Origin of the sequence: Bacillus sp. RO2 (assembly GCF_012911845.1) — a bacterium.
Classification (GTDB): domain Bacteria; phylum Bacillota; class Bacilli; order Bacillales; family Bacillaceae_I; genus Sutcliffiella_A.
The window spans coordinates 111,907-169,577 of the sequence record NZ_JAAXCU010000046.1 but is presented as its reverse complement, the minus strand read 5'-3'; the positions used below and the strand labels follow the sequence as shown (position 1 = coordinate 169,577).

The 57,671-nt window shown below is 39.6% G+C and carries 63 protein-coding genes and 1 other annotated feature (2 of these 64 only partly in view); of the genes, 56 read left to right on the top strand and 7 right to left on the bottom strand.

Features of this window, described 5'->3' with window-relative positions; all coding sequences use genetic code 11:
* The 5 genes in view from HF078_RS14720 to HF078_RS14700 are tightly spaced (at most 32 nt apart) and all read left to right on the top strand, a layout consistent with a single transcriptional unit that may run on beyond the window.
* Positions 1-1,063: the 3' portion of a M24 family metallopeptidase gene (locus tag HF078_RS14720; protein ID WP_169291832.1), read on the top strand. 5 nt of this gene lie to the left of the window's left edge; the window shows 1,063 of its 1,068 coding nt (coding positions 6-1,068); its start codon lies off the left edge, out of view; the stop codon is at positions 1,061-1,063.
* Between the two features lie 28 nt (positions 1,064-1,091).
* Positions 1,092-2,102, top strand: coding sequence for an ABC transporter ATP-binding protein (locus tag HF078_RS14715; protein WP_169291831.1), 1,011 nt, complete (start codon positions 1,092-1,094; stop codon positions 2,100-2,102).
* Positions 2,099-3,079, top strand: a complete 981-nt coding sequence (locus HF078_RS14710; RefSeq protein WP_169291830.1) for an ABC transporter ATP-binding protein — start codon at positions 2,099-2,101, stop codon at positions 3,077-3,079. The genes HF078_RS14715 and HF078_RS14710 overlap by 4 nt, the downstream gene beginning before the upstream one ends.
* Positions 3,080-3,108: 29 nt before the next feature.
* A complete protein-coding gene (locus HF078_RS14705; protein ID WP_169291829.1) occupies positions 3,109-4,257 on the top strand; it encodes an NAD(P)/FAD-dependent oxidoreductase in 1,149 nt (382 codons plus the stop codon).
* Between the two features lie 32 nt (positions 4,258-4,289).
* A complete protein-coding gene (locus tag HF078_RS14700) occupies positions 4,290-4,763 on the top strand; it encodes a DUF3830 family protein (protein WP_169291828.1) in 474 nt (157 codons plus the stop codon).
* Positions 4,764-4,827: 64 nt separating this feature from the next.
* Here the strand turns inward: HF078_RS14700 and HF078_RS14695 are convergent, their stop codons facing one another.
* A complete protein-coding gene (locus HF078_RS14695) occupies positions 4,828-5,967 on the bottom strand; it encodes an aminotransferase class V-fold PLP-dependent enzyme (RefSeq protein ID WP_205831633.1) in 1,140 nt (379 codons plus the stop codon).
* A gap of 40 nt (positions 5,968-6,007) precedes the next feature.
* Between HF078_RS14695 and HF078_RS14690 the strand changes: the two genes are divergently transcribed.
* The 12 genes from HF078_RS14690 to lysS all read left to right on the top strand — a co-directional run bounded on the left by HF078_RS14690 (position 6,008) and on the right by lysS (position 14,656).
* Entirely contained in the window at positions 6,008-6,703 is a 696-nt protein-coding gene (locus HF078_RS14690; protein ID WP_169291827.1) for a Crp/Fnr family transcriptional regulator, read from the top strand.
* 177 nt (positions 6,704-6,880) lie between these two features.
* Complete coding sequence (locus HF078_RS14685) at positions 6,881-7,342, top strand: SRPBCC family protein (protein ID WP_169291826.1); 462 nt, start codon at positions 6,881-6,883, stop codon at positions 7,340-7,342.
* 25 nt (positions 7,343-7,367) lie between these two features.
* A complete protein-coding gene (locus HF078_RS14680; RefSeq protein WP_169291825.1) occupies positions 7,368-7,829 on the top strand; it encodes a hypothetical protein in 462 nt (153 codons plus the stop codon).
* Positions 7,830-7,890: 61 nt separating this feature from the next.
* Positions 7,891-8,370: a hypothetical protein gene (locus tag HF078_RS14675; protein ID WP_169291824.1), complete on the top strand. Its 480-nt coding sequence runs from the start codon at positions 7,891-7,893 to the stop codon at positions 8,368-8,370.
* Positions 8,371-8,405: 35 nt separating this feature from the next.
* Complete coding sequence (locus HF078_RS14670; RefSeq protein WP_169291823.1) at positions 8,406-8,807, top strand: hypothetical protein; 402 nt, start codon at positions 8,406-8,408, stop codon at positions 8,805-8,807.
* Positions 8,808-8,889: 82 nt separating this feature from the next.
* Positions 8,890-9,366, top strand: a complete 477-nt coding sequence (locus HF078_RS14665; RefSeq protein ID WP_169291822.1) for a GNAT family N-acetyltransferase — start codon at positions 8,890-8,892, stop codon at positions 9,364-9,366.
* Positions 9,367-9,381: 15 nt separating this feature from the next.
* Positions 9,382-9,828 (top strand): NUDIX domain-containing protein, encoded by a 447-nt coding sequence (locus tag HF078_RS14660; RefSeq protein WP_205831632.1) that lies wholly within the window; start codon positions 9,382-9,384, stop codon positions 9,826-9,828.
* Positions 9,829-9,890: 62 nt separating this feature from the next.
* Complete coding sequence (locus HF078_RS14655) at positions 9,891-10,613, top strand: alpha/beta fold hydrolase (protein WP_169291821.1); 723 nt, start codon at positions 9,891-9,893, stop codon at positions 10,611-10,613.
* A gap of 24 nt (positions 10,614-10,637) precedes the next feature.
* Positions 10,638-11,603: a quinone oxidoreductase family protein gene (locus HF078_RS14650; RefSeq protein WP_169291820.1), complete on the top strand. Its 966-nt coding sequence runs from the start codon at positions 10,638-10,640 to the stop codon at positions 11,601-11,603.
* Between the two features lie 16 nt (positions 11,604-11,619).
* The gene (locus tag HF078_RS14645; RefSeq protein ID WP_169291819.1) at positions 11,620-12,093 is read left to right on the top strand and encodes an arsenate reductase/protein-tyrosine-phosphatase family protein; all 474 of its coding nucleotides are present in this window, start codon (positions 11,620-11,622) and stop codon (positions 12,091-12,093) included.
* Between the two features lie 196 nt (positions 12,094-12,289).
* Complete coding sequence (locus tag HF078_RS14640) at positions 12,290-12,769, top strand: hypothetical protein (RefSeq protein WP_169291818.1); 480 nt, start codon at positions 12,290-12,292, stop codon at positions 12,767-12,769.
* 69 nt (positions 12,770-12,838) lie between these two features.
* Positions 12,839-13,107: a binding site (T-box leader), on the top strand.
* A gap of 91 nt (positions 13,108-13,198) precedes the next feature.
* Positions 13,199-14,656 carry a lysine--tRNA ligase gene (gene lysS, locus HF078_RS14635; protein WP_169291817.1) on the top strand — a complete coding sequence of 486 codons (1,458 nt, stop codon included), beginning with the start codon at positions 13,199-13,201 and terminating at the stop codon, positions 14,654-14,656.
* A 75-nt stretch (positions 14,657-14,731) separates the two neighbouring features.
* Here the strand turns inward: lysS and HF078_RS14630 are convergent, their stop codons facing one another.
* Entirely contained in the window at positions 14,732-15,586 is an 855-nt protein-coding gene (locus tag HF078_RS14630) for a glycerophosphodiester phosphodiesterase (protein ID WP_169291816.1), read from the bottom strand.
* An 82-nt stretch (positions 15,587-15,668) separates the two neighbouring features.
* Between HF078_RS14630 and HF078_RS14625 the strand changes: the two genes are divergently transcribed.
* The 7 genes from HF078_RS14625 (at position 15,669) to HF078_RS14595 (ending at position 21,662) form a co-directional block, all read left to right on the top strand.
* Positions 15,669-15,962 (top strand): hypothetical protein, encoded by a 294-nt coding sequence (locus HF078_RS14625; RefSeq protein WP_169291675.1) that lies wholly within the window; start codon positions 15,669-15,671, stop codon positions 15,960-15,962.
* A gap of 778 nt (positions 15,963-16,740) precedes the next feature.
* Positions 16,741-17,196 carry a GNAT family N-acetyltransferase gene (locus HF078_RS14620; protein ID WP_169291815.1) on the top strand — a complete coding sequence of 152 codons (456 nt, stop codon included), beginning with the start codon at positions 16,741-16,743 and terminating at the stop codon, positions 17,194-17,196.
* A gap of 31 nt (positions 17,197-17,227) precedes the next feature.
* Entirely contained in the window at positions 17,228-17,935 is a 708-nt protein-coding gene (locus HF078_RS14615) for a DUF2711 family protein (protein WP_169291814.1), read from the top strand.
* Positions 17,936-17,947: 12 nt separating this feature from the next.
* Positions 17,948-18,685, top strand: a complete 738-nt coding sequence (locus tag HF078_RS14610; protein WP_169291813.1) for a class I SAM-dependent DNA methyltransferase — start codon at positions 17,948-17,950, stop codon at positions 18,683-18,685.
* 354 nt (positions 18,686-19,039) lie between these two features.
* Entirely contained in the window at positions 19,040-19,468 is a 429-nt protein-coding gene (locus HF078_RS14605; RefSeq protein WP_169291812.1) for a hypothetical protein, read from the top strand.
* A 962-nt stretch (positions 19,469-20,430) separates the two neighbouring features.
* Positions 20,431-20,844 (top strand): RrF2 family transcriptional regulator, encoded by a 414-nt coding sequence (locus HF078_RS14600; RefSeq protein ID WP_169291811.1) that lies wholly within the window; start codon positions 20,431-20,433, stop codon positions 20,842-20,844.
* Positions 20,845-20,954: 110 nt separating this feature from the next.
* Positions 20,955-21,662 carry a nitroreductase family protein gene (locus HF078_RS14595; RefSeq protein ID WP_169291810.1) on the top strand — a complete coding sequence of 236 codons (708 nt, stop codon included), beginning with the start codon at positions 20,955-20,957 and terminating at the stop codon, positions 21,660-21,662.
* 38 nt (positions 21,663-21,700) lie between these two features.
* On the opposite strand, the gene HF078_RS14590 is transcribed toward HF078_RS14595, so the two are convergent.
* Both HF078_RS14590 and HF078_RS14585 read right to left on the bottom strand, forming a co-directional pair.
* Entirely contained in the window at positions 21,701-21,874 is a 174-nt protein-coding gene (locus tag HF078_RS14590) for a hypothetical protein (RefSeq protein ID WP_168864693.1), read from the bottom strand.
* Between the two features lie 45 nt (positions 21,875-21,919).
* Positions 21,920-23,425: a glycine betaine uptake BCCT transporter gene (locus HF078_RS14585; RefSeq protein ID WP_169291809.1), complete on the bottom strand. Its 1,506-nt coding sequence runs from the start codon at positions 23,423-23,425 to the stop codon at positions 21,920-21,922.
* Between the two features lie 153 nt (positions 23,426-23,578).
* Between HF078_RS14585 and HF078_RS14580 the strand changes: the two genes are divergently transcribed.
* The 9 genes from HF078_RS14580 to HF078_RS14540 all read left to right on the top strand — a co-directional run bounded on the left by HF078_RS14580 (position 23,579) and on the right by HF078_RS14540 (position 29,525).
* Entirely contained in the window at positions 23,579-23,860 is a 282-nt protein-coding gene (locus HF078_RS14580) for a YqhV family protein (RefSeq protein ID WP_169291808.1), read from the top strand.
* A 77-nt stretch (positions 23,861-23,937) separates the two neighbouring features.
* A complete protein-coding gene (gene spoIIIAA, locus HF078_RS14575) occupies positions 23,938-24,870 on the top strand; it encodes a stage III sporulation protein AA (RefSeq protein ID WP_169291807.1) in 933 nt (310 codons plus the stop codon).
* Positions 24,867-25,382: a stage III sporulation protein SpoIIIAB gene (gene spoIIIAB / locus HF078_RS14570; RefSeq protein WP_168864690.1), complete on the top strand. Its 516-nt coding sequence runs from the start codon at positions 24,867-24,869 to the stop codon at positions 25,380-25,382. The genes spoIIIAA and spoIIIAB overlap by 4 nt, the downstream gene beginning before the upstream one ends.
* Positions 25,383-25,747: 365 nt before the next feature.
* The gene (spoIIIAC, locus tag HF078_RS14565; protein WP_060666334.1) at positions 25,748-25,951 is read left to right on the top strand and encodes a stage III sporulation protein AC; all 204 of its coding nucleotides are present in this window, start codon (positions 25,748-25,750) and stop codon (positions 25,949-25,951) included.
* A 16-nt stretch (positions 25,952-25,967) separates the two neighbouring features.
* The gene (gene spoIIIAD / locus HF078_RS14560; protein ID WP_082380912.1) at positions 25,968-26,357 is read left to right on the top strand and encodes a stage III sporulation protein AD; all 390 of its coding nucleotides are present in this window, start codon (positions 25,968-25,970) and stop codon (positions 26,355-26,357) included.
* 27 nt (positions 26,358-26,384) lie between these two features.
* Positions 26,385-27,557 (top strand): stage III sporulation protein AE, encoded by a 1,173-nt coding sequence (gene spoIIIAE, locus HF078_RS14555; protein WP_169291806.1) that lies wholly within the window; start codon positions 26,385-26,387, stop codon positions 27,555-27,557.
* Between the two features lie 12 nt (positions 27,558-27,569).
* Positions 27,570-28,193 (top strand): stage III sporulation protein AF, encoded by a 624-nt coding sequence (gene spoIIIAF / locus HF078_RS14550; protein WP_169291805.1) that lies wholly within the window; start codon positions 27,570-27,572, stop codon positions 28,191-28,193.
* Between the two features lie 6 nt (positions 28,194-28,199).
* Positions 28,200-28,868: a stage III sporulation protein AG gene (gene spoIIIAG / locus HF078_RS14545; protein WP_169291804.1), complete on the top strand. Its 669-nt coding sequence runs from the start codon at positions 28,200-28,202 to the stop codon at positions 28,866-28,868.
* 3 nt (positions 28,869-28,871) lie between these two features.
* A complete protein-coding gene (locus tag HF078_RS14540) occupies positions 28,872-29,525 on the top strand; it encodes a SpoIIIAH-like family protein (protein ID WP_169291803.1) in 654 nt (217 codons plus the stop codon).
* A 64-nt stretch (positions 29,526-29,589) separates the two neighbouring features.
* Here the strand turns inward: HF078_RS14540 and HF078_RS14535 are convergent, their stop codons facing one another.
* Positions 29,590-30,567, bottom strand: a complete 978-nt coding sequence (locus tag HF078_RS14535; RefSeq protein WP_169291802.1) for a nuclease-related domain-containing protein — start codon at positions 30,565-30,567, stop codon at positions 29,590-29,592.
* A 1,100-nt stretch (positions 30,568-31,667) separates the two neighbouring features.
* Here HF078_RS14535 and accB point away from each other — a divergent pair.
* The 15 genes from accB (at position 31,668) to spo0A (ending at position 47,574) form a co-directional block, all read left to right on the top strand.
* The gene (accB, locus tag HF078_RS14530; protein ID WP_169291801.1) at positions 31,668-32,180 is read left to right on the top strand and encodes an acetyl-CoA carboxylase biotin carboxyl carrier protein; all 513 of its coding nucleotides are present in this window, start codon (positions 31,668-31,670) and stop codon (positions 32,178-32,180) included.
* Positions 32,181-32,196: 16 nt separating this feature from the next.
* On the top strand, positions 32,197-33,549 hold the full coding sequence (accC, locus tag HF078_RS14525; protein WP_169291800.1) for an acetyl-CoA carboxylase biotin carboxylase subunit: 1,353 nt from the start codon (positions 32,197-32,199) through the stop codon (positions 33,547-33,549).
* A 21-nt stretch (positions 33,550-33,570) separates the two neighbouring features.
* A complete protein-coding gene (locus HF078_RS14520; protein ID WP_060666325.1) occupies positions 33,571-33,975 on the top strand; it encodes an Asp23/Gls24 family envelope stress response protein in 405 nt (134 codons plus the stop codon).
* A 379-nt stretch (positions 33,976-34,354) separates the two neighbouring features.
* Positions 34,355-34,756, top strand: coding sequence for a transcription antitermination factor NusB (nusB, locus tag HF078_RS14515; RefSeq protein ID WP_169291799.1), 402 nt, complete (start codon positions 34,355-34,357; stop codon positions 34,754-34,756).
* Between the two features lie 27 nt (positions 34,757-34,783).
* Positions 34,784-35,659 (top strand): bifunctional methylenetetrahydrofolate dehydrogenase/methenyltetrahydrofolate cyclohydrolase FolD, encoded by an 876-nt coding sequence (folD, locus tag HF078_RS14510; protein ID WP_169291798.1) that lies wholly within the window; start codon positions 34,784-34,786, stop codon positions 35,657-35,659.
* 84 nt (positions 35,660-35,743) lie between these two features.
* Positions 35,744-37,099: an exodeoxyribonuclease VII large subunit gene (gene xseA / locus HF078_RS14505; protein WP_169291797.1), complete on the top strand. Its 1,356-nt coding sequence runs from the start codon at positions 35,744-35,746 to the stop codon at positions 37,097-37,099.
* Positions 37,092-37,328 (top strand): exodeoxyribonuclease VII small subunit, encoded by a 237-nt coding sequence (locus HF078_RS14500; RefSeq protein WP_169291796.1) that lies wholly within the window; start codon positions 37,092-37,094, stop codon positions 37,326-37,328. Before xseA ends, HF078_RS14500 begins: the two co-directional genes overlap by 8 nt.
* Positions 37,329-37,340: 12 nt before the next feature.
* A complete protein-coding gene (locus tag HF078_RS14495; protein ID WP_169291922.1) occupies positions 37,341-38,225 on the top strand; it encodes a polyprenyl synthetase family protein in 885 nt (294 codons plus the stop codon).
* Between the two features lie 769 nt (positions 38,226-38,994).
* Positions 38,995-39,594 (top strand): hypothetical protein, encoded by a 600-nt coding sequence (locus tag HF078_RS14490; RefSeq protein WP_168864678.1) that lies wholly within the window; start codon positions 38,995-38,997, stop codon positions 39,592-39,594.
* Positions 39,595-39,616: 22 nt separating this feature from the next.
* A complete protein-coding gene (dxs, locus tag HF078_RS14485) occupies positions 39,617-41,509 on the top strand; it encodes a 1-deoxy-D-xylulose-5-phosphate synthase (protein WP_169291795.1) in 1,893 nt (630 codons plus the stop codon).
* A 6-nt stretch (positions 41,510-41,515) separates the two neighbouring features.
* Entirely contained in the window at positions 41,516-42,352 is an 837-nt protein-coding gene (locus tag HF078_RS14480) for a TlyA family RNA methyltransferase (RefSeq protein WP_169291794.1), read from the top strand.
* 92 nt (positions 42,353-42,444) lie between these two features.
* The gene (gene ahrC, locus HF078_RS14475; protein ID WP_169291793.1) at positions 42,445-42,894 is read left to right on the top strand and encodes a transcriptional regulator AhrC/ArgR; all 450 of its coding nucleotides are present in this window, start codon (positions 42,445-42,447) and stop codon (positions 42,892-42,894) included.
* A gap of 22 nt (positions 42,895-42,916) precedes the next feature.
* A complete protein-coding gene (recN, locus tag HF078_RS14470; RefSeq protein ID WP_169291792.1) occupies positions 42,917-44,623 on the top strand; it encodes a DNA repair protein RecN in 1,707 nt (568 codons plus the stop codon).
* 590 nt (positions 44,624-45,213) lie between these two features.
* Positions 45,214-46,509: a SpoIVB peptidase gene (spoIVB, locus tag HF078_RS14465; RefSeq protein ID WP_169291791.1), complete on the top strand. Its 1,296-nt coding sequence runs from the start codon at positions 45,214-45,216 to the stop codon at positions 46,507-46,509.
* Positions 46,510-46,782: 273 nt separating this feature from the next.
* Entirely contained in the window at positions 46,783-47,574 is a 792-nt protein-coding gene (gene spo0A, locus HF078_RS14460) for a sporulation transcription factor Spo0A (RefSeq protein ID WP_060666315.1), read from the top strand.
* A 92-nt stretch (positions 47,575-47,666) separates the two neighbouring features.
* Here spo0A and HF078_RS14455 read toward each other — a convergent pair whose 3' ends face one another.
* Positions 47,667-47,822, bottom strand: coding sequence for a YycC family protein (locus HF078_RS14455; RefSeq protein WP_169291790.1), 156 nt, complete (start codon positions 47,820-47,822; stop codon positions 47,667-47,669).
* Positions 47,823-47,914: 92 nt separating this feature from the next.
* Here HF078_RS14455 and HF078_RS14450 point away from each other — a divergent pair, with 92 nt between their 5' ends.
* Positions 47,915-48,640 carry a glycerophosphodiester phosphodiesterase gene (locus HF078_RS14450; RefSeq protein ID WP_169291789.1) on the top strand — a complete coding sequence of 242 codons (726 nt, stop codon included), beginning with the start codon at positions 47,915-47,917 and terminating at the stop codon, positions 48,638-48,640.
* 27 nt (positions 48,641-48,667) lie between these two features.
* On the opposite strand, the gene HF078_RS14445 is transcribed toward HF078_RS14450, so the two are convergent.
* A complete protein-coding gene (locus HF078_RS14445) occupies positions 48,668-48,910 on the bottom strand; it encodes a DUF2627 domain-containing protein (protein WP_148988147.1) in 243 nt (80 codons plus the stop codon).
* A 182-nt stretch (positions 48,911-49,092) separates the two neighbouring features.
* Here HF078_RS14445 and HF078_RS14440 point away from each other — a divergent pair, with 182 nt between their 5' ends.
* The 7 genes from HF078_RS14440 to HF078_RS14410 all read left to right on the top strand — a co-directional run.
* Complete coding sequence (locus HF078_RS14440; RefSeq protein WP_169291788.1) at positions 49,093-51,144, top strand: sigma 54-interacting transcriptional regulator; 2,052 nt, start codon at positions 49,093-49,095, stop codon at positions 51,142-51,144.
* Positions 51,145-51,280: 136 nt separating this feature from the next.
* Positions 51,281-52,180 (top strand): phosphate butyryltransferase, encoded by a 900-nt coding sequence (gene yqiS / locus HF078_RS14435; RefSeq protein WP_169291787.1) that lies wholly within the window; start codon positions 51,281-51,283, stop codon positions 52,178-52,180.
* Positions 52,181-52,355: 175 nt separating this feature from the next.
* Positions 52,356-53,459, top strand: coding sequence for a branched-chain amino acid dehydrogenase (gene bcd / locus HF078_RS14430; RefSeq protein ID WP_088018743.1), 1,104 nt, complete (start codon positions 52,356-52,358; stop codon positions 53,457-53,459).
* A gap of 75 nt (positions 53,460-53,534) precedes the next feature.
* Positions 53,535-54,662 carry a butyrate kinase gene (gene buk, locus HF078_RS14425; protein ID WP_205831640.1) on the top strand — a complete coding sequence of 376 codons (1,128 nt, stop codon included), beginning with the start codon at positions 53,535-53,537 and terminating at the stop codon, positions 54,660-54,662.
* Between the two features lie 16 nt (positions 54,663-54,678).
* Positions 54,679-56,103 carry a dihydrolipoyl dehydrogenase gene (lpdA, locus tag HF078_RS14420; protein WP_169291786.1) on the top strand — a complete coding sequence of 475 codons (1,425 nt, stop codon included), beginning with the start codon at positions 54,679-54,681 and terminating at the stop codon, positions 56,101-56,103.
* A 57-nt stretch (positions 56,104-56,160) separates the two neighbouring features.
* Entirely contained in the window at positions 56,161-57,153 is a 993-nt protein-coding gene (locus HF078_RS14415) for a thiamine pyrophosphate-dependent dehydrogenase E1 component subunit alpha (RefSeq protein WP_010194908.1), read from the top strand.
* Positions 57,154-57,165: 12 nt separating this feature from the next.
* Positions 57,166-57,671: the 5' portion of an alpha-ketoacid dehydrogenase subunit beta gene (locus tag HF078_RS14410; RefSeq protein ID WP_169291785.1), read on the top strand. It continues 478 nt past the right edge of the window; the window shows 506 of its 984 coding nt (coding positions 1-506); the start codon lies at positions 57,166-57,168; its stop codon lies off the right edge, out of view.

Below are 57,671 nucleotides of genomic sequence, written 5' to 3'. Positions count from 1 at the left end.
GCGACGGATCGAGAAGTTGAGAAAATGGCTTGATGAAAATGACTGTGATGCTTTTTTCTTAAACACGGTGGAAAATTACCGGTATTTCTCTGGATTCACAGGAAGTAACTGTTATTTGTTTATCACCAAAAATGAGGGAATTCTTGTAACGGACCAACGGTATGCACAGCAGATAAGAGAGGAGACAGAAGGATATAAAGTTTATATCCATGAGATTAATCCGTTTACAACTTTAGAAAAAGTGATGAAATCTATGGAGATAAACTCCATTGCCTATGATGGGAAGAAGACTCCAGTGTCTCTATTAAGAGCATTAAGGAATATGGATGAAAAAGTTGACTGGGTGTATACAGAAGATGTCAGCCTAGCCATTCGCCAATACAAGGAGCCGTCTGAAGAAGCTGCCATTCAACGGGCTGCTGAAATTGGAGATCTTGCTTTTAAAGAATTGTGCCAAATAATAAAACCAGGCATGACGGAAAAGCAAATTGCTGTAGGGCTTGAATACCTTCTTGCCAAGCACGGCAGTGAAGGTCCTACATTTGGAACGATTGTAGCAGCAGGGGAGAGAAGCGCCTTGCCACATGCGTCTCCGTCTTTTCGGATGGTGAATGAAAATGACATGCTTTTAATTGATTTTGGTGCCTGTTATGAAGGCTATATGTCAGACATGACACGTACTTTGTGGATTGGGGAGCCCATTGAGAGAATGCAAGAAGTTTATATGATCGTTTTAGAAGCCTTGGAAAGAGCCGTTATTTCAGTAAGACCAGGTGTAACTTGTCAGGAGTTAGATGATGTAGCAAGAAAAGTCTTTATGGAAGCAAATTTAGAAGAATACAGTCTTAGAGGCTTGGGACATGGTGTCGGGTTAGAAATACATGAATGGCCCCGGGTTGTTATGCATCATGATGCACCGATTGAAAAAGGTCATATTTTTACGATTGAGCCAGGTTTGTACATACCGGGGGTAGGCGGCGTACGTATTGAAGAATTAGTCTCCGTAACAGAGAGCGGATGTAAGTTGCTGACCGGGACACCTCGAACAATTAGATTAACTTAACCTACTACAAGTATTGGGGGTGAGCAAGATGACAAAAACATTACTGGAAGTAAATAATCTAAAAACATATTTTCATACAGAAGATGGAATCATTCCAGCTGTTGATGGGGTATCCTTTCAACTCAATAAAGGGGAGACACTCGGAATCGTAGGGGAATCTGGCAGCGGAAAAAGCATCATGTCGCTCTCTATTCTACAATTGATTCCGAAACCGCATGGGAAGATCGTGGACGGCGAGATTCGCTTTAGAGATCAGAATATATTGGAACTTGAAGAAAAAGAAATACGAAAAATTCGTGGAAACGACATTTCTATGATTTTTCAGGAGCCGATGACTTCACTTAACCCGGTCTACACCGTAGGAGACCAAATTATGGAGGTAATCCGTCTTCACCAAGGCCTTTCCAAAAAAGAGGCGTTGAAAGCTACAATTGAAATGCTGAAACTTGTTGGTATCTCTCTGCCGGACCAACGAGTCCATAACTATCCCCATCAGCTGTCGGGAGGTATGAGGCAACGTGTGATGATTGCGATGGCACTTGCTTGTAACCCGCATCTCCTTATTGCGGATGAACCGACCACTGCGCTTGATGTGACAACACAAGCACAAATTCTAGAATTAATGAAGAACCTAAAAGAGCGATTGAACATGTCCATACTCCTGATTACCCATGATCTAGGGGTAGTTGCGGAGGCCTGTGACCAAGTAGCGGTAATGTATATGGGGAAAATTGTCGAATATTCAGATGTTTATTCCTTATTCGAAAAACCTAAGCATCCCTACACTATTGGTCTTCTAAACTCCATTCCTATGATAGAGGACAATCGAAAAAGGCTCGAGCCGATACGAGGATATGTACCTAATGCATTGGAAAATTTTAAGGGCTGCCGCTTTTGTACAAGATGCAATGAAGTAAGGGATCTCTGCTATGTAGAAGAGCCTCCACTCCTGGCTCTTGAAGACCAAAAGGTACGATGCTGGAAGTATACTGAGCGCTGGGAAGATGCAAAGGAAGTGGATGGGAGGTCAATCATTTGAACGAGACAAAAGAAAAACTATTAGAGGTGCAAGATCTCTCGACATGGTTTCCAGTAAAGGATAATAAGGGCCTATTTTCCCGTGGGAACTCCTTTGTAAAGGCTGTGGACGGTGTAAGCTTTTATATTGAAAAAGGTGAAACTCTAGGACTTGTTGGGGAATCAGGTTGTGGAAAATCCACAACTGGTAGAACTATTCTAAGGTTAATCCAAGCAACCACGGGAGAAGTTCTGCTTGAAGGAAAGGACATATATAAACTTAACTCCACGCAAATGAAAAGAATAAGAAAAGACATGCAGATTGTTTTTCAAGATCCATACGCCTCTCTTAACCCAAGATTGAACGTCAGAAATATCATCGGGGAGGCATTAAACATTCATACAAAGCTATCAAACAAAGAGAAGGACGAATATATTTCTAAACTCTTAGAAGATGTCGGATTGAATACATCTTATATGAACAGGTATCCCCACGAGTTTTCGGGAGGTCAAAGACAACGGGTTGGGCTTGCCAGAGCATTAGCTGTCAATCCTAAACTTATTATTATGGATGAACCGGTGTCTGCATTGGACGTTTCTGTTCAGGCTCAAGTATTAAATTTAATACAGGATCTTCAAAAGAAGTATGACCTTACCTATTTGTTTATCACGCATAATTTAAGTGTTGTAAAACACATTTCAGACAGAATTGCTGTGATGTATCTCGGGAAAATAGTAGAAGTGGCAACGAAAGAGGAATTTTTCTCAAATCCGGTTCACCCATATTCACAAGCATTACTTTCCGCCATCCCTCATCCAGATCCCAGACGTAAGCGAGAGAGGATTATTCTCGAAGGGGATGTGCCAAGTCCCGTAAATCCACCGAAAGGTTGCCGATTTCATACTAGGTGTCCAATCGCGGAAACAATTTGCCAGGAGCTGGAGCCGCAGCTTGTAGCTAAAGAGGGCCAACACTTTGTTGCCTGCCACTTAAAATGAACAAATATAATAAGAAGGGAGAAACACATATGACACAGCAGCAACCAGAAGTAATTATTGTCGGAGCAGGCATCATCGGATGTAGCATTGCTTACTTTCTTACGGAACAAGGCTGTACAAATGTTCTTGTCATCGATGAAGGAGGAATCTCCTCTGGTGTCACTGGGATTTGCCCTGGAGGTATTCGCCAGCAGTGGGGTACTGAAATCAACTGCATTATGGCGAAAGCCTCTGCGGAATTCTACTATTCTATCAATGAAAGATTAAACCCTGAGTATGAAATAACCTTCCGTAAAGTCGGGTATCTATATACATTTCACTCCGAGGAGGCGGTTGCCAGCTATAAGAGTAATATTACGCTTCAAAATTCCTTAGGTATTCCTACTAAACTTATTACACCATCTGATGCAAAAGAAATAGTACCAGGACTAAACAGCACCAGTTTCTTGGCAGCCTCATTTTGTGATACAGATGGATTTGCTGATGATGCCTACCATGTTACAAACAGCCTGGCTATTGCAGCGAAACAAAAAGGGGTTCAATTCATCTCGGATAAAGTACAAAGGATAGTTAGAGAAGGAGACAGGATTGTTGGTGTGGAATGTAAAACAAGAGGCATGATTCAGGCTGAAAATGTGGTCAATGCCGCAGGGCTTGGCTCTGTAAAATTAGCGGAGACAGCAGGCATTGAAATACCAATAAAAGAAGAGGTTAGAAGAATCCTCTATACAAACCGCCTAGAGGAGCGAGTCCTTGAACCGCTCCTTGTTTCATTTGAAAAGGGATTTGCAGCTAAACAACTCACAGATGGAACCATTTATTGTAGCTATCTAGGTAAAGACTTGAAGCCACCTTATAGCAAGTTCGATTTTCAACTTAGAGCAGCAGAAGTAGGAATGGAACTATTCCCACCTCTTGAAAAGGTGGAATTTCGTAACCACATAGATGGAAGATATGATAGTACCCCAGACCATCAGGCCATTCTTGGTGATATAGATGGATTAGAGGGTTATTATCAAGCAATAGGTATGAGTGGCCATGGCTTTATGATGGCACCAGCTATTGGAAGGACATTGGCACAGACCATTATGAAAGAATCGCCATTTATTGATATTTCTAGTTTGCATTACCGAAGATTTGCCGCCAATCAGCTAGTCTATGAACCTAGTGTCGTCTAAATACTAGAAATATAACAAAGGAGGAAAATCAGATGAAAGCATTTAAATTGACCTTCCCTGAACATGGGATAAGTATACGAGCCACTCTTTTGGAGGATAAAGCTCCGAAAACATGTCAGGCATTTTGGGATATTATCCAGGAGCCTTTAGAAACAAATGGCCGACATGCTATGTACACAGGGAAGGAGATCTCTGTTCAACTTCCAGGAGAAAGAACTGCTTCTACGGATTTGCATGAAGTACCTTCTGAAAACATCACTTGTTTTCCATTGCCAGGAGAACTTCTCTATACTTTTATGCCTGCCTATGCATGGGGAGGAAATCCTCATGCCATCTATGATCTTGGTTGTTTTTATGGACCAGATGCTCGTACGTTTTTCCCAATGGGATGGATTGCTGGAAACCGATTTGCAAAGGTATGGGATGAAGACTTGGAAACATTCGGAGAAATGGGGAGTAAGGCAAATGAAGAGGGAGTTCAGCAGATTGTGATAGAAAGAATATAATAAAAAAAGGGTTGCCTCAGATGGAGTTGTTTCCATACTGAGGCAACCCTTTTTTTAGAGAAAATTATAAAACCAAGGAGTGTAATTCATTAATAGCTTGTCGGATATCTTCTTTTGTATTGTAGAAATGTGGAGCAATTCGGATTACATCCTTCCGAGCCGACACAATAATTCCTTTATCCTTCATTAATTTTTCAATGAGTGGTGCTTGTGCAAAGTATAAAGCGGTATTAGCCCCTTTTTCACTTGATTTCTGAGGGCTCATAACATGAAATCCACGTGATTTGGCATATTCTATTGTAAAGTCTGAGAGGTTCTCTAAGTACTTTTGGATTTCTGTTACCCCTATATCTAAGAGTAATTTCATTGCAGCAGATGCTACATAGGCATTAATCACAGGTGGAGTTCCTGTATCAAAGCGTGAGGAAGAGAGAGAATAATTGTTTTGTTTGACATCAAATGAAAAAGGGTCAGACTGGCTGAACCATCCGGTTACTTTAGGTGTCAATTTTGTTGCGAGCTCTTTCTTAATATAAAGAAAGGCAATTCCGGGAACACCCAGCATAAATTTCTGTGCTCCTGCAGCAAGGAAATCGACATTCATGTCTTTCACATCTATATTAATGTTTCCTATAGATTGATAGGCATCCACAAAAAGATACGATCCCTTCGCATGAGCCAAAGCCGCAATTTCTTTAACATTCTGCTTCCAACCATTGTAATAGGAAACATGCGAAATGCTCGTTAGTAGAGTATTAGTGTCTAAATACTTATCATAATCTTCTAATGAAATGGTATAATCTTTATTACTAGGTATATAGGTTACATTAACACCCAAGCTCTCTTTATTTGTTTGCATCGCATGGCCTATACAGGGAAAATCTAATTCTGTTGTAACAATTTGATTCTTTCCATGATTGACGGGGAAACTGCTCAGAACGGAAGAGATACACTCTGAGACGGAAGACATAATGGCTATATCGTCTACGTCGGCATTAATAAGAGAAGCAAAAAGGTGCTTAGATTCATTGACCTTATTCATCCATAACTCCCAATCCATTCCGTTTTGAATTAAACTTTCTTTATATTCTTCCATCGCATCTATCACTGGCAGTGCAAGAGCACTCTGGGAACAACTGGATAATTGTATCTTTTCGTTTAAAGTGGGAAAAAGCTCCCGATACTGCAATATGGTTTTGGTCAATTCTTTCACTCCTTTAAAATAGATAGTTGAGGTGATAATAATGTTCACTCATTCTGTACAAGAAATTCACTCAGTAACACCTTGGTTAGAAAATCTTCCATTTGATTGGAGCCCTGTCATCCAAAAGGCTTCTATGAAAAAGTATAAGAAACATAAAGTTGTCTTTGATCAAAACGAACAAGCGGATCACTTATATGTCGTCACTTCAGGAAGAGTTAGACTATACTTGATATCCCCCAATGGCGAAGAGAAAGCATTGGCCATCATTGGAAAAAATGGCTTGGTCGGTGAATGTGGCTATTATGATGAAGGGGTTTACTCTACAAGCGCTATCACTGCTTCGGAAGCAACTCTTTACCAAATTCACAAAGAAGAGTTCCGTAACCTCCTGAAAGAGCACTTTAATCTGGTTGAACAAGCGATGTTCCTCTCAACCAGAAAATATAAACTTCTCTGTATGCAAACACTCCAACTAAGTTATAGTAAAGCGATGCCAAGAATTTGCGCATCCCTCATTCAGTGGGCCTTAAACTATGGTACTACCATTGACCAACAAGATATACAAATCTCTATTACTTTTACCCATCAAGAACTAGCGAACCTTATTGGGACAACAAGAGTAACCGTCGTTAAAACCCTGCGTCTTTTAGAGGATGAAAACATTCTACTAAAAAAGAACCGTTTTTATGTAATCAAGGATTTGGAAAAACTTACTGAGCTAGCTCATAAAGAATAATATATTAGCTTACCCTAATAATACGATTTAAAGTTTAAAAATTCTGTAAACTTTTTTACACATAGGTAGATAAAATAATTTCTAGAATCACCCAACAACAGTATATTATGGAAAAGCTGAAAATCAGGAGTAGGTTTTCAGCTTTTTTTATAAGTGTCTGTAGAAGGAGAGGTCCCAATGCCACTGATTGAGCATCAACAATTCATCCAAGCACCTGTTGAAATATGTTTTGATCTAGCAAGGAATGTAGATATTCATACCCAGACGACTTCTAAAACAAAGGAAATAGCTGTTGAAGGAAAGACAGAAGGCTTATTAGAAAAAGGAGATATGGTTACTTGGGAAGCAACTCACTTTGGAATTAAACAAAGGCTAACAGCTAAAGTGACATTAATGGAACCACCTCATAAGTTTATCGATGTTATGGTGCAAGGAGCATTCCATTCTTTTACCCACACTCATCAATTTTTGGAAGCGGATGGTGGGACGTTAATGATTGATCAATTCCAATACAAGTCACCATTCGGTATTATTGGCGTTGCTGCCGATAAGTTGTTTTTAGAGAGGTATATGAGAAAATTCATTGTTTCACGTGCAGCGGAGTTGAAAAAGATTGCTGAAAAGTTGAAACAACATTAAAAGGGTTAAAAATAGGAGATATCAGATGAAAAGAAAACAATTTTTGTTACTTGGTTTGATTGTTGTTTTAGCCTCTTTTTTGTTAGGTTGTTACGAAAAAACAGACATCGACACTGAATGGCAGGAAAGTGCACTTTTTGTATCTGGTGGATATACGATGATTGGTAAGCAGGGGAGAATCGGTTTTATATATGATGATAGTAACAACGATAGATTTTACCCAAACAAAGAACAAAAATATATGTGGCACCTATGGGGAGAAAAAGAGGAACTGGAAGGTGAGTTTAAAGTAATTGCTACCCATGAGGACGGTAGAGAGTCTATTACTTTACTTGATAGGCATTCATTGGGTGGCGCAAACAATGGTGCAGACCAACACGTACCTTCTATGATGTCTCTTCCTGAAAGTGGGTTGTGGAAATTAGACACGTATGTAGGTGATAACTTGTTCGATACAGTATTTGTAAAAGTTCACGAGAAAGAGTAAAGATAAGCATGCACGAGAGTATAGAGGATTCTTTGATGAGAGAACAAATGGAGAAGAAGTTATGATAGAAAATAATTATGATATTAAAGCAAATATTTCGCTAGATAACGAGAATCTAAAAGACGTAATTTCAAAATGGATGGGGGATGACGATTTTACCCAGCACTATTTCTTGAGAGGAGTAAACACTAAATACACTGTCTGCTCGTATGAAGCTTATAAAAATGAAAAGTTAGTGGGTTTAATAACCGCTTGGAAATCTAATTTTCATCCTTATTGTACCTATTTTGCAATGGTTACAGAACCACGTTTAGGATATGAAATTGAGACAGTGTTAATTAGATCTTTAATGAACTACGAAGCTATTAAGTATCCTTTACAAACATCAATTTGGGAGACATCGTATAGGTTAAAAACGTTTTATGAACAAAGTAATTTCATTGAAGTAAGAAGGACCTATATGCCATTAATTCAGATCTCCAACATTAATTTAGAAGTATTCCCATCTCCAGATTTTAATCAAAAGGATATAATGACTTAAAAAGTTTAAGTGTTCAACCAGAACTTAGGAATCAGTTGATCAAACTTGTAAAACAAAATTATGTAAAAGCTCATACTGCAAATCCTGTTGCGGAACTTAACATTGATAAATGGGAAGGCTTAATCTTTAATGAGGATTTAGTTGAAAATGGGAGTTTTATTGTGTTGGAGGAAAATGAAATAATTGCTTACTCTTTCATGGATTATTCTAATGTACCAGAAAAATGGGGGTTTGGTTGGAGAGGTACAAGGGACAAAGGGAATGTTAAATTAATTTTAATACTAACAGTTTACCAAATAAATTTTGCTAAGGAAAAAGGGATTATTTCTATTGAAGCAGAAATAGATTCAACGGATGATTTCTCTATAGAAATGTTAAAGTTCTTTCCATTTGCGCCTGCCCCCACTTTAATTACATTTCATAAAAAGAAAAGTTAACAGAAGTTCGAGTTCGAACCCTATGCTTAATCTATGCAAAAGTATGGTTTTGAATTATCAATTATGGAGAGGTACGATAAATATGGATATTTGTATCCGAGAAGCCATCAAAAGTGATTACAATTCTCTATTGCCGTTATTCAGGAAAGTTCATGAACTGCATGTTTATGAAAGACCGGACTTATACAAAGAGAATACTACTCCAGTGGGTCAAGAGTTCTTTGAAAGCCAGATATCTGATGCCAGGCAGCATATTTTTGTGGCAACTATAGGCAGTGAAATAGTAGGATTCGTTGTGATGAAGGAAGAAGATATAATTGAAAATTCATTTGTGAATGCGAGAAATATACTTTATATAAACAGTTTATGTGTTGCCGAAACACAGAGAAAGACGGGTATCGGAAAAAGAATAATGCAGTATGTTTTTGATTTTGGAAGAAGCTTGAATGTTAAGAGTATTGAGTTGGGGGTATCAGAAAAAAATTCTTCTGCTATTGAATTTTATGAGTCAATTGGTATGGCAACGAAGAGTAGAAAAATGGAGATTATACTGGACTGACCTGGAGGGAGCCATTTGAAATTAACTAAGAATAATGGAAGAGAATTTCTAAATTTCATTAGTATGTCTGAAGAAGAAATAGTTGATTATCTGCCTTTAGCCGGTTCCTTTGCTGTTATTAAATGTGAAGGTAAATATCTTATGTGTTACAACATATGGCGTGAACAATGGGAATTACCGGCAGGGCGTAGAGAAGGCGATGAAAATCCGAAGGAATGTGCGATAAGAGAGTTGTTCGAGGAAACAGGTCAAATAGTAAGTGATTTAGATTTTAAGGGGTTATTAAAATTCCAAAAAGCAATTAGTGGAGAAGTTGGTTACAATCCAGTTTTTTTTACAGAAGTGGAAAGGCTTCAACCATTCATAGAAAATGAAGAATCTTCAGAAATAAGGCTTTGGGACTTAAAAGAAGAAATAGGCTACTTAGATGAAGTGGATATTAGAGTACTTGAATTTATATAATTTATTTATAACTGCTTAGTGTTTATTGCTAATAGATACATATAAAAATAAGGAGAGGTAATATGCCTGTAAGGGATTGTTATTCTAAAAACAAAAATATATCCATTCATTACCTGGAATCAACGGATTATTCTTCTGACCTGACACCATTAGTATATATTCCTGGAGCTTTGGGGTTTGCTGAACATTTCGAGAATGAGATGGGAATTTTATCACCTAGACATTGTTTGTCAATCAGTCTCAGGGGTAATGGGAAAAGCGATGCTCCTCTTTCAGCATATAGCTTGGAAGATCACGTTTCAGATATTAATACAGTGATAAAAGAAAGTCGTCTTAAAGACTATTGTTTAATGGCGTACTCTATGGGAGTACCATTCGCAATTAAGCATGCATCTAATTGCCCTGAACATATAAAAGGGTTAATTATATGCGATTATCCAGCTAAGTATCCTACTATTCCAGAGTCATGGGTTGATACGGTTTTATCAAAGGGATATGTTAAGAAAGAGCGTCAACACGTGGTTAGAGCAATTCAAAAAGAGTCAAAAGAAGTTGAATTATGGGAGGATCTACAGAGGATAAAATGTCCGGTTCTTATTATTAAAGGTGGAACAAACAATTCTCTATTAAAAGAGAGGGCTACAGAAAAATACAAGAATTATGTGAGTAATGTGAATGTGGTTGAATTCTCAGATTCAGGTCACGAATTATGGATCCCTGATTATAGTAGATTCATTAATACTATCACTGATTTTTTAGTGGACTTGGATCGGCTGCATACGTAAATTAAATTTGAAAGGGAGATTAAAATGAAAGCGGTCATTCAAAATGAATTCGGTAATTCAGATGTACTCTTATATACAGAGGTAAAATTACCAAAGATTCGCGCAAATGAAGTCTTAATAAAAGCAGAATATACGAGTGTAAATTATGCAGATATAAAGAAGCGTATGGGGAATAAAGGGAAAGGTGATTTTCCTTTAACACTTGGATTGGATGTTGCTGGGACAATTGAGGAGGTTTCTGATGATTCACCATTCACAAAAGGTGATCGGGTAATAGCTTTTCCGAAAGCTGGATCATATGCAGAGTATGTAGTGGCAAACGAACACCTGGTTTTTAAAATTCCAGATAGTCTTCCTTTCAAACAAGCTGCAACAGTACCGACCGTATCTATTTTGTCGTATATACTAATCCATGAAATTGGCCAAGTAAAAAAACAAGATACCATTGTGATACATAGCGCAGCAGGTGGGGTAGGTTCCATGTTAATACAACTCGCCAAACTAGCTGGTGTAAAGAAAATTATCGGAACAGTTGGAAATCTTAACAAAGAAGATTATGTGAAAAGTTTAGGTGCAGACGTTGTGTGTACCTATGAATCATTTGCAGTAGAAGTTTTAGAGTTAACGAATAATTTAGGTGCTAATGTCATTTTTGATTCTGTTGCTGGTGAGGTTACGAGTAGAAGCTTAGAGTGTTTAGCTTTATATGGCACGCTTGTACAGTTTGGGAATAGCAGCGGCAAAGCAGGAAACTTTAAAACAAGTGATGTTCATAGCAGTTGTAGAAATATCAAAGGGTTTAGCTTGGGAACTACTAGAAAACATGATCCCGCAAGGTTAGCTGATGTAGCAGAGAAAGTTTTAGAACTTTTTGCGTCAGAAAAAATCACGTTACCAATTGCCCGTGTGTTTGAGTTAGAGGATGCAGCACAGGCACATAAGCTAATAGAGAGTCGCAACTATGTAGGGAAGATTTTGATTAAGATGTAGAGAGGAGATTCGCGTTGTGAACGTTTTGTTCTTGTGTACAGATAACTTCACAAGGAGTGTTACAGCTGAATTCTGTATGAAGCATTTTTTGATACAAAATAATATAACCAATATTATGGTTGCTTCAGCGGGTTTTAAAGCTGATAGTGATTTGGGTTCGTTTTCCGATATTCATTTTAATAGGATGAGACACTTAAACATTAGTACGGATGGTTTTTGTAGAACGCCATTTCATCAAACATTGATTGGTGAGTTTGATGTAATTATCGGAATGGGCAAAGAACATAGGGATTACATACAGCAAGAATATAACGAGAAGATTTATCTTTTTAATGAAATTTATAAGGGAGATGAAAGTTCTATAACTGTGCCCCCTCCCGATCAAGATGGTAATTATTTAGTAAAGATTATTGATATGGTGGATTATATTAATGAAGCAATACCGCAGTTAGTAAGGAATCTGAGGGAAAAACACATTATTCAAAGGTGAGATTATTTGTTGAAAAAAAGTCAAAAAATTTATTAATTATCTATCTTTCCGTTTTAGTGACAAGCCAAGTAAAGGGTATACAAGCGTCAAAGCCCTGGTTAGATTACATGCGGAGCTACTGATTACAATGAGAATGGATTAGTTAAAATTGTTTTAAATTTATCTACAGATTGCTTGTATCAAGGAGAAAAAATAAATGAACTTTTCCAATAAGTTTTTCCTCTATACCCTTGTTGCAACTGTATTAGAATTAGTCATTATAGATTGGCTTAACTCACACTTTTACGAGGGAGTGTTCAATTTAGGTATAATAATTCCAGTAATGTCTACTCAAGTGATAGTTGCCTATATCTACACGAAAGAAAGATCAAAGGCTAAATGGGGAAAGCGGACTGTGGGATTATTTTTTTGCTTATCTATTATATTATTTTTCATTGGGAAGCCAACCTATACGTTCGATCAAGCAAAGCAATTGATTTACGAAAACAAAGATGTTTCTACCATTGATGAATACAAGGAAAAAGAGAGTTATCGAAATACGGTGCCAATACATACAGAAGAGTGGCGATTTTTCATTGATTATCGGGATTATCACTTCAAAGCAGAAGAGCGGTTCTTTTTAGTTCATCCACGCACAGGTGAAGTAATAGAGATGAAACAGCCTTATTGGCATTAATAACATTTTTTTGTAGACTGGATTGCCTAAATAAATTATTTGTGCTAATATTCTAAAAAACATACGGAATGTACGGCTGTGAAGAGAAGAGTAATTAAGATACATTATTTCCAGAGAGCTTCGGTAGGTGAGAAGAAGCAATAATGATTTTAATGAAAAAAGCCTCGGAGCCTTTGCACGGATCTAAGATTTAACCTTAGTGATACTGCGACGGGATCTCCCGTTATAGAGATAGGGTATAATTGTTTATTAAAAGCATAAGTACCCGAAGAGGTTGATATGGCAACATGTCAACAAACTGGGGTGGTACCACGAAGTTAACAACTCTCGTCCTCAAGATGAATAATCTTGGGGGTGGGAGTTTTTTTGTTTTTAAAAAATAGTATGGCAGCTTGAAAATATATTAATAAAAATTGGAGTTGAATAAAAATGAATCAAGAACAAAGAGCTCTTAGAATGAAGAAATTAGAGGCTTTAAGGTCGCAGGGGATTCCCGTTTATCCTGAAAGGTACGAGACAAATTACGAGCTATTCGAGGCATCTTTACTTGAGGACGGGACATCAGGGGTCCGGGTTGCAGGAAGAATCATGGGGATTCGACAGTTTAGTAAATTTAGTTTCATCACCATAGCAGACATACAAGGTAAGTTGCAACTTCTTCTGAAAAAAGATGAGGTTGGGGAGCAGGTTATGAGTGATTTCCTGAACTATTTCGATATAGGGGATTTCATTGGTGTAGAAGGAGAGATGTATTCTACAAAAACAAATGAAAAAACGCTTCGGATAGAAAAGTATGCGCTACTAGGGAAAGCGTTACACACACTGCCGGATAAATGGCACGGAGTAACTAATACAGATACACGTTATAGACAACGATATATAGATTTGATGATGACAAAAGAAACACAAAACCGGATGTTAATGCGAACAAAATTAGTGCGTGCTGTTCGTAGATTTTTAGAAGAAAAAGACTTCTTGGAAGTGGAAACACCTGTATTACAACATACTTCTTCTGGTGCTTTAGCACGCCCGTTTAACACGTATCATAACTCGCTAGATACGGAACTTAATTTACGAATTGCTCCAGAGACTTATTTGAAAAGGCTAATTGTGGGGGGATTTACAAAAGTATTCGAATTTGCAAGATGCTTTAGAAATGAAGGAATCAGCCCTCAACATCTTCAAGAATTTACAATGGTGGAAGGCTATGCAGCCTATTGGAATTATGAGGACACGATGAACCTCATGCGTGAAATGATTGTCTATGTCCTCAAACAAACATTTGACTCAACAATCATTAGCATAAAAGGACAATCGATTGATTTTTCATTAGAGTGGAAGGTTGTCTCATTTAGAGATTTAATTTTAAAAGATACAGGCATAGATATTGATTTATATTCAGATGTGAAAAGCTTATATGAAGAAACAAAACGAAGAGATATTTGTTTAGAAGGAGAGGAAATCGAGACATTAGGACGAGGGAACTTCATTGACCTTCTATACAAAAAAATGTGTCGCCCACACTTAATCGAACCAACATTCCTTATTTACCATCCTATTGATCTATCACCATTAGCTAGAGCAAATGATGACAATCAAAAAATAACAGATCGGTTCCAACTTGTAGTAAATGGTGCTGAAATCATCAATGCCTATTCAGAATTAGTCGATCCGGTGGAACAGAGGAAACGATTAGAGGCACAAGCCATTCTAAAAAGTGGCGGTGATATAGAAGCCATGGAGATGGATGAAGACTACTTATTAGCGATGGAATATGGGATGCCTCCGGTTTCCGGTTGGGGGTTTGGGATTGAGAGGTTGCTTATGGTATTAACGGATTGTGAAACAATTAAGGATTGTGTTTTATTTCCGTTAACTAGAAAATAAATAATGATGGAACTGCACCACGAATTGTTAGCTGTATAAAACAATTGTGGTGCAGTTCTTCATTTAAACTTTTCTTTATTTTCCTTTTTTCACTTCATGCAAACGGTCTGGGAAGTTTGTAAATATACCTGTTACTCCCCACTCAATGAGTTCTTTCATATCTTCTTTTTCATTAACGGTATACGGGTGAATTTCAAGACCATTTTTGACGGTTTTTTGGACGTATTCTTGATCAATCATCGAACTGTTAGGACCAATTCCGATTGCATATTTTTTTATAGCCTGTAGCTCAGCATCGGAAATTGCTGCCGGTGATGTGTACCACATAAGTTGTACTAACTTTACAGATGGATCAATTTGGTTCATCTTCGTTAAGCTTGCTGGACTGAAAGACTGAACAAGCAGCTTGTCTTTGTTGATTCCATATTTGTTTACTAATTCTACTAGTGCTTCTTCCATTCCTGGATAGACTTCAGGTGACTTTGTTTCAATATAATAGTTCGCATTTTTCCCAAACTTTTGAAAAACTTCTTCTAATGTAGGCACTTTTAGACCTTCATAAGCCGGGTTAGCTTTCTCAGGATATTTCTCATTAAACCAGCTTCCTGCATCGAGTTGTTTAATTTCTTCAAGCGTATGATCTTTTACTTGGCCAGTACCATTTGTCGTTCTGTCTAATTCTTCATCATGCATGGCAATGAGTTGTCCGTCTTTTGTCATCTGAAGATCTATTTCTATATAGTCTCCATGCATTTTTTCACCCATTTTATATGATGTTATGGTGTGTTCTGGCGCATGACCCGAAGCTCCACGGTGTGCAACGTTAAGGATTTCCTTATTTTTTTCAGATGCATCTGCTGCAAATCCAGTACCCATAATGGATAAACTTAATGCTAGTGCGCCGATTGTTATTTTAAGTCCTTTATTCATGATGTTTACACCCTCCTATTTGTAAATGAACTACTTCTTTACTGTAACAGCGAAGCATGAACGTTCTTTTACAGGGGCGTAAATGGGTCGTAAAGTTTTGAGGACAAAATCAAGAAGGACTGACATATTTGAACCAGCTTCTGTAAATTATCGCTTTAGAGGGCTACTAGTGCTTAAGAATATAAAAATTCTGACTAAAAAGTTGAGTTATGTACCATATTTTGAAATAATTGGTATTAGGTTTTGTTTTAAAGATTGGATGTCAAATAAATTACCGGTCGGATCAAAAATATTTTTTGCAAAGGAAAGAGGCGACATGTTATTAGTGGAAGCTAATGGAGTGATTGTTAAATACCTTGCGATTGTTGAAGGCTGATTTAATTGAGATTATTAGATAAATTGTGCATTTCAATAAATTCATAAAAAGGAGATAAACATGTCTAAAAATATTTCTGAAAAACAACACATAAGAAGTATGGTCACATTTAGTTATCTCACTCTTGCAAGTCTTTTTACATTCGTATTTACTTCAGTATGCATCCTTATTTTACTGGTCCCCATGGTAGGGATTTTAGATTTTACATATTTCCCCTCAAAAGTAGGGATTCCTTTTTGTAATTTCTATGATTTTTTCTGTTCTAGCTTTTAAAAATTTCTTCGGAAAGATATTGATTGTATTTAACCTGTGTCTGATGATCTTTATGATTGTATATGGGCCTTAGATACGCTGATTAATAGACGGCAAAAAAGGGGAAGGGATTGCCCGTGTTGAAAAAAGGATTAGAAAAAATAATATATTTTGTATTTACTATCTTAATATTTTTTCTATTGTGGAAGGTTACGGGAATATTCTGGAATGCATTCGTACCGTGGAATCTTAAAACGGATTTAATAGGATTATTTGTGGTGGCTCCATTGCTGATAATATTGGCTTTTGTTCTGTCGAGTTTATCATTTAAAGTTATAATTCGCGGAAAACGAGTTTAATAAAATATGAGTAAAGGAGCAATCCAGTGATTTGAGTTCATTCATTTACCTACCCTCGTTGGCTGGGACCTTATTATGGTCATCCTTCTGATGGACTCCAACTGCTAAGGTTGCTAAGAAAGAATAAGAGTGTCAATTAAATAGAATTTTGTAGGGGGAGGTTATGTATGTACCAATATTTCAATGGCTTAGTGATAAGGGAAGGCACTGAAGGTGTTCCAGCTGAGTATGTAGAAGCATTGTTTGAAGATGCAGGGTGGGCGAGGAATACACCTTCTTGGCAAAAAGAAAAGTTTTCCCTTATGTTTAAAAATTCTACGTGGGCGTTTACGGTATGGGATCAAAACAAGATGATCGGAATGGTTAGGGTGATTTCAGACCAAATAATGGTTGCAAACATTATGGATTTAGTTATCTTATCCGAATATCGCGGCAAAGGAATCGGAAAGAAAATTGTAGAACTTTGTGTTCAAAAACTGCCTCACGGTGATTGGTTTGCACATACCTCCGCTAATAATTTCATTTTCTATGAGAAGTGCGGTTTTGAAGTGAAAGACTTAACTCAGAATGGGACTTGTGCGTATTACGGATATATTCAAGCGAGGAAAGATGGACATAGGTAGAGGATAAAAACTAGGATAAGGAGGTTTCGTTTTGGATATTGAGAGAGTCGCTCCTGAACCCCATAGATTTGCAGTTTGTGCCTACGAGGACGTATCAGTTAAGGGATTTTATAAAGATGTTTTTAATGAAGTTTATATCTTCTTTCATCCTTTTATTAGACCAGTCACGATAGATTCAAAACTGTTTTATTCAGAAACATATCCAGACAAGTTTCAAATTATCAATCATTGCGAAATGGTAATGTGGAAAGAATTCTTAGCACTTAGTGGATTGAAAAGTTATGAAGAGTTAGATATTGGTCTTCGCACAAGGATTCACGGTTTAAAAAAGAAGTATCAGAATAAGAAATTCAAAGAAATTATAAACACTGTCATTGAGAAAGAAAATCTGCTTCCTCCAACAGAGGGGATGCTGCCTGAACTTTTAATAAATAATATTTTAGGAGCAATTAAAAAGGAGAAATATGATTGGATTTGGGTAGGAGATGAGTTTGGTACAGAAAGAAAATTAGAGTACATAGATGACTTAATAGATCAAGATACATTGGCTAGGCATAACCTGTTCACTCATGATAATTCCATACTTGTTACCACACATTGGGATAGTCATTTTTCAATGATTTGTTCAGATGATAAAAAGAAGATAGATAGAATAATAAAAACTTGTAATCTTGAAGGGTTTTATTGTGATGATTATACCGAGATTTATTGGAGCGTTCGAAATACAAACAAAGAATAGGGAGATGTTTCAATGGAATTCAGGGGATCTAGTGTTTACGATCAATCGGATTTTTTTACAAATTATATGAATAGAAGAAATAGAAAAGACAGTCCCAATAATGCCATTGAAGGTCCAATTATATCTGAACTAATTGGAAACATTCAAAATAAGGCCATCTTAGATTTAGGGTGTGGAGATGCCTCTTTTGGGAAAGAGCTACTGCAAATAGGAGCAAGGCACTACACAGGTGTAGAAGGTTCTGAACAAATGGTAGAAGCTGCGCGCTCTAACTTACTTGAACTTGACGCCACTATACACAAAGAAACGATGGAATCGTATCAATACCCAAGTGACTCTTATGATCTCGTAGCCTCTCGTTTCGCTATTCATTATGTGTCAGACATTGACCGCCTGTTTCAAAATATTTATCACACCCTTAAAGAGAATGGAAGATTTGTATTCAGCATTCAACATCCGCTTACAACTTCATCTTTTGACAGTAAGCAGACGGGAGATAAACGCGGGAATTGGATTGTTGATGATTACTTCCGTGACGGTGAAAGGAAAGAGCCTTGGATTAATCAAGTGGTTGTTAAGTATCATCGCACGATTGAACGTTACTTCACAGCACTAAGACAGACTGGTTTTACGGTAGTTGATTTACGAGAAGGTACACCGAAGCGCGAACATTTTAGTAGTGAAGAAGAGTTTGTTAGGAGACAGCGGATCCCAGTTGTTTTGGTGTTTGCTTGTGTGAAAAAAAGGTAGGCATACTTGGGGGAACACAAAACTAAAGTATAGCTATAATGGATAAAGTTGATGTAAACATGGATAAATCTTTTTTATAATGGATAAATCTTTTTTACAATTGATATCAGTGTCTTTACAATGGATAAAATAAATTTACAATGGATAACCAAAATTTTTCTTTAATATAGTGACACAGGGTCAATTTGTATATAAATAAATGAAAGGTCTGTTGTTTTTTGTGTGCTATTTTGGATTCTCTTACCTACAAAAAAGAGAAAAGGTGCTGCAACAGGACGACGAGAGTGGGAAAAGAAGGTATGAATAGTTTTATGATTAATGCTGAATATTAAGCTAAAAACTAGGAGGAAATTAATGATTAAGAAACTAAGATTATTATGCCTAGTTATATTAGTTTTAATTTCAGGAGCTTCATATGCGAGTGCTGAAAATACAAATTTGTTTGGAAGACCAACTTCAATAACATTTAAAGGTGAAAATCAAAATTGGCTTGTTGTTCACCAAATGTATCTTGTTGGAACAGAGATAGAATATGACACAAAGATTAGATACAAAGGAAAAAATGAGAAAGTAAAGACCCTACCAACTATGTACTACTCATTCACTGATAAAGGAGAAAATCTGGGTGTGGGTGGAATATTTTCACTGAAGGAATCAAATGTATTTAAAGTTGAAAGAATGGTGTGCGAGGGATGTCAATATTTAGATAAGAAAAATAAGATAACATTCACTGTTGGAGACTGGGAGGATTATGAAGAGAGGGTAGTTTTATATAGAGATTAAAAGTTTCATTACGATGTCGAGTGCAATCCAGTTAAACGGATGAGCGCTCCATTTTTTGTTTACTTCAAAAAAAAGGAAACCATATTGCCATCTCGTACGTATTATACGCAAAGGGGGGACCATATTGATCTTTTTAGCTCTGATAATATTAGGCTTTGTCATCGCAATCCCGATATTTTTAGTTGGTAAGTTTGAAAGCTCAATGCGAAGTTTTTTTCGCGGAGGGTTTCGTGGATTAGGACAAGGGGATAACAGCAACTACATAACGTGCACGAAATGTCAGACACAGATAAAAAGAGTGCACACAGCACCATATTGTGCAAAGTGCAGACAATTCTTTTAGGTGGAGGAGACCGTAAAAATTGAAAAACATAACCGACTTCAATGACGGGAGTGTGTGCTGATATCTTATTTTCCTTTTAATACCCAAAATCCAATTAATATAATTGTAATTCCGATCCCCGTGCGCCAATTAGGAAATTCTTTAAAAAATATGTATCCAATTACAACACAAACTAGGATTTCCATTCCTTTAGATACAATAAGTGAAAAGGTTAAGTTACCTACGACTTTTGTAAGAAATTTCACACCGTATCCAATCATCATACTCGCAGACAGGAAGAGGGGTATAAGTTTTATATAGTACCACAAGGTATGGAAAAAATTAGAGTCAATGTGCTTAGTTTGGTAAGCGTAAATAGTATTGATAATCAATAACCCACTTAACATTAAGAAAAGAGAAAGTAAAATCATATATGTTGTTCTCCAATTAGAATTGTTTCTAAAATTTTGCCCAAATGCAAAATATTTATGTAAGGTAAAAATGAATTTACTCAAATAGAAATTAAAACTTATAACAATTCCAAAGGGTTTCGTGTCTCTTATCACCGACCAACTTCCTAAACACTTTGACTTTTTATGGGAGATGTTTCACAATAAAGTGTAGATGAAGAGGTGAAACAATGGCTGAAAAGGTAACGAGTACAAAATGGTTTAGTGTGGCGATCCAGGCACTAGTCGTGCTTGCAAATAATGATGGGCTATGTCCGAGCGGGAAATTGGCTGAAAAACTTGATTCTAAATCTGTCTTTTTAAGAAAAATATTAACGCATCTGGTTAAAACCGAATTAATCCAGGCAAAAGAGGGCCGGGATGGTGGCTATTTTCTTGTAAAAGACCCCAGCGAAATCAAGCTGTCCGAAGTGTATGATGCAATGAAAGCAGAGACGTTTCCAAAAGGATTTTTTAATGTAGAGAGTAAAGAATGTTTTGCTCCAACTACTCGCGAATCTCTTTGTACACTCCGTGATGAAATGGAAGGCTGGGTCGTAGCCGGATTAGAACAAAAAACCATAGCTGATTTAATGAAAAAGTGAGACAGAGCTGTTTCACTTTTTTATTTTGCACGCAATTAACTGTAGTTGACAAAGGAACAGTTAACGGCATATACTGTTCTTGTAGAAAATACAGTTAAAGGGGAATAAAAATGTCTAAGAACACGATGAGTAAAGAAGAATATTTAAATAAAGTAAAAGAAATTGATACAACCAAAGAAGCTCCAAAGCAGCTGGAAGATACAGATTTTTTGACAGTTGCAAAAGAACGCCGTTCTGTAAGACAATATGATCCTGAATTTAAAATGGATAGAAGTGAAATCCTGGAGATTCTTGAAACAGCTACGTTAGCTCCGTCATCTAGTAACCTTCAACCATGGAGATTTCTAGTTATTGAAGATCAAAAGGAAAAAGAGCGTTTGTTGCCAATCGCCAATAATCAGCAACAAATTGTCGATGCTTCCGTTGTCATTGCTGTACTTGGTGACCGCGAAGCTTACAAAAATGCTGACCGTATCTATAGTGCAATCGCAGAAAAGGGAAGAATGCCAGAAGACGTGAAAGACATGTATGTGAACAGTATTCTTGATGGTTATGGGAACTTTTCAAAAGAACGCTTATCGAAAATTGCTCATATTGATGGTGGCCTTGTAGCGATGCAATTAATGCTGGCAGCAAAGGCTAAAGGCTTAGATACAGTCCCAATGGGCGGATACGATGAAGCGCAATTCTTAAAAGCCTTCAATGTTCCGGAAAACTATGAGGCTATTATGTTAATCTCTTTAGGTAAAGGTACGAAAGCAGGATTTGAAAAAACACGTCTCCCTCTTGATGAGGTTGTCAGTTGGGATAGATATTAATAAAAAAGAGTGCGCATTGGAAGATGCGCACTCTTTTTTTATTCATTGATTTGTTGTTGAACCTGTTGGATCTTCTGTTGAGCTTTCACAAGTTCTTCTATTGCAAAATAGCAAGCTTCAGATTCTGCAGTAGTGGAACTAACTTGTTTTAAGTGATGGTGTGCTTTATGAATGATATCTTGTGCTTCTTGTAATTCACTTTTAAAGTTCATAGCAAATCGTCCTTTCCTCAAAGTAGTACAGTTAAGTTTGCCAATTCAGCTCTCCTTTGTCTTTTTCAAAGGAACCTTCCCCTTAACTTCCAAGCGAAATGCTTTGAAAATAGCGAAGGCCATCATCAATAATACAAAAGTTAAAGGGAAAGCACTCACGATGATGGCAGTTTGAAGACCTTCCAATCCACCCGAATACATCAACACAACAGCAGAGGCAGAGAGAATTAACCCCCATGTTAATTTTACAAAGAAAGGGGGATTTAGATCTCCATTGGTAGTCTGCATGCCCAACACGAAAGTGGCTGAATCTGCGCTCGTAATAAAGAAAGTTGCAATCAACAGAATGGTAATTATAGATAAAACGGTACCAAATGGTAGTAATTTGTATACGTAAAAGAGTCCAGCTTCAAAACTTTGAGCGGAGACTTTGGCCCCTTCAAATAGCTCCATATGAATTCCTGTCCCACCGAAAACGCTAAACCAGAATGCACATACTATTGTCGGAACCAATAACACCGCAATGACAAACTCCCTCACAGTCCTTCCTTTTGACACCCTCGCGATAAAGGTTCCGACAAACGGTGACCAGGAAATCCACCAGGCCCAATAGAAAATCGTCCAACCTTCAATCCATTCGGCATTTTCCTTATTGAATGGAGCAAGACGAAGTCCCATGCTTGGGAGATTCTGAATATAATCCCCGAGAGTGGTGGTAAATAAATTTAATAAAAAGGTTGTAGGGCCAATGAACAACATAGTAAACAATAGAAGCGTAGCCAAAATCATATTGGTGTTACTTAAGTATTTAATCCCTTTAGATAGGCCAGTTCCTGCTGAGATAATGAATAGAACGGTCACAATTGCCATAATGGTCAGTTGAATGGCGAAGTTATTTGGAATGCCAAATAAATAATTCAGTCCGCCATTAATTTGTTGTGCACCTAAACCGAGCGATGCACAAACTCCGAAAACGGTAGCAAAAACGGCAACAATATCTACTGTCTTTCCAATGGCTCCATTTGTTTTCTCCCCTAAAATAGGGTATAAAGTGGCACTCATTAACCCTGGAGCGTCTTTTCTAAATTTGAAATACGCAATGGAAAGAGCAATGGTCGCATAGATGGCCCATGCATGAAACCCCCAGTGGAGAAATGTGTAACGAAGACCTAATTTTGCAGAAGCAGCAGTTCCGCCTTCTCCAAGTGGAGGAGTGGCGAAATGAGAGATCGGTTCTGCGACTCCATAGAAAACTAGTCCTATGCCCATTCCTGCACTGAACAACATTGCAAACCAGGTCAAGGTAGAGTAATCTGGGAGATCTTTGTCTTTTCCTAACTTTATTTTGCCGTATTTACTAAAGATGAGAAACAGGGCAAATAAAAGGAAGAAAGTAGCCGCCAGTTGATAAAACCAGCCAAAAACATTTAGAATGAATGAGTTTGCCTGATCCATTCCTTTACTAAAAGGCTCTGGGAAAATAACCCCAACTAATACAAACAAAGCAGCAATGATAACGGAAATCCAAAAAACTTTACCGATACCTTTCATAACATCCACGCCTTTCCTATGTAATCCTTTCGCTAGCATTCCCTAAATTACTTCATTCCTTTCAAATTAATTCACTTCTTCTTTTTATATCCTTCGCATAGGTTGTACAAGATGCTCTAATTGTGTAGCTGCAAGAGGGAGGACAAAAGGATCATGAGAAAAATATTAAGTCATTTCGACCCGTCCGTTCTATCCATGGCAGGGATTCGAATCTTTTCCGGGTTATTAGAAATTACCGCTGCCATCATCATGCTCAGTCTAAATGATGTGAAAAAAGCAATTGTGGTGAATTCGATGTTAGCTGTTGTAGGGCCCCTCATTTTTATTTCCACCATGATGATAGGTCTAATTAGCATGGCTGATGAGATCTCCTTTTCAAAAATGATTTATATAGCAATTGGGTTGGGGTTTATCTTATTTGGCATCTATAAATGAGAAAATGTATTCCATTGTTATATATTGTCCAGGCCCGCATACATTGTAAGTAATAATAGGACAAGAAGGGGATCTGTATGTTTGCAAGTATTACGACTGTTTTACCGCCGGAAATAACCGGTGTTATTGATACACTTCCACCACCGTTACTGGAGAGAATGGAAGAAATCCGAGTTCGCGTAAATCGCCCCCTGGAATTAATGATAGATGGGAACCCCCATTTCCCACCGTATACAGTGACGCCAACGGATGCTATTCACATTTTGAACAAAATTAGTAAGCATTCCATCTATGCACTGGAAGAGGAGCTCAAGCGTGGATATATCACTATTACTGGGGGACATCGTGTTGGGCTAGCTGGAAAAGTGATTACAGAACAGGGAAAAGTGAAGGCTATCCGTGACGTCTCCTCCTTTAATATCCGTATTGCCAAGCAAAAGATTGGAGTTGCTGAACCTCTGATTCCATTCCTTTATGAAAAAGGTAGATGGTTAAGCACAATGGTAATTGGACCGCCACAAACAGGAAAGACAACATTATTAAGAGATCTGGCAAGGATGATGAGCTCAGGCTGTGAGGAAAAGCGAGTGGCATCATTCAAAGTGGGGATTGTGGACGAACGCTCTGAAATCGCTGGTTGTGTGCATGGAATTCCTCAGCATGACTTGGGACAAAGAGTTGATGTGCTTGATGGCTGTCCAAAGGCAGAAGGCATGATGATGATGATTCGCTCCATGAGCCCTGATGTCATCGTCGTGGATGAGATAGGAAGAATGGAAGACAGTGAGGCAGTGATGGAAGCCGTCCATGCAGGAGTGGGGCTTCTCATGTCGGTTCATGCTTTTTCTTTTGATGAATTAAAAAGCAGACCTAGTCTTAGGGAAATCTTATCATACCAGGCAGTTAAACGGTTCGTGGAACTGACCAGATCCAATGGACCAGGGTCCATTAAGAGAATAGTTAATGAGGTGGGGGAAGAGATCTTCCGGGAAGAGGGTGTGAGAAGATGATCAAATTAGTTGGAGCAGTTTTAATTCTCGTGGCAACTTCCTGGGCAGGTTTTGAAGCAGCAAGGCACCTGACAGAAAGGCCAAGACAACTTAGACAATTAAAGGTAGCCTTGCAATCGCTTGAAGCTGAAATCATGTATGGTCACACTCCACTTGCGGATGCGACCAAAAACATCTCCAAGCAATTGGAAAAACCACTTTCATGGTTTTTTGAAAGTTTCGCTAATAAATTAGATAAAGCAAGTCTTACAGTAAAAGAAGCCTGGCAAGAAAGCTTAGATGATGTTTGGAAAAACACCGCTTATAAAACGGCCGAACTCGAAATCATGAAACAATTCGGCGAAACACTCGGCCAACACGATCGCTACACCCAACAAAAGCACATCCAACTGGCACTAACCCACCTTGAACGCGAAGAACTAGAAGCCCGCGACAAACAAAACCGCTACGAAAGAATGGTCAAAAGCCTCGGAGTCCTATCAGGATTACTGCTGGTGATTTTATTGATTTAGCAGGACGAGAAATAGAAGGTACTGTTTATTATTGAAGTTTTTGGCTGTGGATTGGAGCAAATGACAAGACTCCAGCGGGGGAGTAGTCACAATGTTGAAACCCCGCATGCTTGCCGAGGAGGCTCAAGGTCGCCTCGCGGAAAGCGAAGTCATTTGCGGAAAGGAACAGCGGCGTAAACGCAACAAGTTGATTGTAGCGGAAGCGGCGAGACTCCTACGGGAGGAAGGGACAGGGGAGACCCCGCAGGCGAAAGCCGAGGAGGCTCCCGGACCGCCCGCGGAAAGCGAGCCGCTGCAGCGAAAATTAACAACTAAACTTACGAGAAATCCCCAAAAGCAAACCGTAAAAAATAGGAGGAGCGTCCATGGGCATTGAAGTAGACGTAATATTTAAAATCGCCGGCATCGGCATCGTTGTAGCCTTCCTGCACACCGTGCTAAAACAACTCGGCAAAGAAGAATACGCACACTGGGTAACCCTACTCGGATTCATCTACATTCTTTTTATGGTAGCAAGCATCGTCGACGATCTTTTCAAGAAGATAAAATCGGTATTCCTGTTCCAATGATAAGGGGTGTTGACCTATCGAGATTCTCCAAATAGTAGGTCTTGGCTTAATCGCCACCTTTCTTGCATTAGTAGTAAAAGAGCAAAAACCGACATTTGCCTTTATGTTAGTGGTATTTGTCGGCTGTGCGATTTTCTTATTTTTAGTAGAGCAAGTGTTTGATGTTATTAGGATGCTTGAGAGGATTGCGATTAATGCCAATGTCAATTTGATCTACGTCGAAACCATTCTGAAGATTGTTGGAATCGCCTACATCGCAGAATTTGGTGCACAAATCACAAAGGACGCCGGCCAAGGAGCCATCGCATCCAAAATCGAATTGGCCGGGAAAATATTAATTTTGGCAATGGCCATTCCTATTTTGACCGTCATCATTGAAACCATCATTAATCTTATTCCTTCTTAAAATGAACCTTCAGAGGGGAGCATATCAATGAAACTCATTCTTGCAATCATTGCAGCCGTGTTGATTCTACTGTTCATTCCATTTGAAATAGTACAAGCCTCACCCTCTTCGCCGTCAGAATTAGTAACAGAACAAATAGAAGGAATTGATGTAGAGGAAATCAAGGTGTACTGGGAAGAAGTGATGGAAGAGTACGGTGGATTTTTGCCAGAAAGCCAAAAAGGCTCATTCATGGAATTTGTAAAAGGGGACAAGTCCTTTTCCTTGGAAGAATGGTCAAAAGGCTTCCTGAAATACTTATTTCATGAACTCTTGGCAAACGGCAAACTGCTGGGCAGTCTAATCTTACTCACCATCTTCAGCATGTTCCTACAAACGCTTCAAAATGCCTTTGAGCAAAAAACAGTCAGTAAAGTCGCCTATAGTGTTGTGTTCATGGTCCTGATCATCATCGCCCTCAACAGTTTTCATATCGTAATCTCTTACACTCTAGAAGCAATAACCGCCATGACAGGGTTCATCATCGCTTTAGTGCCACTCCTTATCGCTCTAATTGCTTCATCAGGTGGATTGGTATCGGCAGCATTTTTCCATCCTATTATTCTTTTTTTAATGAATACCAGCGGCCTGCTTATTCAATATGTCGTGCTTCCACTGTTGTTTCTTTCAGCAATATTAAGCATTGTCAGTACGCTAAGTGAACATTACAAAGTCACCCAACTTGCACAGTTACTCCGAAATGTAAGCATCGGAATCCTAGGAATCTATTTAACGGTATTCCTGGGTGTTATCTCTGTCCAAGGTGCAACGGCAGCGGTGACAGACGGAATCGCTATTCGTACCGCAAAATTTGTGACCGGTAACTTTATTCCTGTAATAGGCAGAATGTTTACAGACGCTACAGATACCGTGATTACTGCTTCAGTGTTGTTAAAAAATACAGTGGGGATTCTTGGAGTGGCGACTTTGATTCTATTGGCTGCTTTCCCGGCAGTGAAAATTCTATCTATTGCTATAATTTATAAACTTGCTGCGGCGCTTCTCCAACCATTGGGTGGCGGTACCGTCATAAAATGTCTCGATATTATCAGCAAAAGTATCATTTACATTTTTGCTGCCCTGGCTATTGTCTCCTTTATGTTCTTCTTAAGCATCACGGTCATCATAGCAGCAGGAAATATTACCGTGATGGTCAGGTAAGGGGGAGAGTTAATGAGTTACTTAACAGAATGGATCACCAGTATCATCCTATTTATTCTTTTAGCAACAGTAGTAGAAATGTTGCTTCCGAATTCTTCCATGCAAAAGTATACGAAACTAGTGATTGGACTTCTACTCATTGTCGTCATTCTCACCCCCATCCTGAAGCTCCTTTCCACAGATATGGATGAACTTTTTGCCAAAATGACTACGCATTCTTCCTACACATCAAAAGAAAACACAGAAAATTTAATAGAAATGAAGAAAAAAGAAATACAAGCCTCCCATGCTGCATACATTTTAAATAAAGCGGCTGTCCTAATGAAAGAAGATGTGGAGGAGGAGTTGAGAGAAAGCTATGGTGTAACCGTGAAAGACTTGCGAGTTGTCGTGAAAAATGAGGACCAGCTTACCGAATTGCCTATTGAAGAAAATATAGAATCCGTTGTGATTCTACTGGAACAAGCGGAAGACGAGACAGCCATTCAAGTTGTAAAACCTGTTCAAATTGACACCTCCAGACAAAAGGAACCAGCTCCTTCCTCAAAAGAAGAAGGAAAAATAGCAAATTTCCTAGCAGATCGTTGGCAACTACAACCAACCAATATTTCAGTAGCAGTCGAAGGGGGGGATTAGTACAAGGTGGAAAAGAAAAATCAAGCATTCATTCCATGGCTAAAATCTCTGCTTACCAATCAGTCAAAAGATAAAAAAGCAAAATACCAATACATGACGGTCATACTCGTCCTTGGTGTAGGATTCATCTTATTTGGAAATCTGTTTTTTGGAGGAGACAGTGCAACTTCTCCTGGCGGCGGGGTTCTGCCAGCCATGAAACAGGAAGAACCGAAAGATGAACCGGTATTTGGACAAAATGACGATGCCAACGCACCTTCTACTATCTCTGATTACGAGGCAAGCTTTGAGAATCAGCTGAAAGACGCACTCGAGGCAATCACCGGAGTTAATGACGTATCTGTCGTCGTAAATATCGATGCCTCCGAAAAGAAAGTCTTTCAGACAAACAAAACCACCTCACAGCAAACAACGGTCGAAACTGACCAGCAAGGTGGGAAACGCGATGTCACTGATACCTCAGAAGAAGAACAAGTCCTCGTCATCAGGAAAAATGAACAAGAAATTCCGGTCGTATCCGAAACCAAAAAACCGGTCATACGCGGAGTTCTGATTGTAGCACAGGGCGCTGAAAATATACATGTAAAACAAATGATTTTGGACGCTGTCACCAGAGTGCTAGACGTACCACAGCACAAAGTAGCAGTACTTCCAAAAAAATCCGAGGGGGAATAATCCATGTTATTAAAAAAACAAACCGTTTGGTTACTAACTATGTTAAGTCTCGTTTTTGTCCTATCTGCTTACTACTTTATCGGTGATCAACAAGCCGGCGAACAACTGGCAAATGACGCCACAGAACAACCAGCAGCCACTGAATCCGCAGAGAATCATGGCGGTGAAGAAGGCGAAGCAGCTGGTACTGATGAAGAAGAAGGAACTGAAAGTACGGAAGGCGTTGAAGGCGAAGAAGCTACAGAGGAAGATGGCAGTGCTGTAGTAAAATATATCTCTTCTGACGAGACACTAGCAGAAATGCGCTATGAACTGGAAAACCTTCGCAGTGCACACCGTGCAGAATTAAAAGAAATGATGGCAAGTACAGATCTACCAGCAGAAGAAATCTCCAAAGCAGTTGACCAATACAACGAACTTGCACAAATCTCTGAAAAAGAACTAATCCTAGAGTCCACCATCCGTTCCCATAAGGATGTAGATGATGCGCTTGTCCGTGTGACAGACGGCAAAATCCGAGTAACAGTCAAAACAGCCGCTCACTCACCACAAATGGCAAACGACATCTACCATATGGTACGCCAAGAATTCAAAGACGTACGTAACGAAGACATCGCATTCGACTTCCCACCAGTAACGGAAGAAGGCGGCGAATAATATAAGATAGGCAAGGTGCCGAAGCCCTGTGATTGTTGGGGCTTCGGTTTTTTGTTTTGGTTTATTAAAAATAGACTCTTTGACTGGTGTTACCTGAGTACGATAGATCTGATGAAAGCAATAAACGTCTGGCAGTTCGTTCGTTTTTAATTCCAGTTATTTTCTGAAACTCAGAAACAGTGATAGTAGGGTTGATCAACAGCCTATAATCCTGAAGTAGCTTGATGTGTGCCTCCTTGCAAGTGTTGTTACATTTTTGACACAACCAAGAACCAAAAATTCTCTCGCAACCTATATGAAGACATTTCTGGCACTGCACCCCTTTTAATATACATTCTGGAGATACTCCATAGTCTTTCTCCAAATTAATAGAGGTGACAGGCTCGTTCTTCTTTATTATGAGGGAGCTTAGTTTACGAACCCCTTTAGCGTCCCATATTACTTTAGTGTGTTTTTTAGTGAACTTTGTAATCTTTGCTTCAACCCCTGAATTGCGAACTACCATGTTCTTAACGAGATTGGGGTGAGAAATACATTTAATCTCTGCCCTTGAGTTCGCAATGACTACTAAACGTTCACAAGGACCAGGCTGGATTTTATAGTCTTTTAACCAAGTTTTGAATTTAGTGATTTGATTTTGTACCTGGATAATGGGATCGGAGTAGGTGATAGTTTTATCAACTTCATTTTCGGTGATTTTTTGAATGAGTTGCTGGAAGGCCGGGTCAAACTCGAGGGTTCCTCTCATATACTTCGCATCTAAAATGAGGAAAAAAGTAGGAAAGATTAATAGTGTGTCAATTTGAAAGTGATGTCCTTTAAAAGGTAGCCTTATATCTTGTAAAACATAAAACTCTCCCTCTGCATCGGGTAACAGTTCCAAATAGTAATTAAGCGATTCTTCTCCTTTAAAACCAGCTATGTTTTTCCCAAGATCTGATTTTATTTTCGGCAATATGGGGTGAGAATGTGGGAGGCGCCGACTTAAGGCTTCTAACACTTTTATTTTTAAAGACATTTCGCGTTCTTTCAAAATGATCATAGGCATACAACTCCTTTTTTCTTTGAGATGTTACTATTTTGACATTGAAGTAGTTTTTCCTGCAAAACTTGTCAAATTTTCTGGGAATCTTTTGTATGGGGGTGGGTTTTATTAGAAAGCTTTTAGCAAATTAATCTTTTGAACTTTTGGTGCAAAGTTGTCGGGAATTCACGGGAAAACTTAAGAAAAGAGGTGTTTTGGGGGTGTGTGAAATGGTTCGGACAAATTACTTTGTCGTTCGGACAATTTGATACTGATCTGGACAGGTGTTCGGACACTTAGGTCAGGGCGTTCGGACAATAATTTGTGGTGTTCGGTCAATTGAAAAATTGGTTCGGTCAACTTTTCTGAAACTTTGGTCAACTATGTGAAAACTTCGGTCAACTTCCAAGAATCTTCGGTCAACTTCCGGAAAACTTCGGACATTTTAGCCAAAATCACACATTGGTGACAGGGTGCTGCTTGATTTTTATGGAAAATGACTTTGAAATATGTGAAAAACTATAGAAAATAGCTCTCTTAGTTCTTGTTAAAAGTGGTTCGGACAAATTATTCGTGACTTCGGACATTTTAGTCCTAAATTAGAATAGCGTTCGGACAAAATAGCCTAGTTGTTCGGACAAAAATTCATGGTGTTCAGTCACTTGAAAAATTGGTTCGGTCAACTTTCCTGAAACTTCGGTCAACTATGCAAAATCTTCGGTCAACTTCTGGAAAACTTCGGTCAAAAAACGCAAAACTTCGGACACTCTGCAAAGTCACCAAAGAAGCAAACAATTTCCCAGCTCAAAAGCAACAACATGAGTAAAACCTTTCGCCATTAACCCCAATTCTCCAACACTCCCCCTATCCACCACAATTAAAATCCCCTATAATAATAACTAAAGCGTTTTCATCCACCCATCTACGTAACAACCCGAATCAACCAAACTTAGCACTAGGTAATAATATCTATTACTATTTTTAGTTGAATTTCGTAAGCTTGTATCGTATGATGAATATGAACTATTTTGTTAAAATGTACATAGCAACATCTAGGCAACAGCAGGCAACATCAATGCAGCAACTAATCATCAATAGGACCGAGGAGTGAACGAAATATGTTAAAGATCCAAGAAATCAGAGAAATTATTAAGTTGATTGACCAATCCAATATAGATGAATTCACGTATGAAAATGAAGGTTCCAAAATTAATATGAAAAAGAATGCGGCGCAAACTGTCGTGAGCACGCAAGTAGCTGCTCCAGCACCACAGGCAGTACCGCAACAACAAGTACCACAGGCCGCACCACAAGCTCCAGCTCAGCAAGCTCAAACACCTGCAGCTGAAGCGAAACAAGAAACAGCGGCACCAAAACAGGAAGACGCAAACCTACATAAAATTACATCACCGATGGTGGGGACATTCTATGCTTCTCCATCACCTGATCAAGCGGCATACGTACAGGAAGGCGATAAAGTGGGCGAAAACTCTGTCGTTTGTATCGTAGAAGCGATGAAATTGTTTAATGAGATTGAAGCAGAAGTCAAAGGCGAAATTGTCGAGGTTTTGGTTGATAATGGCCAATTAGTAGAATATGGTCAACCTTTATTCCTTGTAAAAACAATATAAGGAGGGGGCGACACTTATGATAAAAAAAGTATTGATTGCCAATAGAGGAGAAATTGCTGTACGAATTATTCGTGCATGTAAAGAAATGAATATTGAGACAGTGGCTGTTTATTCGGAAGCGGATAAAGAATCCCTTCATGTGCAGTTGGCAGATGAAGCATATTGTGTAGGGCCAAAAACCTCAAAAGACAGCTACCTTAATTTTACCAACATCATCAGCGTGGCAAAACTTACGGCGTCTGATGCTATTCACCCTGGGTACGGATTCCTTGCAGAGAACGCGGATTTTGCTGAGCTTTGCCGTGAGTGTAACATTACATTTATAGGACCAAGTCCAGAAGCAATCAGCAAAATGGGAACGAAAGATGTGGCGCGTGAAACAATGCGTAAAGCTGGTGTGCCGATTGTCCCTGGTTCCCAAGGGATCATCGAGAACATCAACGATGGCATCTCCATTGCTAATGACATCGGTTATCCTGTTATCATTAAGGCAACGGCAGGCGGAGGCGGAAAAGGTATCCGTGTTGCAAGAAATGAAGAGGAATTGAAAAAGGGTATCTCGATTACGCAACAGGAAGCGGCAACTGCTTTCGGTAATCCTGGTGTGTATCTGGAAAAATTCATTGAAGACTTCCGTCACGTTGAGATTCAAGTAATGGCAGATGGTCATGGTAATACGATTCACCTTGGTGAGCGTGATTGTTCCATCCAGCGCCGTCTTCAGAAGCTTGTAGAAGAAACACCTTCACCTGTTTTGGATGAAGAAATTCGTGCTCAAATGGGTGAAGCGGCAGTAAAAGCTGCTGAAGCAGTGGACTATATGGGTGCAGGTACGATAGAATTTATTTATGACTATCAAAATAGAAAATTCTACTTCATGGAAATGAACACCCGTATCCAAGTAGAGCATCCTGTTACGGAAATGGTGACAGGGGTGGATCTAATCAAGGAAATGATACGGGTTGCATCTGGTGAAACATTATCTCTTAAGCAAGAAGATGTTGTTTTCAACGGCTGGTCGATTGAGTGCCGTATCAATGCTGAAAATCCAGAAAAGAACTTTATGCCTTCTCCAGGAAAGATTGAGATGTATCTTCCGCCAGGTGGTCTTGGGGTTCGAGTGGATTCGGCAGTTTACCCTGGTTACAGCATACCGCCATATTACGATTCCATGGTGGCAAAGCTAATCACATATGGAGCAACACGTGAAGAAGCTGTTTCACGAATGAAACGTGCGTTAAGCGAATTTATTATTGAAGGCGTTCATACTACGATTCCTTTCCATCTAAAATTAATGGATCACGAAAAGTTCAAAGATGGGGATTTTAATACGAAATTTCTTGAGAAATATGATGTCATGAATTCTTAACTATTATTAGGAGGGTTAATTATGACCGAAAGAAACTTATTGGAAATGGAAAACAACAACTCACTTGGCAAAGTTGAAATTGCTCCTGAAGTCATCGAAGTTATTGCCGGTATTGCTGCTTCCGAAGTGGAAGGTGTTATGGCGATGCGCGGTAACTTTGCTGCTGGTGTGGTAGAGAGACTTGGGAAAAAGAATCACGGTAAAGGTGTAAAAGTAGACCTTTCCGAAGAAGGCATCAAAGTGGATGTATTTTGTGTGATGCAGTTTGGCATTTCTATCCCGACTGTTGCACAAAAAGTACAAGACAACATTCGTCAAGCGTTGCTGAATATGACTGCTTTGGAAATTACAGAAGTCAATATTCATGTTGTCGGCGTACAATTTGAAGCACAAAAGAATGAAGTGGAAGTAGAACAAGAAATTTAATAGTACGTCACCTTGTAGGCACTCTCAATAGATGGGTGTCTACAATTTTTTTGTTGAGGTAAGTAACCATGCCAAGTTTCCCTTGTGTTCCCTCATATAATTAGGTACAATTTTAGTCGCTACTTTTAACTAGACTTTCTTGAAAAGTATAGTAGGGTATTATCTCGGTAAAGATGAAACTGACATTATTAAATAGAAGAATGACACCTTTTGAGCTCCCCCAGAGCAAATGTGAAAACGGTTAATTCCGAACATTTAATGAAAACATAATCAGTTTGTATGTAATTTAGCTAAAAAACGAATGAAAAACATGTGTTTTTTGATAAAAATGTGCTATTATCTTTTTATACTAGTATAGGCACGATAAGGAGATCGAACAATGAAACGTAGTGAATCAAGAGAAAAGGCGCTTCAAGCCATTTTTCAAATGGATTTAAGTGATATTGCGCCTGATGAAGCAATCACAAATGTATTAGAAGAAGGGGAAAAACCAGATGATTTCCTAAGCAGTATCGTGTTTGGCACGAAAAAGCATCAGGAAGAAATCGATTCCACGTTGAAATCCCATTTGGAGAAGTGGTCACTTGACCGTCTTGGAACAGTGGACCGCACCATTCTTCGCATGACTGTTTTTGAAATGATGTTTGTTGAAGAAATTCCGGTCAATGTCAGCATGAATGAAGCGATAGAACTTGCTAAAACATTTGGTGATGACAAATCAAGCGGATTTATTAATGCAGTCCTTTCTAAAGTAAAAACTACCATTGAAAATAATGCATAAGTAGTAGCATAAAAGGGGGAGCTATTCATGTCAGCAGTTATAGTATCAGGTAAAGATCTTGCAAAGGAAAAGAGAGCTTTTATTAAAGAGAAGGTTACTGAGCTACATATGGAAAAGAATATCCAACCAAGCTTGGCTGTTATTTTGGTAGGACAAGATCCTGCTTCACAATCTTATGTAAGAGCGAAAGAGAAAGCATGCGAGGAAGCTGGAATTAAAAGCATTTTGGAAGAATATCCAAGTTCTATTACGCAAGAAGAATTGTTGGAAAGAATCACTTATTTTAATGGTGATGCTTCTGTGCACGGCATTCTAGTGCAATTACCTTTGCCTGATCATATTGATGAACTGGCTGTTATTGAACATATTTCCCCTAGTAAAGATGTGGACGGGTTTCATCCTGTCAATATCGGTAGAATGATGATTAATCAGAAATCATTTCTACCTTGTACGCCTTATGGGATCGTTGAAATGATTAAGTCACTTGATGTTTCCATTTCGGGTAAGCATGTTGTGGTAATCGGAAGAAGTAATATAGTAGGCAAACCGGTTGGCCAATTGCTTCTAAAAGAGGATGCAACCGTCACATATTGTCATTCTCGTTCAAAGGATTTGGCATCCATTACTAAACAGGCTGATATTTTGATTGCTGCAGTTGGGCGTGCAAAACTAATTGGGCCTGAATATGTAAAAGATGGCGCAATCGTAATTGATGTAGGTGTCAACAGACTTGAGACAGGTAAACTGTGTGGAGATGTAGATTTTGAAGCGGTGAAAGAAAAAGCGAGCTATATCACACCTGTTCCTGGAGGGGTCGGTCCGATGACGATAACGATGTTATTGCACAATACGTTACAATCAGCACAAAACGAGGCGTGTGAAAACAAGACGTTTTCCAGTTAATATGGTATCTTAGAAGATGGATGGGACTTAAGGTTCTTCCGTCTTTTTTTCGTATCACCACGCTTCAAAAAGGAGTTAACTAATATGAGTGAACGCAGGTACTTAACAGTTACTGCTTTAACAAAATACATAAAAAGAAAGTTTGATGTGGACCCTCATTTGCAAGATGTATGGCTGAAAGGGGAGATTTCCAATTTCAAGCAACATAGCAGAGGGCATATGTACTTTACCCTCAAAGACCAAAACGCTCGACTCCAAGTAGTCATGTTTGCCGGGCAGAATCGCAACCTTGCCTTTAAACCGCAAGAAGGGATGAAGGTCCTTGTTCGTGGTGAAGTAACGGTCTATGAGGCAAATGGGTCCTATCAGATGTACATAAAAGAAATGCAGCCAGATGGCGTTGGTAGTCTGTTTTTAGCTTATGAGGAGCTGAAAAAGAAGCTTTCCCAGGAAGGGTTGTTTTCTCCTGACTATAAAAAAACGCTGCCAAAATACCCGCGTGCTGTGGGAGTGATCACTTCACCAACAGGTGCTGCTGTCAGAGACATCATCACCACGTTGAAAAGGAGATATCCACTTACGAAAATACTTGTTATCCCTGCTCTCGTCCAAGGTGTGAATGCCGCTCCATCTATCGTTAAGGCTATTCAAACCGCCAACAAACTTCCTGAACTTGATGTACTTATCGTTGGGCGTGGTGGAGGTTCGATTGAAGAGTTATGGGCTTTTAATGAAGAAGTCGTAGCTAGAGAAATTATTGCGTCAAAGCTACCGATTATTTCAGCAGTTGGACATGAAACAGATTTTACGATTGCGGATTTCGTTGCGGATATGCGTGCTCCTACACCAACAGCTGCGGCAGAATTAGCTGTTCCACATATTAACGAATTAATGGAGCGCCTTTCCGACCGTAAATTCCGGTTGCACAGAGCTTCCAACAAGCTAATGCAACATTACAAGGACAGGTTGACAGCTTTACAAAAGTCGTATGCGTTCAGGTTTCCGAAGAATCTATATGCGCAAAAGCAACAAGACCTGGACCGTACCATGGATAATTTAGAAATGGCGATGAAAAGAATGGCAGAACGCAAACATGATAAGTGGGAGCAACTTGCGGGAAGGCTTGCTAGAAACCATCCTAAAAAGCAATGGGAAGCAGATAAACTTACACTTGAACAGCAAACGAAATTGTTAACGAGGCAGATGCAACAAACACTCCAAAAGAAACAATGGGAATTTCAACATAAACTTTCCAAAATGGACGCCTTAAGTCCACTTAAAATCATGAACAGGGGTTACAGCCTTGCGTACCAGGAAGATGGCACTATTATAAAAAATGTGAATCAGGCAAAAAAAGGAGATACCATTCAAGTTCACCTTCAAGATGGCCGGTTAGAATGTGAAATACAAGAAGTGAAGGAGCGAAAAGGAAATGAGTGAAAAAAAGGAAGTTACATTTGAAGAAGCAATGAAAGATTTGGAAAACATTGTAGAAAAACTTGAAGAAGGAGATGTTCCATTAGAAAAAGCCATTTCTTTTTACAAAGAAGGAATGAAATTGTCCAAGCTTTGTCATGACAAGCTTTCTCTTGTAGAGGAAGAGATGGAGCAGATATTAAAAGAAAACGGCGAATTGGAGTCATTCCAAGTACAGGAGGATGAAGCTTAATTGTCACAGTTGATGGATCTACAAACTTTTATGAAAGATAGAAAGAAATTGGTGGAGGATGCTCTCTATTCCTATATGAATTCTGTTGAAGCACCAGAAGTTTTACTGGAATCCATGAATTATTCACTGAAGGCAGGCGGAAAAAGACTTCGACCTTTATTAGTGCTTGCAACATTAAAGTCTTTTGGAAAGCCGGAAGAGCTGGGAATACCAGTAGCTTGTGCCGTTGAGATGATACACACGTATTCTCTAGTGCACGATGATCTTCCGAGTATGGATGATGATGACTACAGACGCGGAAAGCCTACTAATCATAAAGTGTATGGTGAAGCGATGGCAATACTGGCTGGTGATGCCTTGCTCACCCAAAGCTTTGAGGTTATGGAGGACCTTTTAAATCTAGATGTCCAGCCAATGAAAGTCGTCACCCTAATGAAGGAATTAGCCAAAGCCTCCGGACCAAGAGGAATGGTTGGAGGACAGGTTGCGGATATGGAAGGAGAAGGAAAACTACTTTCACTTCAAGACCTTGAATATATACATAGAAACAAAACAGGAAAACTACTAGGTTATAGCATAGTGGCAGGTGCAATACTCGGGGATGCTACAGAAGAGCAAATTGCCAAGTTAGAGCAATTTGCAGACCACTTGGGCCTTGCATTCCAAATCAGAGATGACATTCTTGATATTGAAGGGGATGCGTCTAAAATTGGCAAGCCTGTAGGGTCAGATACCCTTAACGAAAAAGTGACCTATCCATCACTACTAACCATGAAAGGCGCAAAAGAAAAGTTGGAATATCATATTAATGAGGCGAAGCAAATTCTAGCTGACATTCCGTTAGAGTCGGATCTATTGGTGCAACTTTGCGATCTAATTGCCAAAAGGGACCATTAATCGACAAAAGTAGCAGTCAAAATTGAGCATTTCCTCTTTTTGTGGTATAGTATATGGTACAAATGAGTGGTGCAGTATTCTAGTCAGTCCACCTTTTCTGAAGGCGGGCCTAAAAATCCGCTAAAGGGCACATCGATGAAGTTCCTTGTGTCGGCTTGAGGCGCCCAGCCTTGGGTTGATGCTGGGAGTTAAGGTAGTAGGGCGATCCACAATGGCATGTGGGCGAAGACCCTACTTCCGTGGAGGCCCATTCTTACGCTTGTTAATCCCCTAGGGGAGCAAGTAGTGGAATGGTGATAAACCTGTGTTATATCTAACTGGGTTAGGTATAAACAGCGTAGCCTGCCTTGAGTGGAGTCGGAGGGGATTATGGTAGGGGATTTTTTCACTAGGCCGGTGAATCTATCTATGTATTCCATATGAAATCCGTTCTGCAAAAGAGGCTAAGACAAGGTTTAAGGGCTGTAGAGGAAAACTCCTAGACTGTTCTAAATTTAAGACATGTATTGAGGATTATAGTGCGGACTAAGTGGTAATCCAGTCTAGTCGATGGCGACACGGCTAAGGCAGGTTTAAAGGGAAACCGCCAGTATGGCGACATCTGGTACTTGCTTGGGAAAACCTACTGGACCTAAGCCGCAGTTTTTACTCAATACATGACCACTTTTACATAAAAACTATTGAAGTTTGGTGGATTAAAAATTTTTGTCTATAATAAAATGTAAGATAACTACAAAAGCTTACTTATATAGAGTTGGGATTTTATACTATGGTTAATAAATGGAAAGATGCAATAAATTGGAGTTTAGCTATCGCCGTTATCACACTCGTGTTAGCGGCTATTTTTTCAATCGTTTCCACCTACTTACTTTCAGGAGTAACATGGGCAGTAGGGATGGTCATTGTGTTTATCATCGTCTTTATCGGTATTTTTTTCGATATGCTTGGTATTGCTTCCACAGCTGCAGATGAAACTCCATTTCATGCGATGGCAGCGGAAAGGGTAAACGGTTCCAAACAAGCCATACAGATTGTCAGGAATGCGGATCGGTTTGCAAGTTTTTGTAATGACGTTATCGGTGATATTTCTGGGATTATCAGTGGGACTGCATCTGCCATTGTAGTCATTTCCTTCACCCTTTCGGTAGGGCAAACAGAAGACTCTTTGTTCCATTATATTGTGGCTGTTGTCTTCACAAGCGTTGTGGCAGCTGTTACAGTTGGAGGAAAGGCTTTTGGAAAGTCGATGGCAATTCGGTATTCTACACCTATTCTGTTTCAAGTGGGAAGGCTGTTTTATATACTAGAAGACAAATTTAACATTGTGGTCTTGAAAGAAAATAAAAAGCGTAAAAATAAGCGAAATTAGCAAGGAAAGAGAGTGATCCCTTTTGGATCTTACAAAGATTGAAAATCCGCAATTTTTAAAGAAAATGTCAATAGATGAACTGGAGAGCCTTAGCGAGGATATCAGACGTTTTCTGATAGAACAGCTCTCCACATCAGGCGGTCATATCGGGCCGAATCTTGGGGTAGTCGAACTCACTGTTGCTTTGCACAAAGTGTTTGACAGCCCTAAAGACAAGTTTTTATGGGATGTTGGTCACCAGGCCTATGTCCATAAAATTTTGACAGGAAGAGCCTGTGATTTTGGTACGTTGCGTAAATATAAAGGTCTCTGTGGGTTTCCGAAAAGGAATGAGTCTGAGCATGATGTTTGGGAAACGGGACATTCTTCCACCTCTCTTTCCGGAGCGATGGGTATGGCGGCCGCTCGTGACATCAAAGGAACCGATGAGTATGTTATTCCGATTATCGGGGATGGTGCCTTAACAGGCGGAATGGCACTCGAAGCATTGAATCATATTGGTCATGAAAAGAAAGACATGATTGTCATTTTGAATGATAATGAAATGTCCATCGCTCCAAATGTCGGAGCATTGCATAGTGCGCTTGGAAGAATGCGTACTGCTGGTAAGTACAATTGGGTAAAAGACGAACTGGAAGTGCTTCTTAAGAAAATACCTGCAGTTGGCGGGAAACTGGCGTCAACGGCTGAGCGCATCAAAGACAGTTTAAAATACCTTGTTGTCAGCGGGATGTTTTTTGAAGAACTTGGTTTTACGTACTTAGGACCAATTGATGGACATAATTACAGCGATTTAATTGAAAATCTTAAATATGCCAAGAAAACAGAAGGACCGGTGCTGATCCACGTTGTAACAAAAAAAGGAAAAGGGTATGAACCGGCTGAACTGGATACGATTGGTACATGGCATGGAACTGGGCCTTATAAGATTGAAACAGGTGATTTCCTGAAGCCAGTTGGCGGTCCACCAGCGTGGAGCAGTGTAGTTAGTGAAACAGTCCGCAAACTTGCACGAGAAGACGAGCGTATCGTGGCTCTGACACCTGCGATGCCTGTAGGATCTAAGCTTGAAGGTTTTGCAAAAGAATTTCCAGACCGAATGTTTGATGTCGGAATTGCAGAGCAGCATGCAGTCACCATGGCGGCCGGGCTTGCAACTCAAGGAATGAAACCGTTCCTAGCCATTTATTCTACCTTCCTGCAACGAGGATACGATCAAGTCGTCCATGATGTATGCCGTCAAAACTTAAATGTTTTCTTTGGGATTGATCGTTCTGGTTTAGTCGGGGAAGATGGTGAAACGCATCAAGGTGTATTTGACATCGCCTTTCTAAGACATTTACCAAACATGGTTCTAATGATGCCTAAAGATGAAAACGAAGGCCAACACATGGTATATACGGCAAATAAGTATGACGAAGGCCCAATTGCACTTCGCTATCCACGTGGTAACGGATTAGGTGTCAAAATGGATGAGGAATTAAAAGAGTTGCCAATCGGTTCTTGGGAAGTACTGAAAGAAGGAACGGATGCAGTTATCCTTACATTTGGAACGACAATCGGAATGGCACTTGAAGCTGCCGATTATCTAAAAAAGGAAAACCTGTCAGTAAAAGTAGTGAATGCGAGATTTATTAAACCGATGGATGAGGCGCTATTGCACGACCTCTTTAAATCAGGTATACCTTTTGTAACAATTGAAGAAGCAGTTCTTCAAGGTGGATTCGGTAGTGCGGTTGTCGAGTTTGCAAACGATAATGGTTATACCAACCGTGTGGTAAGAATGGGAATTCCGGATCGCTTCATTGAACATGGAAGTGTGAAAGAGCTGCTACAGGAAATAGATTTAACAACAGAAAAAGTCGTGGAAAATGTTAAATTGATTGCAGCAAGAAGAAAACAAAAAAGGGCTTAAGGGTATATGGCGAAAAAAGAACGAGTAGATGTACTTTTAGTGGAGCGTGGGCTTGTGGAAACACGTGAGAAGGCAAAGCGCTCCATTATGGCAGGACTTGTATATTCAAACGAACAACGGCTGGACAAGCCTGGTGAAAAAGTAGCAATAGATGCAGCGTTGACTGTCAAAGGCAATGTCATGCCATATGTAAGTCGAGGCGGTTTAAAACTGGAAAAAGCACTAAAAGTCTTTAACTTGGATGTAAAAGACAAGATACTTCTTGATATCGGTGCTTCTACAGGCGGATTCACCGATTGCGCCCTGCAAAATGGTGCAAAGCTTAGCTACGCACTTGATGTAGGGTATAATCAACTGGCTTGGAAACTCCGTCAAGATGACCGGGTAGTGGTGATGGAAAGAACCAATTTCAGATATGTTACACCGGTGGATTTAAATGAAGGCATGCCGGATTTTGCCAGCATTGATGTTTCATTTATTTCATTGAAACTGATATTACCTGTGTTAAAAACCCTGCTTGTATCAGGCAGCGACGTAGTGGCGCTTGTTAAGCCTCAATTTGAAGCGGGAAGAGAGCAGGTCGGCAAAAAAGGTATTGTCCGTGAACCGAAGATACACGAAGCGGTGATGGATAAGATTATTGACTTCAGCTTGAAGGAAGGCTATGACGTGATGAATGCCTCTTACTCGCCGATTAAGGGAGGGGAGGGTAACATTGAATTCCTCCTTCATTTGCAATGGAATGGACATACAGAAGAAAACGCAGAAAATAATCTCGAAACTTCCATATCCACTCTAGTTGCAGATGCGCACCTACAATTGAAGGTCGAAAAAGGGGAATAACTATTACGATGGTTGTTCCTTTTTTCTTTTACATATTGAAAGGTTTCCATTAACATAAAGCTAGGTTATATAGATTATTAAGGGGTGCCAACATGACAAAGGGCCAAAGACACATAAAGATTAGAGAATTAATTACAAACAGCGAAATAGAAACACAGGACGAGCTTGTTGATCGTTTGAAAAGCTTAGGTTTCAATGTGACCCAAGCGACCGTTTCAAGAGATATCAAAGAGCTTCATCTTGTAAAAGTTCCACTACTTGACGGTAGATATAAATATAGCCTCCCAGCAGATCAACGCTTTAATCCTCTGCAAAAACTAAAACGTTCATTGATGGATGCGTTTGTGAAAATAGATATAGCAGGTCATATGATTGTAATGAAAACAATGCCTGGTAATGCAAATGCTATCGGTGTTTTAATTGATAATCTTGATTGGTCGGAAATTCTAGGGACTATTTGTGGTGACGATACATGTTTAATCATTTGCCGTACACCGGAGGATGCAAAAGATTTATCTGACCGCTTTATAAATATGCTATAAAATCACGCGAGGATGTGATGATATGATTGCTGAGTTAACCATTAAAAATTTTGCTATTATTGAATCCCTTTCCGTATCTTTTGACAAAGGGTTAACGGTTTTAACCGGGGAGACCGGAGCGGGTAAATCCATTATCATAGATGCTATCCACTTGTTGGCAGGTGGAAGGGGATCGCACGAATTTGTTCGATTTGGTGAAAAAAGAGCGGAACTAGAGGGCTTATTTTTACTTGAGGATGAAAATCACCCTGCTTACAAAGTTTGTCAGGAGCTTGGGATTGATATAGAAGACGAAATGGTTGTGTTGCGAAGAGAAATCCATGCTACTGGAAAAAGTGTTTGTCGTGTTAATGGAAAGCTTGTCACCATTGCACTATTAAGGGAAGTAGGACAAACATTGGTGGATATCCATGGTCAGCACGAACATCAGGAGTTGATGGATCCGGACTTGCATCTCTCTCTTCTAGATCAGTTTGGCGGCGTGGCTGTCCAAAGGGAACTCCAAGAGTATAGAAATATTTATACTTCTTTTAAGGACGTTGAAAAAAGGCTCCTAGAACTCACCGAAAATGAACAAAAGGTTGCTCATCGGCTTGATTTGTTGCAGTTCCAGGCAGAAGAGATCAACAATGCGCAACTAACCATTAATGAAGAAGATGAGTTGGTAGAAGAACGAAACAAAATCAGTAACTATGAACGCCTTTATCAATCGCTCAACAACTGTTACTATGCCATGCACGGAGAACAAAAGGGACTGGACTGGGTCGGACAAGCTATGTCTGAATCGGAAGGTCTGGAAGAAATAGATAAAAACCTCAAAGATGTTTATGAAATCATATCCAATTCTTATTATCAATTAGAAGAATTATCTTATCGTATTAGGGATGAAATAGATCAGCTTGAGTTTGATCCAAACCGCCTTGATTTTATTGAAGGAAGATTGAATGAAATTAAACAGTTGAAGCGGAAATACGGAAGTTCGGTTTCGGAGATATTAGAGTATGGTGCAAAGATAGAAGAAGAGCTCGAAACTTTGCAAAACCGTGATTCACATATACATCAGTTGCAGGAGTCATTGGAGTCACTCAAGCAAGATCTTGCCCTTGAAGCGAAATCACTCACTGATGCACGTAGAAAAGCTTCCGAGAAATTAATGAAGAGCATCCATAAAGAGCTGAAAGACTTGTACTTGGAAAAAGCAATCTTTGATGTGAACATGGATGTGAAAAAGGAAAAGGCATCAGGCGATGTCGTGTTTGGGAAAAACGGTGTGGATGTTGTAGAGTTTTACCTTACAACAAACCCTGGTGAACCGTTGAAGCCAATGGCGAAAGTTGCTTCTGGTGGGGAGCTTTCGCGGATTATGCTTGCTTTAAAGAGTATCTTCTCCAGACACCAAGGTATCACCTCCATTATTTTTGATGAGGTCGATACAGGAGTCAGCGGCAGGGTTGCACAAGCTATTGCGGAGAAAATCTATCAGGTCTCGGTTGATTCGCAAGTGCTTTGTATCTCGCACTTGCCTCAAGTTGCAGCCATGTCAGACACTCATCTATTCATCAGCAAGGAAGTATCTGGCGAACGTACCAAAACCAAGGTGCGCGGGCTGGATCAAGATGAAAAGGTCCGTGAGATTGGCCGGATGATTTCTGGTGTGGAGATTACTTCTTTGACGAAGGAGCATGCACGCGAGCTGTTGGAGATCGCGGGGAATATTAAACAGGGGTAACACGAAGGCCGTTCACATTTGGAGGTGTGGACGGTTTTTGTAGTTTTGTACAAAATCAGCAATTTTTATAAGTTTTTGGGTCATTTTTAGTGTGTGTAAAACAGTTTGGACAACTTTGTTTGATGTTTGGACATTTATACACTCAATAAAGGCAGGGTTCGGACACTAAAAGGCGTTGTTTGGTCAAATCTCAAACGGGGTTCGGTCATTCTAAATTTTGGTTCGGTCAAAAATGCCAAAACTTCGGTCAACTTCTGAAAATCTTCGGACATTTGCTCTTACGCTACAAAAAGGGAAGCCATTTGATTGCACTTCAGCAACTGTAGAAACGACTAAATTTGCCCTCAAGCCCGTACGAAGTCGTTCATCGTTCACTGAAATTCAACATCGACGTTTCCAAAGCTGGCCCATTTAACATAATATTCACCATTCCTACTCCCAATTAATATCCCCATTCCCCTCAAATAACATAACTATCCATAAAGGGTAGCATTTAAATTAATATCGTTGTTATAAATGTAGCCTGACAAGGCAAAATTATATAATGTAGCCATGAATGGTGTGGGATAGGACCGAGGAGAGTGAAATGTTTGAGAGAAGATATAATTAGAAAAATTGTTGGTGTATTTCTCCTTGTTTCAGTCATGGTATTATGTGTAAGTCAACCATTTAAAGAGTATGTCCAAATCCCAAATAAAATAACGATGTTTGAAGGACAAGGATTACATTTCCAGTCATCTGTTCCGGTGACTGCCAAAGTGAATGAAGATTCTTCCTCCTCTCTAGGGATTGAGGCAAACGATAAAACGTTAGCATTTCAAGGCAAACAGGCTGGGGAAGGTCAGGTTGTACTACAACTGGCAGGTATCCCGGTTAAGAAAGTCAATGTAGATGTCATACCTGAATATAAAGTGTATCCTGGTGGTCAATCGATCGGCGTCAAGTTAAATACGTTAGGTGTATTGGTAGTAGGTCATCACCAAGTGGACACGGAAGATGGAAAAAAATCGCCTGGAGAAATAGCGGGTATTCAGGTTGGCGATATTATTACAAAGATAAATGGAAAAACCATTGAACAAATGAGTGACGTTGCTCCATTCGTACAAGAGTCCGGAAAAACCGGAAATCCCCTTGATGTTGTCATCACACGTGAAAAAGAAACCATTGAAACGAAACTTATTCCTTTAAAAGACAAGCAAGAGAGCTCCTTTAGAATTGGATTATATATACGAGATTCTGCAGCTGGTATTGGAACCATGACATTTTATGATCCCATTACCATGAAATATGGAGCATTAGGTCACGTAATATCAGATATGGATACGAAAAAACCAATTATTGTCCAAGATGGTCAAATCGTACGATCCACGGTAACATCTATCGATAAAGGTAGTAATGGTGTTCCGGGTGAGAAGCTTGCAAGATTTTCCAGCGATCGTTCGGCCATTGGTGATATCTCAAGGAATAGTCCTTTCGGTATTTTTGGTACCTTGCATAAAGATATTGAAAATGGCATTATGGACAAAGCCTTGCCAATCGCATTATCTTATGAGGTGAAAGAAGGCCCTGCCAAGATTTTGACGGTGGTCGAAGGGGATAAGGTTGAAGAGTTTGATGTAGAAGTTCTGAGTAGCATTCCACAGAAATTCCCTGCAACCAAGGGGATGGTCATTAAGATCACGGACCCAGCCCTTTTAGATAAAACAGGGGGAATCGTTCAAGGCATGAGTGGAAGTCCTATCATACAGAACGGCAAAGTGATCGGTGCAGTCACACATGTATTCGTTAATGACCCTACAAGCGGTTATGGCGTTCATATCGAATGGATGCTGAATGAAGCGGGTATTGATATTTACCAAAAAGACAAAGAGAAGAAAGTGGGCTAAGACAGCTCACTTTTTTTCTTTTTTTTTGCTTAAAATTACGTTATGATGATAATAGCAAAGATTTTTCGACATATTACCCAATAAATGTAATAGAATGCGGTTTGCGTCGAATTTAAGAGTATTCTGGAGAAAAATAAAGATTTTATATAATTTTTACGGTTTTTTAAATTTTTTAAAGGAAAAGAGGTTGCATTGTCGAATTTAACATTTAGAATAAAATTTAAGGCGTAATGCTTTATAGAAAGTATAGGGACTGAGGAGGAAACTAGTTATATGAAAATTAAAGTATGTGTTGTAGATGACAACCGTGAATTGGTCGGTCTATTGGAAGAGTATATTTCAGCGCAAGAGGACATGGAAGTTGTAGGGGTAGCTCACAATGGTCAAGAATGTCTTCAGTTGCTTCAAGATAAAAATCCAGATGTGTTAGTACTTGACATCATTATGCCTCATCTGGACGGTTTAGGAGTACTTGAAAAAATGCGTGGTCTAAACCTAGAAAAATCTCCTAACGTAATTATGTTAACTGCTTTTGGACAGGAAGATGTGACAAAGAAAGCGGTAGACTTGGGAGCTTCCTATTTTATTCTAAAGCCATTCGATATGGAAAATCTTGTGAGCAACATCCGTCAAGTGAGCGGAAAAGCATCACCAATCCTTAAGAGATCAAGTTCATCATCTGTTCGTTCCTCCAGCCCAGAACCTAAAGGTAGAAATCTTGATGCAAACATCACAAGTATCATTCATGAAATTGGAGTGCCTGCTCACATCAAAGGTTACCTATACTTACGCGAAGCAATTTCCATGGTGTACAATGATATCGAGTTATTGGGCTCCATCACAAAGGTCCTATATCCTGATATCGCGAAAAAATACAATACCACAGCGAGCCGTGTAGAGCGTGCCATCCGCCATGCAATTGAAGTTGCCTGGTCACGTGGTAATATCGACAGCATCTCTTCTTTGTTCGGTTACACAGTATCAATGTCAAAAGCTAAACCTACAAATAGTGAGTTCATTGCGATGGTTGCGGATAAATTAAGACTGGAGCACAGAGCTTCTTGAGAGGGTAAGATATAAAGTACCAGCAATAGAAATACCCAACATGCAAATTTGTATGTTGGGTTTGTTTATGTTACATATATCAAAAAGTAGGATTACTCTTTATTGCTGTTACTGGATTCTTTTCGCTCTATTTCTACAAGCTTTTGAATAAGGATATGTTGAGGAAGATGCATGACTTGTTCAATAGGCACATCCAAAGCCTCAGCAAGTTTTTGTGCGGTTTCAGCGGATATTTGTAATGGACGCATTGTGTTCACCTCGCTTTATCTAAAAATTTTACTAAATAATACGTTCGTTTACAATTATTTCTGACAAGACTGAAGTAGAAAGGTGTGTAAAAATGACGAAAATTTTTGGCCATAGGGGATCAGCGGGTACTCATCCTGAAAATACGATGATCAGCTTTGAACAAGCATATAAAGATGGAGCAGATGGGATCGAATTAGATGTTCAATTAAGCAAAGACGGCATTCCTGTTGTCATACATGATGAAAAAGTGAACCGAACAACTGACAGCAAAGGTTTTGTGCAAGATTTAACATTAAAAGAATTGAAAAAAATAAACGCTGTACATAAATTTAAAAAGCAATACAAACATGCGGAAATTCCTACATTGGAAGAAGTGTTGGAGTGGGCTTCGAGAAAGCAGACGATTGTGAATATAGAACTGAAAAACAGCATTCTTCCATATGCGGGAATGGAGGAGAAAGTTCTTGATTTAGTGGACCAATATAAGATGGCGCACCTGATAATCTTCTCAAGCTTTAATCATTACAGTATTGCTCGATTGAATACGTTGGCGCCAAACATAGAAAAAGCTGTTTTGTATATGGAAGGAATCTATAAACCGTGGGATTATACTAAATGGGTTGGGGGAAGTGGTATTCATCCTCATATTAAGGCAGCAACTTCAAGTATCATTCAGCGCTCTCAACATGCGGGAGTACCTGTCAGACCTTTTACGGTAAATGATGAAAAAGTTATGAAAAGACTGTTCGAAGAAGGGTGTGCAGGTTTTTTTACCGATTACCCAAAGAAAGCTGTACAGTTAAAATATCAAAATTAAACCGGCTGCTATGAACAGCCGGTTTTCTTATTTCTCTCTCTTTTGGAACCGTTTTTGAACATTGTTACGCTTGCGGTCTCGGTGAAAAATGAAACCAGCGACAAACCATAATCCTACTAAAAAAAATAGAAATCCTATAATGAATTGCAAGGTTAATGAAGGGATTAAAGGATGTGCAATATTGAATACCATGTCCCTCATCAATTTTATTCCATAAACAGCTATGATTCCTGGAATCAATAAAATGATTAAAGCAATTATTCGTTGCATATCAAATGTTGGCCTCACTTTCAAAGCTTTCGGTTTCCATTATAGCAGAAAATGCCTTGCATAGAAGAGTAAAAACATTTAAGATAAAAGTGTGCAAGAAATTTCATACCTTTTATAGAAGACTGTGAATTTTCTTTCAATTTGGCAAGAGAATATATGTAACAGGTGTAGAGGGGTTTTTTATGCAGACAGTATTGGTAGTTGGTGCTGGTAAAGGCGGTTCTGCGATTTTAAAAATGTTAACGCATTCAGGAATGTTCCATTTGCTTGCTGTTGTCGATATTAACCAGGCAGCACCTGGCTTGGAGCTTGCAAAAGACATGGGAATTACAGTCGGACTAGATTGGAAAGATTTCTTATCTGAGAGTGTGGATATCATCATTGAAGCGACTGGTTCGGACGAGGTATTTCGTGAAATTCGTGAGGCGAAGAACCCGAGAACGGTTCTCGTTCCTGGAACGGTAGCTCACATTACAGCAACTTTGGTGGAAGAAAAAGAAGAACTGATTGCAAAAATGAAATATGAATCCCACAAACGCGACCTCATATTTAATCTGCTTCACGATGGATTGATGGTGGTTGATCAACAAGGCAAGGTTATCATCTACAATAAAAGTGCTGAAAAAATAGTAGGAATAAAAAAAGCGCATATGCTTGGTCAACATATCTTGGAAAATGTTCCAACAAGCAGACTGCAAGATGTGATACATACGCAAAAAGTAGAAAAAAACAAAGAAATGCTACTTGAAAACGGTAAAAAAATCATTACAACAAGATCTCCTCTTATAGATGAAGATGGAAGGGTAATTGGAGCCTTTGCTGTTTTCAAGGACATCACAGAAGTTATGAACCTTGCAGAGGAAGTTACAAACCTAAAAGGTATTCAGACCATGCTTGAAGCGATCATTCAGTCGTCTGATGAAGCGATTTCCGTGGTAGATGAATTTGGCAGAGGTTTGATGATAAATCCTGCATACTCGAGGTTGACTGGACTTGAAGAACAACAAGTCATTGGTAAGCCTGCAACAGCAGATATTTATGAAGGTGACAGTATGCATATGAAGGTACTGGAAACTAGGAGAGCTGTTCGCGGTGTGAATTTAAAAGTAGGTCCATCTAAAAAGGAAGTCATTGTAAACGTCGCGCCGATAATAGTGGATGGCAAGTTAAAAGGGAGTGTGGGTGTCATCCATGATGTCTCAGAAATACAGACGCTTACCACTGAGTTGGACCGGGCAAGACAGATTATCAGAACGCTCGAAGCGAAGTATTCCTTTGAGGATATCATCGGAACTTCTGAAGAAATGAGCCTTGCCATTGAACAAGCAAAACTTGGGGCGAAAACACCAGCAACCGTTTTATTACGCGGGGAGTCCGGCACGGGGAAAGAGCTTTTTGCCCACGCTATTCATAACGCAAGCAGCCGCAAATATAACAAATTTATCAGAGTTAATTGTGCTGCTCTTTCTGAATCTTTATTGGAAAGTGAATTGTTCGGTTATGAAGAAGGTGCATTTTCTGGTGCCAAGCGAGGCGGTAAAAAAGGGCTATTTGAAGAAGCAAATAACGGTAGTATTTTCCTCGATGAGATTGGAGAATTATCTGCCAATACTCAAGCAAAACTATTAAGGGTTCTACAAGAAAATGAAATCATACGCGTAGGTGGAACAAAAGCAATTACCATTAACGTAAGAGTGATTGCTGCCACAAATGTAAATCTAGAAAAAGGAATTGCAGACGGGTCATTCCGTGAGGATCTTTATTATCGTTTAAATAGAATGCCTATTCACATTCCGCCTCTGCGTAAAAGAAAAGAAGATATAGAAGCGTTAAGTGAACATCTTATAAGAAAAATAAATCAAGATTACGGTAGAAATGTGGAAGGGTTAACTCCACGAGCTATCAATCACCTTGCTGCCTACGATTGGCCAGGCAATGTGAGGGAGCTTGAAAATGTTCTTGGACGAGCCATCATTTTTATGAAATTTAATGAAGTGTTTATCGACACAGAACATATTCCGGATTTGGCTACCAGCGGAGACAAAGTAGTACAAGATTCTGCCGAAACAGTCTCTAGTGATTACACTTTAGCAGAAATGCTAGAAGGGTATGAAGCGAAAATAATTCAAAAGATATTGAAGAAGAATAAAGGTAACAAAACAAAGACTGCTAAAGAGCTCGGAGTATCAATTAGAAATCTTTATTATAAAATGGAGAAATTCAAGATTGATTAATAGTGCGTGCAAAAAACTGCACGGTATGAAAAATCTTGCTTAGTGATGAGCGGTAAAATAAAGCGTTTTCACTTATAAACAAGTTGGCACGCTTCTTGCATAGATAATATTGGAGTAGAAAGGAAGGGTTGAGAAAATGAAACTAGAGGAACTTATCACCAAAGCAACCCAGCTCACTTCTAAAGTGGTAGCAATTGCAGCAGCCGAAGATGAAGAAGTGATCGAAGCGGTTTCTCATGCCTTAAACAAGCAGTTGGCTTCCTTTATACTGTTTGGACATGAGGAGAAAATACTAGCATTATTAAAAGAACACAATGTCGATGCATCACATCATGCACTGAAAATTGTTTCTGCTGATGGTACTAAGAAGGCATCAGAACTTGCTGTAAAAGCTGTTTCAAGCGGCGAAGCGGATGTACTGATGAAAGGAAATGTCCCAACAGCAACCATTCTTAAAGAAGTGTTAAACAAAGAGTATGGTTTGCGGACGGGCAATGTATTATCCCATGTTGCCGCATTTGAAGTGCCAGGTTATGAACAATTAATATTTGTAACAGATGCAGCAATGAATGTGGCGCCAGATCTTCAACAAAAAGTGCAGATTGTTCAAAACTCTGTTCATGTGGCAAGAGCGCTAGGGATTGAACTCCCGAGAGTTGCGCCACTCGCTGCCGTAGAGGTAGTGAACCCAGCGATGCAAGCTACGGTGGATGCAGCACTTCTTACACAAATGAATAATAGAGGTCAAATAAAAGACTGCCTCATTGATGGCCCACTAGCATTGGATAACGCAGTATCAGCACTTGCTGCTGAGCACAAGGGAATTCAAAGTGACGTGGCAGGACAAGCGGACATCCTGTTTGTTCCGACCATTGAAGTTGGAAATGTCTTATATAAATCATTAATCTACTTTGCAAAAGCGAAAGTCGGAGCAATCATTGCCGGCGCAAAAGCACCGATTGTGTTAACATCCAGAGCTGACTCAGCAGAGAGTAAACTAAACTCACTAGCCCTTGCGGTTTGTTCTGTGAAATAAATTAAAGTTCATAAAAAAACATAGCTGTTGATTGTAGAAAAAGGCGGTGACCCCTGAGGGAGATAGCGCTTGGTGGAGTCCCTAGGAAAGCAAAGCCTTTATCGGAAATCAACAGAGGTGTAGAACAAATTTCTAAAACTAAAAATCATTTACTATCTTGGGGAGGAATTTTATCATGGAAATTTTCAAATATATGGAGACTTACGACTACGAGCAACTGGTGATTTGCCAAGACAAACAATCAGGACTGAAAGCAATCATAGCTATTCACGATACAACACTTGGGCCTGCACTTGGCGGAACACGCATGTGGACTTACGCAAATGAAGGTGCAGCCATTGAAGATGCACTTCGTCTTGCAAAAGGGATGACTTACAAAAACGCTGCAGCTGGATTAAACCTTGGTGGCGGTAAAACAGTTATCATTGGTGACCCACGCACTGACAAAAACGAAGAAATGTTCCGAGCTTTCGGTCGTTACATCCAAGGATTAAACGGACGCTACATCACTGCAGAAGATGTTGGTACAACTGTAGCAGACATGGACTTGATCTATGAAGAAACAGACTATGTAACAGGTGTATCACCTGCATTCGGTTCTTCCGGTAACCCATCTCCTGTAACAGCATTTGGAGTATACCGCGGAATGAAAGCTGCAGCGAAAGAAGCATTTGGTACAGATTCATTAGAAGGAAAAGTTGTAGCTGTTCAAGGTGTAGGTAACGTGGCATTCAACCTTTGCCGTCATCTTCACGAAGAAGGTGCTCAGCTTATCGTAACAGATATCAATAAAGAAGCGGTTAACCGTGCAGTAGAAGAGTTCGGTGCAAGAGCAGTAGACATCAACGACATCTACAGTGTAGACTGCGACATCTATGCACCATGTGCACTTGGAGCAACTATCAATGACGAAACGATTCCTCAATTAAAAGCAAAAGTTATCGCTGGTGCAGCTAATAACCAGTTGCTTGATACTAAACACGGAGATATCATCCATGAAATGGGTATCGTTTATGCTCCTGACTATGTAATCAATGCTGGTGGTGTGATTAACGTAGCGGATGAGCTATATGGTTACAACCGTGAGCGTGCAATGAAAAAAGTAGAAGGAATTTACGACAACATTGAGAGAGTTATTGAAATTGCAAAACGTGACGGTATCCCAACATACCGTGCAGCAGATCGTCTTGCTGAAGAGCGTATTGAAAGAATGAAAAATTCTCGCAGTCAATTTTTACAAAATGGACATCATATTTTAAGCCGTCGTAACGGACGCTAATATAAATAAATATTAAGTTTCTCAGAAGGGGCAAACGGGGTGATGATGAATTCTCTCGTTTGCCGTCCGTCTGAAATGGAGGTTTCAACAGTGTTAGAAAAGGAATATCGCATACTTGTCATCAATCCAGGATCCACATCAACGAAAATCGGCGTATTTGATAATGAACGCTCTGTATTTGAGAAAACATTACGTCACGATAGCGAAACGATTAATTCCTTTGCAAGTATCTATGATCAATATGAATTTAGAAAAACGACTATTCTTGAGACATTGGATCAAGAAGGCATCAACATTTCCAAACTTAGTGCAGTATGTGGTCGCGGTGGACTTCTTCGTCCAATCGAAGGCGGAACATACTCCGTTAATAAAGAAATGTTACATGATTTGAAGATTGGTTTTGCTGGTCAGCATGCATCTAATCTTGGTGGAATCATTGCTTTTGAAATCGCTACAGGATTGAATATCCCATCTTTCATCGTTGACCCGGTGGTAGTGGACGAACTGTCTGACATCGCTCGTATTTCAGGATTCTCTCTAATCGAGCGCAAAAGTATTTTCCACGCCTTGAATCAAAAAGCCGTTGCGCGCAGAGTAGCCAAAGATCTTGGTAAAAAATATGAAGATCTAAACCTGATTGTTACTCACATGGGTGGAGGTATCACAGTGGGTACACACGTTGGAGGCCGAGTTGTCGATGTGAATAATGGTCTTCATGGAGACGGCCCGTTCAGTCCAGAACGTGCTGGTACGGTTCCTGCTGGTGATCTTGTATCACTATGTTTCTCCGGTGACTATTATCGTGATGAAATAATGAAAAAGCTAGTAGGACAAGGTGGCCTTGTTGGATACCTTGGAACCAATGATGCAGTGAAAGTGGAACAAATGATTGAAGCAGGCGATGAAAATGCCGCTTTAGTATATGATGCAATGGCTTATCAGGTTGCCAAAGAAATCGGGTCCGCAAGTGCAGTACTGGCAGGGAAAGTAGATGCCATCATTTTGACTGGTGGCCTTGCTTACGGAAAAGGGTTTGTAAAACAGATCTCCGAGCGCATTAGCTGGATTGCAGACGTCATCGTACAACCAGGTGAAAATGAATTACAAGCTCTTACAGAAGGAGCACTTCGCGTATTACGTGGTGAAGAAAAAGCAAAAGAATACCCTGGAACGGTCGTAGACACAAAAGTAGTACAGAGCTAGAAGGGAGCAAGGAATAATGGCACAAGAATATGATTTAGTCATCCTAGGTGGCGGAACAGGCGGGTATGTCGCGGCTATTCGTGCATCTCAACTTGGCTTAAAAACAGCAGTAGTAGAAAAGAAAAAAATCGGCGGAACATGCCTTCATGCTGGGTGTATCCCAAGTAAAGCATTACTTCGCAGTGCAGAAGTATTTGCGCAAACGAAGAACAGTGAAGAGTTCGGGGTAATCTCAGGAGAAGTAAAACTAGACTTCTTCAAAGTACAAGAACGCAAACAAAAAATCATCGATCAGCTTCACGGCGGTGTGCAACATCTAATGAAGCAAGGTAAAATCGATGTATTTTACGGAACAGGCCGTATCTTAGGACCTTCTATTTTCTCTCCAATGCCAGGAACAATTTCTGTTGAGTTTGAAAATGGTGACGAGAATGAAATGCTAATCCCAAAGAACGTTATTGTAGCAACAGGATCTCGTCCACGTTCTCTACCTGGACTTGAAATTGATGGAACACAAGTCATGACTTCTGATGAAGCATTATCACTAGAAGAACTTCCTAAATCAATTATCATCGTTGGTGGAGGCGTAATCGGTATCGAGTGGGCGTCCATGTTAGATGATTTCGGAGTAGAGGTAACGGTACTGGAGTATGCAGATCGTGTTTTACCAACAGAAGACAAAGAAGTATCAAAGGAAATGCAACGTCTGTTGAAAAAACGCGGAATTAAGGTAGTAACAAGTGCGAAGGTACTTCCAGAGACACTTGAAAAAGCAGATGAATCTGTAACAATCAAAGCGGAGCATAAAGGAGAAGAGAAATCCTTTACAGCAGAAAAGATGCTAGTATCCGTTGGCCGTCAAGCTAACGTAGAAGGCATTGGCCTTGAAAATACAGATATTCAAGTGGAAAAAGGATTCATTACAACCAATGACCGTTTCCAAACAAAAGAATCACATATCTATGCAATCGGTGATGTAATCGGCGGCTTGCAACTTGCACACGTTGCTTCCCACGAAGGAATCGTAGCAGTAGAGCATATGGCAAACGAAAATCCTGCGCCAATCGATTACTCTATGATTTCCAAATGTGTGTACTCAAGTCCTGAAGTGGCTTCTGTTGGTTACACGGAAGAAGAAGCAAAAGAAAAAGGCTTTGACGTGAAGACAGGTAAATTCTCTTTCCGTGCAATCGGAAAAGCACTTGTTTACGGAGAGTCTGATGGATTCGTGAAACTTGTAGTGAACAAAGAAAACGATGACATCCTCGGCGTTCACATGATTGGGCCACACGTTACCGACATGATCTCTGAAGCAGGACTTGCAAGAGTACTTGATGCAACACCATGGGAAATCGGCCACACGATTCACCCTCATCCATCCCTGTCCGAAGCAATCGGCGAAGCAGCCCTTGCAGTAGATGGAAAAGCGATACATTCGTAAAAATTTGATATGGGAGCTTCACGCTCCCAACTCTCTACATATAGGAGGTAAACTTAAATGGCAGAAAATCGTCACCAAGCTCTAGGGCTTACAGATGAAAACGTATTAGAAATGTTCGAAACAATGTTACTAGCTCGCCGTATTGACGAGCGCATGTGGTTATTAAACCGCGCAGGAAAAATACCATTCGTTATCTCTTGTCAAGGTCAAGAAGCAGCTCAAGTAGGAGCAGCATTCGCTCTAGACCGTGAAAAAGACTACGTACTACCATACTACCGTGACATGGGTGTTGTACTTACATTTGGTATGACAGCAACTGAATTAATGCTTTCCGGTTTCGCAAAAGCAGAAGATCCAAACTCAGGCGGACGTCAAATGCCAGGTCACTTTGGTCAAAAGAAAAACCGCATCGTAACTGGTTCTTCACCTGTAACAACACAAGTACCACACGCAGTTGGAGTGGCACTTGGTGGTCGTTTAGAAGGGAAAGACCTTTGTACGTTTGTAACATTTGGTGAAGGTTCATCCAACCAAGGGGACTTCCATGAAGGCGCTAACTATGCAGCAGTACACAAGCTACCAGTAATCTTCATGTGCGAAAACAACAAATATGCAATCTCTGTTCCTTATGAAAAACAAGTGGCTTGTGAGAAAATCTCAGACCGTGCACTAGGATACGGAATGCCTGGTATCACTATTGATGGAAACGACCCGCTTGAAGTTTATGCAGCAGTTAAAGAAGCAGCAGACCGTGGTCGTCGTGGCGAAGGCCCTACACTTGTAGAGGCTATTTCCTACCGTTTGACTCCTCACTCCAGTGATGATGATGATCGTGCATACCGTGAGCGTGACGAAGTGGCTGCAGCTAAAGCGAATGACCCAATCATCAGCTTTGCAGCTTACTTAAAAGAGGTTGGCGTATTAACAGATGAGAAAGAAAAAGAAATTAACGATAAAATTGCAAAAGAAGTAAACGAAGCAACAGAATACGCAGAAAATGCTCCATATGCAGATGCTGAATCCGCAATGAAGCATGTCTACGCAGAGTAAGGGGGAACTATCATGGCAGTTATTTCTTATATAGATGCAGTAACAATGGCCATCCGTGAAGAGATGGAACGTGATTCTAAAGTATTTGTACTTGGGGAAGACGTAGGAAGAAAAGGTGGAGTTTTTAAAGCGACAACCGGTCTTTACGATCAATTCGGTGAAGATAAAGTTATCGACACTCCTCTTGCAGAGTCAGCAATCGCTGGTGTGGCAATCGGTGCAGCAATGTACGGTATGCGTCCAATCGCAGAAATGCAGTTCGCGGACTTTATCATGCCTGCAGTTAACCAAATTATCTCCGAAGCGGCTAAAGTCCGTTACCGTTCCAACAACGACTGGACTTGTCCACTTGTTGTGCGTGCTCCATACGGCGGGGGAGTTCACGGTGCACTTTACCACTCCCAATCAGTTGAGGCAGTGTTCGCAAACCAACCTGGTTTGAAAATTGTTATGCCTTCTACTCCTTATGATGTAAAAGGATTACTGAAAGCAGCTATCCGTGATGAAGATCCAGTTCT

Excerpts from the sequence above, each read along its gene's own strand:
- HF078_RS14520 (WP_060666325.1), top strand. The coding sequence starts at position 33,571 with ATGACCGAAAGAAACTTATTGGAAATGGAAAACAACAACTCACTTGGC.
- HF078_RS14605 (WP_169291812.1), top strand. The coding sequence starts at position 19,040 with ATGATTAAGAAACTAAGATTATTATGCCTAGTTATATTAGTTTTAATT.
- HF078_RS14585 (WP_169291809.1), bottom strand. The coding sequence starts at position 23,425 with ATGAAAGGTATCGGTAAAGTTTTTTGGATTTCCGTTATCATTGCTGCT.
- HF078_RS14630 (WP_169291816.1), bottom strand. The coding sequence starts at position 15,586 with ATGAATAAAGGACTTAAAATAACAATCGGCGCACTAGCATTAAGTTTA.
- HF078_RS14580 (WP_169291808.1), top strand. The coding sequence starts at position 23,579 with ATGAGAAAAATATTAAGTCATTTCGACCCGTCCGTTCTATCCATGGCA.
- HF078_RS14665 (WP_169291822.1), top strand. The coding sequence starts at position 8,890 with ATGGATATTTGTATCCGAGAAGCCATCAAAAGTGATTACAATTCTCTA.
- HF078_RS14700 (WP_169291828.1), top strand. The coding sequence starts at position 4,290 with ATGAAAGCATTTAAATTGACCTTCCCTGAACATGGGATAAGTATACGA.
- HF078_RS14650 (WP_169291820.1), top strand. The coding sequence starts at position 10,638 with ATGAAAGCGGTCATTCAAAATGAATTCGGTAATTCAGATGTACTCTTA.
- HF078_RS14490 (WP_168864678.1), top strand. The coding sequence starts at position 38,995 with ATGGTTAATAAATGGAAAGATGCAATAAATTGGAGTTTAGCTATCGCC.
- lysS (WP_169291817.1), top strand. The coding sequence starts at position 13,199 with ATGAATCAAGAACAAAGAGCTCTTAGAATGAAGAAATTAGAGGCTTTA.
- HF078_RS14540 (WP_169291803.1), top strand. The coding sequence starts at position 28,872 with ATGTTATTAAAAAAACAAACCGTTTGGTTACTAACTATGTTAAGTCTC.
- HF078_RS14610 (WP_169291813.1), top strand. The coding sequence starts at position 17,948 with ATGGAATTCAGGGGATCTAGTGTTTACGATCAATCGGATTTTTTTACA.
- nusB (WP_169291799.1), top strand. The coding sequence starts at position 34,355 with ATGAAACGTAGTGAATCAAGAGAAAAGGCGCTTCAAGCCATTTTTCAA.
- HF078_RS14590 (WP_168864693.1), bottom strand. The coding sequence starts at position 21,874 with ATGAACTTTAAAAGTGAATTACAAGAAGCACAAGATATCATTCATAAA.
- HF078_RS14535 (WP_169291802.1), bottom strand. The coding sequence starts at position 30,567 with ATGATCATTTTGAAAGAACGCGAAATGTCTTTAAAAATAAAAGTGTTA.
- HF078_RS14620 (WP_169291815.1), top strand. The coding sequence starts at position 16,741 with ATGTACCAATATTTCAATGGCTTAGTGATAAGGGAAGGCACTGAAGGT.
- HF078_RS14600 (WP_169291811.1), top strand. The coding sequence starts at position 20,431 with ATGGCTGAAAAGGTAACGAGTACAAAATGGTTTAGTGTGGCGATCCAG.
- HF078_RS14655 (WP_169291821.1), top strand. The coding sequence starts at position 9,891 with ATGCCTGTAAGGGATTGTTATTCTAAAAACAAAAATATATCCATTCAT.
- spo0A (WP_060666315.1), top strand. The coding sequence starts at position 46,783 with ATGAAAATTAAAGTATGTGTTGTAGATGACAACCGTGAATTGGTCGGT.
- recN (WP_169291792.1), top strand. The coding sequence starts at position 42,917 with ATGATTGCTGAGTTAACCATTAAAAATTTTGCTATTATTGAATCCCTT.
- accB (WP_169291801.1), top strand. The coding sequence starts at position 31,668 with ATGTTAAAGATCCAAGAAATCAGAGAAATTATTAAGTTGATTGACCAA.
- HF078_RS14500 (WP_169291796.1), top strand. The coding sequence starts at position 37,092 with ATGAGTGAAAAAAAGGAAGTTACATTTGAAGAAGCAATGAAAGATTTG.
- HF078_RS14445 (WP_148988147.1), bottom strand. The coding sequence starts at position 48,910 with ATGCAACGAATAATTGCTTTAATCATTTTATTGATTCCAGGAATCATA.
- xseA (WP_169291797.1), top strand. The coding sequence starts at position 35,744 with ATGAGTGAACGCAGGTACTTAACAGTTACTGCTTTAACAAAATACATA.
- HF078_RS14415 (WP_010194908.1), top strand. The coding sequence starts at position 56,161 with ATGGCAGAAAATCGTCACCAAGCTCTAGGGCTTACAGATGAAAACGTA.
- HF078_RS14715 (WP_169291831.1), top strand. The coding sequence starts at position 1,092 with ATGACAAAAACATTACTGGAAGTAAATAATCTAAAAACATATTTTCAT.
- spoIIIAE (WP_169291806.1), top strand. The coding sequence starts at position 26,385 with ATGAAACTCATTCTTGCAATCATTGCAGCCGTGTTGATTCTACTGTTC.
- yqiS (WP_169291787.1), top strand. The coding sequence starts at position 51,281 with ATGAAACTAGAGGAACTTATCACCAAAGCAACCCAGCTCACTTCTAAA.
- spoIIIAB (WP_168864690.1), top strand. The coding sequence starts at position 24,867 with ATGATCAAATTAGTTGGAGCAGTTTTAATTCTCGTGGCAACTTCCTGG.
- HF078_RS14440 (WP_169291788.1), top strand. The coding sequence starts at position 49,093 with ATGCAGACAGTATTGGTAGTTGGTGCTGGTAAAGGCGGTTCTGCGATT.
- spoIIIAF (WP_169291805.1), top strand. The coding sequence starts at position 27,570 with ATGAGTTACTTAACAGAATGGATCACCAGTATCATCCTATTTATTCTT.
- HF078_RS14705 (WP_169291829.1), top strand. The coding sequence starts at position 3,109 with ATGACACAGCAGCAACCAGAAGTAATTATTGTCGGAGCAGGCATCATC.
- HF078_RS14625 (WP_169291675.1), top strand. The coding sequence starts at position 15,669 with ATGGGTCGTAAAGTTTTGAGGACAAAATCAAGAAGGACTGACATATTT.
- spoIIIAA (WP_169291807.1), top strand. The coding sequence starts at position 23,938 with ATGTTTGCAAGTATTACGACTGTTTTACCGCCGGAAATAACCGGTGTT.
- HF078_RS14480 (WP_169291794.1), top strand. The coding sequence starts at position 41,516 with ATGGCGAAAAAAGAACGAGTAGATGTACTTTTAGTGGAGCGTGGGCTT.
- buk (WP_205831640.1), top strand. The coding sequence starts at position 53,535 with ATGGAGGTTTCAACAGTGTTAGAAAAGGAATATCGCATACTTGTCATC.
- HF078_RS14495 (WP_169291922.1), top strand. The coding sequence starts at position 37,341 with ATGGATCTACAAACTTTTATGAAAGATAGAAAGAAATTGGTGGAGGAT.
- lpdA (WP_169291786.1), top strand. The coding sequence starts at position 54,679 with ATGGCACAAGAATATGATTTAGTCATCCTAGGTGGCGGAACAGGCGGG.
- accC (WP_169291800.1), top strand. The coding sequence starts at position 32,197 with ATGATAAAAAAAGTATTGATTGCCAATAGAGGAGAAATTGCTGTACGA.
- HF078_RS14455 (WP_169291790.1), bottom strand. The coding sequence starts at position 47,822 with ATGCGTCCATTACAAATATCCGCTGAAACCGCACAAAAACTTGCTGAG.
- HF078_RS14680 (WP_169291825.1), top strand. The coding sequence starts at position 7,368 with ATGAAAAGAAAACAATTTTTGTTACTTGGTTTGATTGTTGTTTTAGCC.
- HF078_RS14640 (WP_169291818.1), top strand. The coding sequence starts at position 12,290 with ATGAACTTTTCCAATAAGTTTTTCCTCTATACCCTTGTTGCAACTGTA.
- HF078_RS14685 (WP_169291826.1), top strand. The coding sequence starts at position 6,881 with ATGCCACTGATTGAGCATCAACAATTCATCCAAGCACCTGTTGAAATA.
- HF078_RS14675 (WP_169291824.1), top strand. The coding sequence starts at position 7,891 with ATGATAGAAAATAATTATGATATTAAAGCAAATATTTCGCTAGATAAC.
- bcd (WP_088018743.1), top strand. The coding sequence starts at position 52,356 with ATGGAAATTTTCAAATATATGGAGACTTACGACTACGAGCAACTGGTG.
- spoIIIAC (WP_060666334.1), top strand. The coding sequence starts at position 25,748 with ATGGGCATTGAAGTAGACGTAATATTTAAAATCGCCGGCATCGGCATC.
- HF078_RS14450 (WP_169291789.1), top strand. The coding sequence starts at position 47,915 with ATGACGAAAATTTTTGGCCATAGGGGATCAGCGGGTACTCATCCTGAA.
- folD (WP_169291798.1), top strand. The coding sequence starts at position 34,784 with ATGTCAGCAGTTATAGTATCAGGTAAAGATCTTGCAAAGGAAAAGAGA.
- HF078_RS14595 (WP_169291810.1), top strand. The coding sequence starts at position 20,955 with ATGTCTAAGAACACGATGAGTAAAGAAGAATATTTAAATAAAGTAAAA.
- ahrC (WP_169291793.1), top strand. The coding sequence starts at position 42,445 with ATGACAAAGGGCCAAAGACACATAAAGATTAGAGAATTAATTACAAAC.
- HF078_RS14690 (WP_169291827.1), top strand. The coding sequence starts at position 6,008 with ATGTTCACTCATTCTGTACAAGAAATTCACTCAGTAACACCTTGGTTA.